Below are 56956 nucleotides of genomic sequence, written 5' to 3'. Positions count from 1 at the left end.
TTCATTTTCTTTTAGCAGCTTTGCCGCTACGCCGTCGCCAAAGATTAGCTTTTTAGTGAAGCTTCCATCATAAATTTGCCCGCTCCCACAGCTTGGGCTTCTAGCTTTTAAAACAGCCTTTTTGCAGCCATTTAGCTTAGCTATCTTTAGGCAAATTTCAGCTCCATTGATGAAATTTTCGCTCACATCTTTGGCGGTTTTTGTGACAACAAGCCCATCTTTCATCTCAGCTGGCTCTCTTGGCGTGCTAAGTCCGCCAAAAATCTCTGGACAGACGAAAAGCAGATGATATCTCTTTGAAATTTCATCTAAAACGCCACTATCTAAAAGGTTATTTTCGCCGTTAAATTTGCAGTTTATACCAGCAAGACAAGCGCTTATTAAGAGCTTTTCTCTCAAAGTCCAGCTTCTTTTAAAAGCTCGCTAGCATAAATTTCACGAAGTTTGCTCGAGATTTCGCCCACTTTTGCGCCGTTTATCGCCTTGCCGTCAGCATAAACCACTGGCAAAAGGATGAGCGTAGCAGCCGAGATAAAGACCTCATCAGCGCTATAAACCTCGTCCATGCTAAATTTACGCTCCTCTATCTTTAGGCCGATATCTTTAGCGATCCTTAAAAGCCTCATACGGCGTATCCCTGGTAAAATTTCATTTGAAAGTGGCTTGGTGATGAGGGTTTTATCCTTGATGATAAAAGCGCTTGAGCTACAGCCCTCCGTGACAAAGCCGTTTTCGACCATAAAGCCCTCGTCCGCGCCCTTTTTGTGAGCCTCGTTTTTAGCGTAGCACTGAGCTAGAAGAGAGATTGATTTGATATCGCGCCTCTTCCACCTGATGTCCTCGACGCTTACCACTTTTATGCCAGTTTTTGCAGCTGGGTTGTTTAAAATTTCACTCTCGTAGCAAAAGATAAATACGCTTGGGGTTAAATTTTCCATAAAATAGAAATTTCTAAACGCCACGCCTCTTGTTACTTGCATGTAAATTCCGCCCTCTTTTAAGGCGTTTTTGGCGATCATCTCATTTAAGATCGCTTCAAATTTATCTTTTTCGTAAGTCAGGCTTATATCTATCTCGTTTAAGCTTCTCTCAAACCTCGCCCAAAAGCCCTCTTTATCGACCATTTTTGAATTTATCACAGGCACTACTTCATAAATTCCATCACCAAATATAAATCCTCTATCAAATGCACTAACTTTTGCCTCATCTTTTGGCAAAAACTCGCCATTTAAAAAGACCGTTTCTAAAGCTTTATCTGCCATTTTTAGCTCCTTAAATTTTAGGCAAATTGTATCTAATTTTGTTTGAATTTATAGATTTTTAGATACAATGAGCTGAAATTTTTAAGGTAAAAAGTCTATAAAAAATGAAAGAAAATCTAAGAAACACTATCATTAAAAATATTTTTTTCGTCTCAAAACAGCCTGTTTTATTTAGAGATTTACTTGAAGCAAATGCCCTTTTTAACGAAGGTATGCTAGTTGATGGCGCAAAGCTAAATTTTAGATTTAACCACATGAAGCTCTATCAAATTTACGCACTTATCTGCTTTGTAGTCTTGTTTCCGCTTCTCATCATCACGCACCACTTTTTAGCAAAGGCCGACGCTCACATCTCGATAATAGCAACCACCATCGTCACTTCAGCTGTTTTTATCGGCTTTGATATGTTTAAGGTTTGGGCAAGAAGAGAGATAAGCTTGGATCTTATAAAAAAGGCTTGGAGCGTGCATTTTCCATATTTTGGATATGAAAAGTATTCAAGCAAGGTTGAAGAAATTTACAACACCGCTCTTAAAAATGACGTTTCAAAAAAAGATTTAGAACAATATATATATGAAAAGCTAATCTCTCAAAAAGAGAGCGCTGAGTAAATTTCATTTTGTTTTAAAGCAATACGTAAAATTAGCTTTTTAACGTTTTCGTCTTTGCAAAGTAGCTTCGCTTCTATCTCGCTTATGAAATAATATGGAAGCTTCCTCATCTTTTTATCTAGCATTAAAAACCTATCTGAGATGATTTTTACATCATTTTGCAAGGCGTTTTTCTCCTTTAGCTCATCTAAATTCAGATAATTTCTAAGCTTAATCAGATCGCTATTTATATCATCAAGCTTGCTAGCTATAAATTTTGCATTTTTTATATTATCATCGTCTAAATTTTTACTAACTTTTATAGCGTAGTTTAGCTCATTTAGCGAGCCTAAAATTTCTTTTTCATCCGTGCTAAAAGCATCTTTGTTTGACTCATTTAGAGAAATTTGCACTAAATTTCTAAAACCTATCAAGACATCACTTAAGCTATCTTTTACCTTAGTATAGTCATTTTTTCTAGTTAGCAAATATGCAGCAAAAACTATCACAAAGCCAGCTGCCACGTCAAGCAGTCTATCGACCATAAGGGCTAAAAAGTCTCTTTTTATAAGCGAAAAAATAGATGTAAATTCAAACATAAAAGCCGTTGCAAAGACGATTTGTTTGTAGGCTTTAAGATAATAAACCAAAAACATACCGATAAAGACAACCACGTAAAATGCGTATGATTCACCCATAAATTTCACAAAAACAAGCGCGATAAAAAAGCCGACAACTCCGCCAAGAAGGCTATCTCTACCTGCATTTTTTAAAGCATCTTCGTCGCTTTTGTTTAGACTCATCACTGCTATGGCGATCCAAATTCCATGATTTATATGAAAAGCTTGCGCTATAAAAATGGCTAGCGACATACAAATGGCAAGCCTTAACGACTCTTTTAATACTTCATTTTTTAAATTTATCTTTTTAAACGCCTCTTTTAGCGTGATCTTTTTTGTGTTATTAAACGAGAGCTTATCCTCGCCGCCCTCTTTTATAAGTAAAAATTTATCGTAAAGCACACCAAGTGAGCTTGCAAAAATTTTAAAATTTGAGTTTTTGGCTAAATTTAGCGCTTCAAATTTTAGCTTTGGAGTTTGATTTTTGAAAATTTTTTTAAGCTCAAAAAGGTTGTAAGTGATCTCATTTTTTACCTCATTTAAAAGCGCTTTGTCCTCGATCCTTTCAAACGAAGCACCTAATGTTCGAAGCAAAAGAGCGATCTCTTCAACTTTATAAAAATAAAATAGCGCCTTGGCTTGATTTCTAACTAGCTTAACATCTTTTATCTTTAGGCTTTTGTTTGCAAAAATTTCTTTTGATTTGTCAATCAAACTCATCAAATCTGCGATACTTGCGTAAAAATGGCTCGTGCCAAGCGCCTTACTCGACAAGATGGCGTTATCTAACAAGAAGCTGATGCTCTTTTTAGTAAATTTGCCGTATTTGCCAAAGTTTTCAAATTTTATGATGATGCTTAGCACGCCAGCAAGCACCAGACCGCCGATGCTTTCAATCACATTTAGCCCAACTGCGGCCTTTGTCACAAAAGCAACTAGCCCTGTTGCATTTACGGCAAGCAAAATTTTGTTTAAATTTGAGCTATAAATTTGGCTAATACCTACCACAAATATCCAGACAAATACGATAAGCGAGAGCCAAACGCCAAGGCTAATAAATGGATCAACAAAGGGCATAAAAGCGCAAGAAAGCACGATGTAAAGAAGCAAAAAGGCAAATTTGCTCCTATCTTTGCACTCAAGCTCGCCAAGAAAGAAGATGCCCATCGTGATATTTACAGCCATGATGGCGCCACTTAGATGAAAGAAGTGAAAGCACAAAAAGCAGTTAAAAGCGATGGTCGTGGCAGCTTTTAGCGAGTAGATGAGCTGGAAATTTGCAGGGTCGTAGTAGTGGATGAAGCTTTTAAATTTCTTAATTATTTCCATTGACGCTCTTGCATATTGTTTAAAATTTGATTTTTATAGCGCAAATTTTCAAGCTTTATGCTAAGAGCTCTGTTTTCCTCAAGGAGCATATCTCGTTTGCCGCTGATATCGGCGATATCTCTACTTATATAATAAATTTGATTTGCTATATAAATTTTTGGCAAAAATAGAGCTAGTGCTATAAAAACCGCCAGATAGACCATCACTAGCGTCTTAAAGCTTAAATTTACCTCACGTTTTTGTTCCTCGTCGTGAAGTGTTAGTAGCTCTTCTTTTTCTTGCATCTTTATCCTTTTATCTTAAAAACACGCAGTTTTGCGCTCTTGCTTCGTGAGTTTTGCGCTAGCTCACTTTGGCTCGCTGTTAGTGGCTTTTTGGTTAAAATTTCGCCCAGTTCGTGGTTATTTCCACACTCACATCGGTAGATGCCAGGCAGGCAGATACAGCTGTTTGCCCACTTTTTGAAGCGCTCTTTTACGATCCTATCTTCAAGCGAGTGAAATGTAATAATCGCCACCAAGCAATCCTTAAAACCGCCCTTTTCTATACTATCAAGCAAATTTGTTAGCTCGTCTAGCTCGCCATTTACCTCTATCCTGATCGCCTGAAACGCCAGTATCGCAGGGCTAACACCTCGCCCTTTTATCTGAGCTGTGCCTATTATATTTGCAAGCTCTTTTGCGCTCGTTATCTTGCCTAAATTTCTAGCATTTATGATTTTGTTTGCAATGCTGGCGGAATTTTTTAGCTCGCCGTAGTCCCTAAAAATCCTAACTAACTCATCAAAAGAGTAGTCATTTACAACATCATAGGCGCTAAATTCTCGCTCTTTATCCATACGCATATCAAGCGTGCTTGAGCCGATACTAAAGCCCCTATCATCTTTATCTATCTGCAGCGAACTAACGCCAATGTCAGCTAAAATTCCTCTAACATTTGAAATTTCATCGCTGCTAAGTTTGCTAATAAGCTCAGAAAAATTGCTCTTATAAATTTTAACTCTATTACCAAATTGCTCAAGTTTTTTGAGCGAAAAATTTATAGCTTCGATGTCTTTGTCGCAAGCGATCAAATTTAAATTTTCATTTTGAGACAAAATAGCACTAGAATGTCCAGCATATCCAAGCGTGCAATCTATAAAATTTCCACGCAGATCTTTAAAAAAAGATAAAACTTCGTCAAGTAAAACGCTAATATGCGGACTTTGCAACACTGCCTCTTTAATGAAATTAGTGTGAAAATTTATCGAAATTTTACTTAAAAAGCTATCATTACATAAAATTTTACACAAATTTTAAGATAGCTTAAATATAATCACCCAAACATAGGAGAAAAAATGGACTTAATGCACTCAACAAATGAGATAAAAAAGATATCTCTTTCGATGTTTAGAAAGAATTTTTTTGGTGTTTTTCATGGTTCTATCTCTGCAAGAGTAGAAAAAAATCAATTTATCATCAACAAGCAAAGTGCTATTTTTGACGACTTGCAAGATAGCGATCTAACGCTTCTTTCATCAAAAAAAGACTACCGCTGGAATGATGCGAGTTTGGATGCTGATATACACTTAAATATCTACAAAAACATAAATGAAGCAAAATTTGTCTGCTACGCCATGCCTCCATATGCGACAGCTTATGCAATGAAACATGAGAAAATAGCGCCAAAAGACTATTTTGGGTGCATTAGATTTAATGAAATTTTAGTCTATGATCCAAAGCAGTTTGACGACTGGTATGAGCGTGCTGAGACAGAAATTTATAGAGCTATGATAGAGAAAAATACTAACGTCGTCGTGATCAAAGGATACGGTGTTTACGCGTATAGCAGGAGTCCTCAGCTACTTGCAAAAGATATAGCTTTGTTAGAAAATAGCTGCAAACTGCTTCATATTACTGGTGGTTACAGCGATTTTAGCATTTAAATTTTTGCTAACAAAGATAAAAAATGTTAGTAAAAATTTAGCAAGAAACGTTTTTATAAAGCCCCATTTTAAGCTTATTTAAGCCAAATTTCTATAAAATATCACATAAGCTTTGTTAGTATTTTATAAGGAAGAACTTAATGTTATCTTGGATGCAAAAACATAAAAAATACCTAGTCGTGACAATTTGGGTAAGCACGATAGCTTTTGTCGGTGCTGGTTTTGTCGGCTGGGGCGCATACGATCTAAACAGCAACAGAGCTACTTCAGTAGCTAAAGTAGGACACAGAAACATAAGCGTTCAAGAGTTGCAACAAAAATATGATAGACTTTATCAGTACTACAATAACGTATTTGAAGGCAAACTAACTCAAGAAAAAGCTGAAGAGTTAGGTTTGGAAAATGCTGCACTTCAGGCTGCTATCCAAGAAAATTTATTGCTAAATTTTGCAGACGATATCGGTCTAAGCGTAAATAAAGACGATGTTTTAAAATACATAATCGTCGATCCAACATTTCAAAAAGACGGCGTTTTTGACAAAAATTTATACTACGATGTGCTAAGAAGAGCTAGGATAAACCCAACTGATTTTGAAGATAATCTAAAGCTAACTATTCTACTAGACAAACTTAGAACTATTTTAAATTTGCCTGCTAGCAAAGAAGATATTGCAATGATGGAAGCTAGCTTTTTCATGCAAGATAAATTAGCTGTACAAGTAGTAAATGCTGATCAAAGCGAGATCAAAGTAGATGAGAAAGAGCTAAAAGATCTTTGGGAGATAAATAAAAATAACTATATGACAAAGACACTTTATGGCATAGATACATACTTTGTCGAATCAGAAAAAAGCGACGCAAACGAAAGCGTTTTAAAATCTTACTATAACGAGAACCAAGATAAATACAAGGGATCTGATGACAAGATAAAACCTTTTAGTGAGGTAAAAGCTGAGGTTAATAAAGACTATAACATAGAGCAAAGCAAAACTAACGCTTTAGAAAAGTATGTCGCTGTTAAAAAAGCTGAAATTGCAACCAATGGTTTTATAAGCGTAAATGAAGACAATGCTACTTTTTCACTTGATGAGATCAAGGGTGCAAAAGTTGGCGAAGTTATAAAACCATTTATCTACAAAGATGGCTATTTAATAGCTAGAGTAAAAAGTATAACTCCTCCACAACCTATGAGCTTTGAACAAGCAAGAGCTAATGTGCTTGAAATTTATAAAAGCAAAAAAGAAAAAGAAATTTTAACAGCAAAAGCAAAAGAGACTCTACAAAACTTTAAAGGCACAGATGTTGGCTTTGTTAGCAGAGAGGTAAATGGCTCTATTGCGGGCTTAAATGAGAGCGATACAAGAGCTTTTGTATCTCAACTTTTTGATACTAACAATACAAAAGGTTATGTTATATTAGATGACAAAGCCGTAGTGTACGATATTTTGGAACAAAGATTGCTTACTAACAATATAAATAACAACTATAAGCAAATAACACAACAAAATGTTGCAATGCTTAAAAACAACGAGTTGATAAAAGATTTAACAAACAAACTTCTAAAATATTATGAAGTTAAAGAATATGTCAAAAGGTAAAAATTTTGAGTACTAGAATTTTAGGCATAGATGTCGGATCATTTCAAATTTGTGCTGTTATAGCAGAACAAAATGATGATGGCATAAAAATAATAGGAATAGGTACAGAAAAAGCACAAGGTATAAAAAAGGGCGCTATAAACAACATTGAACTAGCTGCAAAATCTATAAAAAATGCACTCATAGAAGCGCAAAAAGTTGCGGGCACACACTACGAAAGAGTAGTGGTTTCGATATCCGGAAAATATACTAAAAGCGTAAATAGTAGTGGCGTAGTAAATATACCAAATCATGAAATAGGCATAAAAGAGATTGAGCGTGCTATGCAGATGGCAGATCACAATGCCGAGACTTCACCAGAATATGAAAAACTTCATGTCTTACCATATAACTTTAAAGTGGATGGACAAGAATTTATAGAAGATCCTATTGGCATGAATGGCACCAGACTTGAAGTGCAAACACATATCATAAGCATTCAAAAATCACAACTTAGCAACCTAAGAAAAGCTGTAAATTTAGCAGGCGTGCAAGTTGATAATGTAGTTCTTTCTGGTTACGCTTCAGCCATAGCAACACTAACAAAAGACGAAAAAGAACTTGGTGTTGCGCTTATAGATATGGGCGGCGAGACATGTAATATGGTAGTGCATGCTGGAAATTCACTAAGATACAACTCATATCTACATGTTGGCTCGGCAAATATAACCATAGATCTTTCAATGGCACTTCATACTCCTTTACCAAAAGCTGAAGAGATAAAACTAGAATATGGCAAGCTAGTAAATAAATCAGTCGATCTTATCGAGCTTCCAAGACTTGGTGATGAGCAAAAAACTCACGAAGTTTCACTTGATGTTATATCAAATGTCATCTCAGCTAGAGCAGAAGAGACTGTGATGGTACTTGCAAATATGCTTGAAGATAGTGGATACAAAGATCTTGTTGGTGCTGGCATAGTACTAACTGGTGGCATGACAAAACTTGATGGACTAAAAGACTTAGCTTCTGCGATATTTGACAACATGCCAGTTAGGATCGCTAGACCAAAAGAGATGGATGGTTTATATGAAATTTTAAGAGATCCGGCAAATTCTTGTGCCATAGGACTTTGTATGTATGGCGCTGGAGAATTTACGCCTTATGAGATAGACTCAGAAAAAAAGATGAGATATAAAGGTGAATTAAGATCAAAGCCAAAAACAAATTTCAACATTTTTGAAGAAGAGAAAAAAGAGAAATTTGAAGCAAAAAAACAAGAAAAAGATGATTTTGAAGAGGGCATTGAGCTTGTAAATATGGATATAAATTTAGAGCAAACAAACAACAAAAACGAGCTTGCAAATATTGCTGATATAAGTAAGCAAGAAAAAAAACCAAGTGCTTTAAAGAAATTTTGGCACAGCATGACACAACTATTTTGAGGAGAATTTTTACTATGAGCAACAGTTTCACAATCGAAGAGAACAAGAGCCTATATAGCGCAAAGATAAAGGTAGTAGGCGTAGGTGGTGGTGGTGGTAATATGATAAACCACATCATCAGAGAGAATCCAAATTTAGACATCGATCTAATGATAGCAAACACAGATGCTAAGGCACTTGACAATTCTCCTGCACACACAAAGATACAGCTTGGTGAAAAAAAGACAAAAGGTCTTGGCGCTGGTATGAGACCAGAGATTGGCAAAGAAGCTGCACAAGAGAGCTACGAAGAGATAAAAAGCGCTCTTGAAACTTCTGATGTTGTGTTTATCGCTTCAGGTCTTGGTGGTGGTACAGGCACAGGTGCTGCTCCAGTTGTTGCACAAGCTGCAAAAGAGATAGGTGCGCTAACAGTTGCAGTTGTTACTATGCCTTTTTCATTTGAGGGTAAAAAACGTAGCAAGCTAGCAGATATCGGTCTAAGCGAGCTTAGAAAAGAGAGCGACTCTATCGTTATCATACCAAACGACAGACTTTTAACTTTGATAGATAAAAAATCAGGCATCAAAGAGAGCTTTAAAATGGTTGATGAAGTGCTTGCAAGAGCAGTAAATGGTATGTGCTCTATCGTGCTTGACTCTGGTGTTAGCGATATCAACCTTGACTTTGCTGACGTAAAAACAGTTATGAGCCACAGAGGTCATGCTTTGATGGGCGTTGGCGAGGCTTATGGCGAGGGTGCAGCTCAAGAAGCCATCAAAAATGCTATCCAGTCTCCACTGCTTGACAACATGAACATAAACGGAGCGCTTGGTGTTTTAGTTCATTTCAAAATGCATCCAAACTGCTCACTTGATGACCTTCATAGCGCGATGTCAATGATCGAAGAGGCATCTGATGATGATGCTGATGTGATCTTTGGTACAACAACTGATGAAAACATAGAGGATAATAAAGTCGAAGTTACTATCATCGCAACAGGTTTTAAAGGTACTGAAAAAGAAAGCGAAGAAAAAAAAATAGCCCAAGAGCCTGAAAACGATCTTTTAAATAAAAATATCGTTTTAAAAAGAAGAGTAAGTGGCGGATATAACAGCGACGAGTATATCTCTCAGCTAGATATCCCATCATATCTTCGCCACCAAATGGACTAAGTCTTAACTAAAAATTCTCCTGTTAAATTGCAAGTTTATCTTGCAATTTACCTTTTAATATATTCAAAATTTTAACCATAATCTAGCAAACACTTAAACTTGCATTATATTTTTTAGCTTTTACTTGCATAAATTTGTTAAAGAGCTTAAGCATTACCAAAAAAAAATTTAACTACGCTTTTATGATATTTTTAAAATTTAAAGTAGAAGTTCGAGAAGAAAAGCTAGAAATTTGCTGACTAAGCTAAATTTCTAGCCAATAAATTTTAATTCACTCCAAGTTGTGCTTTTACAAAATCGCTTGCCATTTGGATATTCCACTCTGGCTCCCAAACTAGGTCGATCTCACACTCTTTCACACCCTCCACACCAAGCACAGCCGTTTCAACCCAGCCAAGTATCATCTCATGAAGCGGGCATGACTTAGTTGAAAGTGTCATAGTCACCTTTGCTTTGCCATTTTCATCGCAGCTTGCATCATATATGAGCCCAAGCGAAACAATGTCAAAGCCAACCTCTGGATCGACAATATTTGACAGAGCATCATAAATTTTTTCTTTCATTTTTTATCCTTTAAAACCAGTAAATTTAAAAACGTTTATCATATTTACAGCAAGCAAAATGATGCTTAAAGCCATAAAAATCATACTTGCATAGACCAAATTTCTCATCTCAAAGCTAACCGCCAAAGGATAGCACACAAGCGAAATGACATTAAAAGCTATGGCGTAATAAGCCGCCTTTTTTAATATCATCGCATCAAGCAGCGGTACTTTTGCCTTGCCAACAAATGGCGCCACATAGTGATACCAGATGAGAAATGGCGCGATCTTATAAAGATGAGCCACGATAAAGGCAAACAAAAAGCCATATATCATAAAAAATGCAGCCAAATTTAGCTTTTCAAAAACCATAAATGTAGCAGCACAAAGCAAGGCAAGCAGTGAAAGAGCGATATTTACATTCCAGTAGTCATACGCCTTTCTCACGCGTTTTTTTAAGATATAAAATGCCTGAGCTATAAAAAGCAAAGCTGCCACAGCCACCGCAAAAATAGCTAAATTTTCATCGATTGCCAACAAAACTCCAGCTAAAATATAGCAGGTAAGCGAAGCCTTACTAAGTGTAAATTTAAGATCATGCGCCAGCGCAAACATCGGTAAAAGCACGCTTGCGGCCCCAAGTATGACAAAAAATACAAAGCCCAGCACAAAATATACGTGAAATTTTAATGTCATCATAAAATCAAGCATAAGTGTGCCGCCAAGTATCATCACTAGGCAAAATCCAAGCGTTATGCCAACTAGCAAAAATATCGCCGAGACAAAGAGCGCAAAGGCAGCAAAGCTTCTTTTTTGATTATTTAAAAAGCTTAGAGCATAGGTCGAGCTAAAAAATACGAGCGAGAAAAATAGCAAAACTGCGCTGATTTGCAAAATTTGACCCTCGCCAAATATCATCGCATAGCTCATAGCAAGCAGTGAAAAGCAAAAAACGGCTAAATTTAAAATAGCCCCTTTGACCGTAAAAAACGGCTTTTCTAGTATGACCGAGGTTAGCTGATAGAGCGCTCCGATGATGATGCTCATCACAAAGCCCACGAAAAATATATGCAAAAAGCCAGCTGTATTTAGCGAGCTGATCCCCTCAAAATCAGCGCAGAAAAAGGCCGGGACGCTTAGCGCTAAAAAGAAAATTCCAGCGATAAAGTAGCCACCAACTAGCTTAAATGGCGGTGCATAAGTGTTTAAAAGCATTTTAGTGGCAAAGGCTAGCGTCTATGTTTTCTATGCTCGCACCCTCTTTTAGGCTAAAAGTCATCTTCACAGCCCCGCCCTCAAGGTCCTCTCGCTCCACGTCAAAGCTCTTTTCTATCTTTGGTATGAGCCCAGCTGGAAATTTGTGATTTACCATCACGATTTTAGTATCTTTATCAGCAAATTTTATCGCCAAAAGCGCGTTCATCATGGGCTCTGGCGGCACGCAAGGACGTGAGTCAAAGCCCACAAAGCTTACTCCATTTTCACTAAATTTATAAAACGGCACCGTCGCACCCTCTACGTTAAACTGCTCTGCATTTTTGAAAAATTCACTCATTTTTTCTCCTTTTGATTTTGGAAAATTATACTCTGATTAAACTTTTCAAACCATTGATTTGCTTCAACAAAAGCTACTTTACGTAGGGGATAAACTCCTCGTATCCAAGCCTAGCCATATCCTCAAGCGGTATAAATTTAAGGCTAGCTCCGTTTATGCAGTATCTTAGTCCGCCCTTATCGCTTGGCCCATCGTCAAAGACATGCCCAAGGTGCGCATCGCTGTTTTGTGACTTCACCTCGACCCTTTTCATCATAAAAGAGTTGTCTTCTTTATACGTAAGCGCAGTTGTCGTGATAGGCTTTGTAAAGCTTGGCCAGCCGCACCCTGCGTCAAATTTATCAGCGCTTGAAAAGAGCGGCTTGCCACTTGTGATATCGACATAGATGCCCTTTTTGTCAAATTTATCATACTCGCTGCTAAATGGCCTCTCAGTCGCCGCCTCCTGTGTCACAGCATACTGCTCGCTGCTTAAATTTCTCTTTAGTTCCTCTTTGCTAAGCGGCTTAAATTTAGCCTCATCATAGAGCGGTTTGCCGGCTAAATTTAGGTCGATATGGCAGTATCCAAAAGGGTTTTTATCAAGATAGTCTTGGTGATACTCCTCGGCAATGATAAAATTTTTAAGTGGTGCGACCTCAACCACGATCTTATCTTTAAATTTCTTTTGCTCGATCTTCATAAAGCTCTCAATGACTGGCAGATCGTCCTTGCTAACATAGTAAATCCCGCTTCTATACTGCCTGCCAACGTCATTACCCTGTTTATTTAGCGAGGTCGGGTCGATCACCCTAAAAAAATGAGCCAAAATTTCAGCCAAAGCGACCCTGTTTTCGTCAAATTTCACATAAAGTGTCTCGGCGTGATCACTCTCATGAAGCTCGCGGTAGCTCGTGTTCTCACTCTTGCCATTTGCGTAGCCCACCTTTGTATCCACCACGCCAAATATCTTTTTAAAATATCCCTGCATGCCCCAAAAGCAGCCACCTGCTAAATAAATTTCTTTCAAATTTTGCCCTGCCATCGTCCGCTCCTTTAAAAACTCATCTTTCGCCGTCAAATTTATACCCAAAAATACAATAAAAACCAAGAGAAAATTTAATATCTTTTTCATGTGAGCTCCTTTTTTGAAGGATTATATAGAATTTAAAGTTATAAAGTGTGAAGTAAGGGGCAAAGCGCCCCTAAAATTTAGTGTAAGAAGTGTCTAACGCCAGTAAAATATAGCGACATGCCGTGCTCATCGGCAGCCTCTATCACCTCATCATCTCTGATGCTGCCGCCTGGCTCGATGACGCATTTTACGCCCACTTTGCTAGCGATGTCGATGCTGTCTCTAAATGGGAAGAACGCCTCGCTTGCAAGCACGCAGCCATTTAGGTCGATCTTTAGCTCTTTTGCCTTTGCCACGGCCGCACGAGCAGCATCCACGCGGCTAGTCATACCCATGCCAATAGCCACCATCGCGCCATCTTTTACATAAACTACGCAGTTGCTCTTTGTTAGCGCAGCCACTTTCCACGCGATCTGAGCGTCTTTTAGCTCGCTGCCAGTTGCAAATTTCTTGCTCATTTGCTTCATATTTTCAAACTCTTCGTCTTTTACGAAGTCTCTTTCTTGAAATACAAATCCACCATCGATGTGCTTAAAGTCAAATTTATCATTTGCACGCACTAAAAATTTATTATCCTGAGTGAAAATTTTGATGCGTTTTTTACTCTCAAATACCTTAAGAGCGGCATCATCGACATTTGCAGCGATGATTACTTCAACGTAAATTTCATTTATCTTTTTAGCAAGCTCCTCATCAAGCGTGCCATTTATCGCGACCACGCCACCGTATGCTGAGATCGGATCGCACTTAAGCGCTGCTACGTAGCTCTCTAGCAATGTATCTTTTACCGCAAAGCCGCAAGGGTTAGCGTGTTTGATGATAGCCACTGCTGGTGCATCCTCAAAGCTAGTTGCAAGCATCAATGCGCCATTTATATCAGTCATATTATTGAAACTTGCCTCGCCTTTTAGGGCTCTAAAGTTGTTTGTGAAGAAATAATCAAACTCATAAAGCGCGCCTTTTTGGTGTGGATTTTCGCCGTATCTAGTGTCAAAAACCTTGCTTCCCACGATAAATCTAGCATCGCCAAAACCGCCATTAAATCTATCATTCATATAGTTTGCGATCATGCTATCATATGCCGCTGTATGCTCGAATGCCTTTATCATCAGCGATCTTCTAAACTCAAAATCATCGCTTTTTTCTTTTAGGCGCTTTAAAATTTCATCGTAGTCAAGCACGCTTGTGACGATGAGCACATCTTTAAAATTTTTAGCCGCACTCCTTACCATAGCTGGGCCGCCGATGTCGATATTTTCGATGATCTCGGCAAAGTCATCAGTCCTGATGGTTGTCTCTTTGAATGGATATAAATTTACGCAAACTAGATCGATGCCCTCGATGCCATGCTCTTTTGCCTGAGCCACATGCGTAGCGTCGTCACGTTTATGCAAGATGCCGCCATGTATCTTTGGATGAAGGGTCTTTACCCTGCCCTCAAACATCTCAGGCGACGCCGTAAATTCGCTAACTTCAGTGGCTTTGACGCCCTCAGCCTTTAAAAGTTTGTAGGTGCCACCAGTTGAAAGTATCTGCCAGCCAAGCTCTTCTAGCCCCTTTGCAAACTCTACAATGCCCTCTTTATCGCTAACGCTAAGCAACGCTCTCATTTTTTCTCCTTTATTAAATTTTTTATCTTTTTGTTAAACACATACCTTTTACAAGTAGAAGCTGCCCCATTTTTATATCCTTTGCGATATTCTTTATCGATAAAGCTTCTAGCGTAATCATAACATTTGCAGCTGCATCTATATAATAGTCTTTTCTATCTACAAAGTTTTCACGCTTTTGACCAACAATATCAACGCTAAAGGCATAGCTTGAAATTTGGTTGCCATCAAAGTAACTCGCATCTAATACGCTTAAATTTACAGGTTCCTCTTTCTCAAGCGCCTCGCATATCGGCTTTTTCGAGCTAAATTTCATCACCTTTATACCGCGATCATACGAAAAGATATACTCACTAATTTCATTTAATTTTTTTGCTTGAACCGACATAATGTCACTCTTGTTGCCATCTTTATCGACAAATATTATGCTCACATTGCTATCTTTAACATCGTAGTTGCTGATAATCAACCTTTGATCTTGATAAAGCTCGCTTTGCGTAAGCTTAAATTTTATCTCTTTTCCATCGACATTTACCACTTTAAAATCATTACAAAAGCCAGCCACCGCTAGCAGCAAAATAATAAATTTCTTCATCTAAACTCCAAATTTCTCTTTCAATCGCCCATAAGCCTCATTTATCTCCTGAAGCTTCTTAGTCGAGCGCTCTATCACCTCTTTACTCTCGCCTCTGCCCATCAAAATGTCAGGATGATACTGCCTCACAAGCTCTTTGTAGCGAGCCTTTACCTCATCAAGGCTTGCATTTTTACTAAGTCCTAAAACCTCAAACGCATCGTTTTCTCGGCTCACCTCATCGCGGTCTGCCCCAAATCTCGAGCCATAAAAGCTATCAAATTTAAAGATTATCTCATCAAGCGTCTCTTTGTCGATGCCAAATCCATAAGCGATATTTCTTATAACATCTTGCTCGCTCTTGTTAAATTCTCCGTCTATATAGGCTAAATTTAGAAAAAAAGTGAGCCTAGCCACGCAGGTATCGTAGTTTAGATTAAACGCGCGCTTATAGTTTCTAGCGGTTTCATAGGCGTTATCTACATTTTCTTTTTGGCTGTTATAGACCTCTTTTAGATACTCACGCACGCCGCTAACGCCGCTAACTTTCTGGCTTAGATCATCTAGCACTTGAGTGATCAGCCTAGCCTCTAGCTCGCTAACTCTGCCGTCACTTTTAGCGACTTTTGCAAGCAGTGAGACTAGAAATTTAGCCTCATCTACATTTGCTTGTTTCTTGCGGTTGCTACTTTGGACATTCATAAATAAAAATATCGCACCGCCTAATATGAGTAAAAACAAGACTCCAGACATATTACCACAAGTGATAGATTGTATTTTTTATCTTGCCATTTACTAGCTCATTTTTGCGCCATGAGCTCTCGTCGTTCATCACGTTCCAGCGGCGCTCCTCAGGGCGATAAAACCAGTCTTTATCGATCTGATAGTAAATTTGCTTGCCATTTGTCTCGATGATGTTTGCGATGTTGTTATCGTGATAGCTGTTCTCATCGTAGTCGGTAAAGGCACGCTGTCCCATCTCTGAGTAAAGTAGCGTTAGCTCCTGAAGCATCTCGTTTAGATCATCGTCCATCTTTTTGACATGCAGACCGATCTCCTGTGCCTCACGAAAAAGTATCGGATACTCGTGCGCTGGGTAGTCTGCGTTTAGACGCTCTGAAATTTCAACGATCTTTTTGTCATCATCTATGTGATATCTAAGTAGCTCAGAGCAAATTTTAAGTGAGAGCGAACTAGCACGATCAACCGCACCAAAAACTAGCGGATGGATATACTCATATAGCGAGTTATAGGGGTTTGTGTCGTTTGGTCTATTTTTGTCCTGCTCTTTCCAAAGCTTGACTACACGGCTAAGCTCGTCCATAGAGACACTAACAAGCTCGTTGCCCTTGTTTGTAGGGCTAAGTTCATGTTTGAGCGATGTATCAACTGGCGTTAGATAGGCGAGTGGTCCCATCACGATCTCATTTGCGCCAAGCGCCATCATAGTAGCAGCTGAAGCGCAGTTTGACGGGATCAGTGCTATTAAATTTTTGCAGTAGTTTCTAAGGGTGCTAATGATCCTAAGTGCGGCTATACCGCTTCCACCATCACTTTTTATGAAAAGATAGGCCGTATCTATCTTTTTACCCTTTAAAATTTCATACATTGCGCTTGCATCGTTACCGCAGACATTACCAGCGTTTGAGTTGTAGTAGGTTATCAAAGGGGCATTTAGCCTTTTTTCTATCGTACTTATCAAATTTTGAGTATCGCTAAAGAGCACTGGCGGTTTTGCCACGCCCTTTTTCTCATTTTGCTCTACTTCCTTTTCTCCGCTTACTTTTTCCTTTTTAGAAAACATCTCTTAGTCCTCCTTTTTTACGATTTTCGCAAACTCATTTAGATAAATTTCTCTTATGTCCTCTAAGCTCTCATCTATCTCATTTAGCTTAAATCTCTTGCCACCGCTAACGCCGATTTTTTTAAATTTCACACCAAAATTAGTCGCAAGTGCTTCAAATTTAGCCTCGTCTTTCACGCCCACAACCGCTCTTGAAAAGCTCTCGTCAAAGATGAAATTTGGCTCTTTAAATTTCACTTCACAATTTACGCCGATGTTTGAGATGCTAGCCATTTTTGCTAGCGTGATAGCAAGACCGCCTACGCCTACACTATTTGCAAACTCTAAAATTTGCTCTTTATTTGCCTCTATCACTAAGTCCCAAAGGGCTCGCTCAGCTTTATAATCAACCTCTTTTAGCTTGCCGCCAACCACGTTAAATAGCGACTTTGCGTAAAGCGAAGCTGCAAATTCTCCGCTTGTTTCGCCAAGTAGATATATCGCCCTGCCTTCGCTTAAAAATGTGCTCTTTAGGTTTAAATTTGCATATTCATTTACACCAACCGTGACGATGGCTGGCGTTGGATAGACGCTAACGCCGTCAGTGTCGTTATAAAGGCTCACGTTGCCACTAACAACTGGTGTATTTAGCTCACGGCAAGCCTCTTTTATGCCTTCGCAGCCCTCTTTAAACTGCCACATAACCTCTGGATTTTGCGGGTTGCCGTAGTTTAGGCAGTCAGTTATCGCAAGTGGCACAGCGCCGCTCATCGCGACCTTTCTACCAGCTGCAGCGACAGCTCTTGCAGCGCCTATTTTTGGATCAACGAAATTTGCTCTTGGATCGCACTGAGCGGCCATAGAGACGGCCTTTTTAGTGCCTTTTACTCTGATACTTGCAGTACCCAAGCAACCAGGCTGTTTTATCGTATTTGTCTGGATATTTGCGTCGTATTGATCGTAGATGAAGCTTTTATTTAGCACTTCTGGCTCTTTTAAAAGCTTGAAAAATGCGCTTTTGTTATCAACATTGTTTGGAATTTTTAAATTTGCTATCTCATCAAGGTATTTTGGACGTGCGACTGGGCGGTCAAGAACCGGAGCTGCCTCGCTAAGCGGGCCGATAGGGATTTCGCCTGCAAGCTCATCATGCCAGTAAAGCTGCATCACGCCGCTACTTGTGACCTCGCCGATGATCTCAGCGTCAAGGTCCCACTTTCTAAAAATTTCAAGCACTTTTTGCTCATAGCCTTTTTTAGCGCATATTAGCATACGCTCTTGAGACTCGCTTAGCATTAGCTCATAAGGCGTCATGCCAACTTCGCGCATCGGCACGCGGTCTAGATACATCTTCATACCGCTGCCACTTCTGCCAGCCATCTCAAAACTAGAGCTTGTAAGCCCTGCTGCACCCATATCTTGGATGCCGATGATATAGTCTTTTTTAAAGAGCTCTAGGCACGCCTCCATGAGTAGTTTCTCGGCAAATGGGTCGCCTACTTGCACCGTTGGACGAAGTGATTTATTTTCGTCGTTAAAGCTATCGCTCGCCATAACAGCGCCGCCAAGTCCGTCTCTACCGGTCTTTGAGCCCACGTAAATGACTGGGTTGCCCACTCCTTCAGCCTTGCCGTAGAAGATTTCATCACTTTTGCAAAGTCCAAGCGCGAAAGCGTTGATTAAGATATTGCCATTAAAGCTAGGATCAAAGGTAGTTTCGCCGCCGATCGTTGGGATACCCATGCAGTTGCCGTAGTGTCCTATGCCAGCCACACTTCCTTTTAGCAAATATCTATGCTTTTTGGCTAGCTCGCCCTCGCCTCTTATCTCGCCAAAACGAAGTGAGTTCATGTTCGCAACGACTCTTGCGCCCATCGTAAAGACGTCTCTTAAAATTCCACCAACGCCAGTTGCAGCGCCCTGAAACGGCTCGATAAAGCTTGGATGGTTGTGACTCTCCATCTTAAACACAGCTGCAACCCCGTCGCCAACGTCGATGACGCCAGCATTTTCGCCAGGTCCTTGAATGACCCAAGGTGCCTTTGTCGGAAAGCCGTTTAGGTATTTTTTGCTTGATTTGTAGCTGCAGTGCTCGCTCCACATCGCCGAAAATATGCCAAGCTCTAGTAAATTTGGCTCACGGCCTAAAATTTTTAAGATCTCTTCATACTCTTCGTCGCTGATTTTATGTGCTTGTATGGTAGCTTTATCCATTGATGTAACCTTTTAAGAATTTTAAGCTATTTTACAACCTTGCTTATAAAAAGTTACTAAAAAGCCTTTTGGAATTTACTAAAACAAAGCACATTTGAGAGAATTTCGCCTTGTTTTACGAGGTCGCTTTCGATAAATGTTTTATAAAAATTTTGCGTTAGCGTATCAGCCTTAATCTTCTCTTCATCTTCGCTTGAAAGGTTGAAATAATAGCTCGTCTCTCTTAGAAAAAAGCCTTGATCATTAGATATATCTGAGTTTAAGATCACCGCAAAAAAGCCATTTTTCAAAGGGTGATTTGTCACACTTTTTACTTTTATCGCCTCTTTGCCACTCGCAAAAGCTTCACAAACTGGCATGCTCTTTGTGCTATAAACTACGCTTTTGATAGCTCCATTTGAAATTTCATAAAATTTGATATTTTTTGCATTTACTAGCTCCTCTATGTCACTAGAATTTGACAAGATGAGCTCATGGTTAGTGCTTAAATTTTTTACAAGCACCATTTTGTCTGCTTCGCTGCCTTGCATGAGACCACCAAGAGCGCTAAATTCTACATTTACTCCGGCCGCTTTTATCTCAGCCTTGCCGACAATGTTTGCAAATTTATTAAAGTCATTTAGACTATTTTGAAGCTTATAAAATTTCATCTCGTGCAAGGTTTCGTTATTTTCAAGGTAGAGTAAATTTGCCTCATCGCTTGGCTTTAGAATTTGCTTGCTAGCACACCCAGCAAAAAATATAACAGCAGCTAAAAATAGAAATTTTGCCCTCATTTTCCCCAACCAAAAGATATAAATTTAGATGCCCCCTAGCGCAAATGGCTAGAGAGCGGTAGAAATTTGTTTTTACGCTTTGAAAACTTTTTCAAGATGTGCCTCATACTCTTTTAGATATCTTGGCACGTCTGGCATCTTGATAACATCACAGCAGATAAAGTGCGGAAGCGACTTCATGCCCAAAAACTCATTTGCCTTTCTAAAATGAAAATAAACCCCATCAACGCCGCGCGCCTCAAAAAACTCGTTTGGATCGCTAAATGCCTCAGCTGGGGCATTCCAAGTAAGACTTAGCATAAAATTTTTGCCATTTAGTAAGCCGCCTTTGCCGTAGTTTTTAGTTGGATCAACCCTATGCCTGCCATCACTCGTATAAAGCTTGCCGTGTCCTGCAGTAAAGACCTCGTCGATATACTTTTTCACTATCCAAGGCTCGCCCATCCACCAAGCTGGCATCTGCCAAACTACCGCGTCCATCCAGAGAAATTTCTCAACTTCAGTCTCGATATCATAGCCTTGATCTATCACGGTTTGTTTTACCTCGTGACCCATTTTTGCTAGTTTTTCGCATGCAAGATCGTGAAGTGTTTGATTGAGCCTGCCATCTGAATGGCCAAATTTTTTACCACCATTTAAAAGTAAAATTTTCATTTTTTCTCCTTTAAAAAGCGCAAATTTTAACCAAAAAAAGTATCATTTTCCTAAACAAAAATGACTAAACATTTCGTCTAAAATTTCACTTCTCTCAAATGGCTTTGTGATGCTTGCAAGTGCCTTTATAGCGGCATTTAGCTCGTAAGCAAAAATTTCTAGTTCCTCTTCATTTAGCCTTAAAAACGCTCTTTTTAAAGCCTCGCTCGCCTCTTTGCAACTTAAAATTTGGCGGTTTGAGCTTAGCATGATCTCGTCAGTATCTTGCGTCTTGAGGTAGCCCTCAAGCTCTTTTAAAACTACGCTCGTATCGTTTTTTGCTGAAATTTTGATAGCGCCCTCTAACTCTATGTCAAATTTAAACGCCAGATCGCTTTTGTTTAGGATAAAAAAGGCTTTTTTGTTTGAGTTAGAAACGAGCTTTATTATCTCTTTGTCTTGCTCGTCGCTTGCAGATGAGCCATCAAAGACAGCTAGGATGATGTCGGCCTCGTTTATGGCAGAGATTGAGTAGTTTATGCCAATTTGCTCGATCTTTCCAGCATCTTTTCTAATGCCTGCGGTGTCTATTATGCGAACTAGATGCGAGCCGATCTTAAAATTTTCTTCTATCCTATCTCTAGTTGTGCCCGCTTCGTCACTAACGATCGCTCTTTCATATGCCAAAAATGAATTTAAAATAGAGCTTTTGCCAACATTTGGCTTGCCAACGATAGCTATTTTAAAGCCATCTATTAGCCCTCTTCTTTGCTCGCTAAGAGTGGCTATGCGCTCTAGCTTCTCACTATTTTTTAAAAGCATATCTTTTGTCTGCTCTAGCAAATTTGAAGGCAGATCATCATCAGCATAGTCAATCATCGTCTCAACAAAAGCAAGAGTTTTGACCACTTCGCCCCTGATCTCGCCTACAAATTTACTAAGATCACCTTGCATCTGGCGGGTCAAAATTTTAGCTGCGATCTCACTTTTTGAAGTGATAAGCCCTTGCATCGCCTCGGCCTTGGCTAGATCCATCTTGCCATTTAAAAATGCTCGCTTGCTAAACTCGCCAGGCATAGCAAGCCTAGCGCCAGCTCTTATTAGCTCATTTAAAATTCTCTCACTCACCATCACGCCACCATGAGTTTGAAACTCGACGATATCCTCGCCAGTAAAGCTTGCTGGAGCTTTAAAATATATAACGATGCCCTCGTCTAAAATTTCATCATCAAGGGAGTAAATTTTGGCTAGTTTTGCGTATCTTGGCTCTAAATTTGAAAGTTTAAGTAGTTTTAAAGAGGTAGCCAGGGCGTCCTTGCCGCTAAGCCTTACGATAGAAACTGAGCCGATGCCATAAGCTGTAGCAAGGGCTGCGATAGTTTCACTCATTTTTTAAAAAAGTCATTTACGACGACAAATTTGCCGTCATTGCCGCTTTTTATGCCGACATATTTATCTGGGAATTTCTCGCGAAGTTTCTCAAGCGCGATCTTGACTAAAACTCCGTCAAGTGGCTTTGTCTGGGCTCTACCGCTATTTTGCACACGCTCGATCACACCATTTAGATATTGATCCATCATCGCTTCTTGATTTTGCAAAAATTGCGCGATCTCAAGGCGGATAGCGAGGTTATATTTTGAATTTAGCCAGTTATAGAGCATATAAGAGATCGCTTTATATCTATAACCCTCTTTGCCGATAAGTAGTGCCGCATCAGCACCGTCTAGCTCGATAAGCACGGTTTCATCGTTAAATTTACTAACTTCTACCTTATCTATCTCAAAGCAGCTTGCTTTAAAAAGACGCGTCATGCCCTCTTTTATCTCAGGTAAAATTTTATCAAAGTCGATTACAACCTTCTCTTTTTTCTCTTTTGGTAAAGCTTGAGGTGCACTCTCTTCATCAGTTTGGTTGAAATTTTCGATGATTGAAGTATCTAGGATGTTTTTAGGAGCACTTTTGCTAGCTTGTGGCTCTTTTGCCACTTTAGTCTCTTTTTGCTCTTTTGGCTCATCAAGTCTTTTTATGACATATCCTGGCTCTTCAGCCTCTTTTTCACCCTTTTCAGCAAAGGCATCTTTTGCAAGAGCTGAGTTTTTTTCACTCAAATTTGGCTTTTCATTTTTATGCTCTTTTTGCTCAGACTTAGCCTCATTTTTCTCATCTTTATGCTTTTTAGGATTTCGCTTTTTATCATTATGATCGTGTTTTTTGCTCTGTTTTTTCTCTTCTTTTGCAGGCTTGTTTTCATCACTTTTTTTAGCAAAATTTCTATCATTTTTTGGTTTATATTGTGGTTTTGACTGATTTTCTAAATTTGCCTCAATGATCGCTGTCTTTTTAAAAAATCCAAAAATTCCGCCACTTGGATGTTGCAAGACCTTTATATCAAGCTCTGTGACTGAACAGTTAAGCTGCTCGGCTGCCTTTTGAAATGCCTCTTGGAGGGTATTTGCTTCTATTTTCATTGAGCTTTTACCTCCGCAGCTTTTTTATGTTTTTCAAAAAGTTTATTTACAAAGACTTGTTGAACGACTGAACAAACGTTATTTACAAACCAGTAAAGCGTAAGACCTGCTGGGAATGTCACAAAGAAAAATGTGAAGATCAAAGGCAAGAATTTCATAACCTTTTCTTGCATAGGATCGGTAAATGTCGTTGGTGTAAGTTTTTGTTGTAAAAACATCGTTAGACCCATTAAAATAGGTAGCACAAAGTATGGATCCATCACTGAAAGATCGTGTATCCAAAGTATCCAAGGAGCGCCTTTTAGCTCGATCGCATTTAGTAAAACGCGGTAGATCGCAAAAAATACCGGAATTTGAAGCAAGATCGGCAAACAGCCACCCATCGGGTTTGCACCATGTTTTTTGTATAGCTCCATCATATGGACTTGCATCTTTTGCTTATCGTCTTTATATTTTGTTTGGATCTCTTTTACCTTTGGAGCAAGCTCTTTTAGCTTATTCATCGATAGCATACCCTTATATGTAAGTGGGAATAAAACTATCCTTATGACAAGCGTTAGCACAACTATCGCCCAACCCCAGTTGCCGATGTAGTTATGCAAGAAATTTAAGAATGCAAACATCGGCTTTGCTATAAATGTAAACCAACCATACTCGATAACGTCATTTAACCTCTCATCCATCGAGCTTAAAATTTTATGCTCTTTTGGTCCGATGTAAGCGCCTAGTTTTAAGTTATCATTTGCCTTTACAAAGACGATAGGATTGTTATTTGCATCTTTATCCACAACAGCTTCAAATGGCTTGTTAAATGAGTAAAATAGCGCTGTGTAGTATCTATCAGATGCAGCTGCTATAGTTGTGTTTGCATAGTTTTTAACCTCTTTTGCATCGCCATCTTCTATGATATTTAGGCTATCGTCTGTATTTCTAAGCATGACACCATGGACTGTGTAGCTATCTATCGCGATATTTGGTCTAAAGCCAGGAGTGATGAAATAATCAACGCTTTTACTTAAATTTACTTCAACCTCGTAACGACCATTTGGGTAAAATTTGATATTTTTTGTGACTGTAATACCATCTAAATTTTGAGTGAGTTTTATAGTTTTAGGCTCGCTACTAGCATCTACCTCGCTAGCGTCACTACTATATGCAACCTTAAAAGCATCAGTATTTAAAGTGCTATCGTTAAATCTAAGCTCAAGCGGCAGTGGATTTTGTGAAACAAGCTCGATTTTGTTGCCATCTTCTGTTTTGTATTTATCTTCAGTGAGATAAAATTTCGCGATCCTGCCTAACTTATCTATCTTTACTTCGTAACTTTGACCTTTGATGGTAGCGATTATCTCGTTTGAAGCTAAATTTTCATTTGATTTTGGAGTATCATTAGTAGAGGCTGGGGCCTTGCTTTGATCTATTGTTTGAGAGATCGTTGTCTGGTTTTGCTCTAGTAAAGCTCTTTTTGGCATAAAAAAATCATATACTATGAAAAATACGATTGACAAAAGTGCTGCAAGAAGCAACCTTTTTTGCATAGACATCTGTTCCATTTATTTTTTTTCCTTTAATTTATCTAATACTTTTACGACATAAAATTTACTATTTTGGCAAGGGATAAACCAGAAATTTACATTTTTGGTATCTCTTTTTTGAAATATAAAACATGAGTTAAATTTTTTGCGGATGATTGGGTAGTTGATACCGCCTTTGAAAAGTTGATTACATCTTAAAATTCGCATGAATGTTGCAAAAAAAGCAGAGAAAAAGCTATTTGTTTGAAATTCCCAAATAGCGTATTGTGAGCAAGTCGGATAGTAGCGACAGCTTTTTGGCAGAAGTATGGAAATATATTTTTGATAAAAAGCGATAAATTTAATCGCAAATTTTTTCATTTTAGACATCCCATTTTTTTTGTAGACCAGCTCAAATTTTTACAAATTTTGTCAAATGAAATTTCTGTAATTCCATTTTTTGCGACCATAATGTAAGTGCCATCTTTTAGCTCATTAGAAATAGAAAAAAAAGCAGCTCTTAAAAGTCTCTTTGCTCTATTTCTAACTACTGCTTTTCCCACTTTTTTGCTAGCAACAACTGCTAATTTTTTTTCAATTGTAGGTTTATAAAAAACTACGCAAGCGTCGCAGTGCCATTTACTGGCCTCTTTATAAACCTGAGAAAATTCTCTCGAGTCACTTAGTGACTCAAAACCAGCTAAGCAGCCAATCTTTTTCTACCTTTAGCACGTCTAGCGTTGATAACCTTACGGCCATTTTTAGTTTTCATTCTTAAACGAAAGCCGTGAGTGCGTTTTTTAGGGGTTTTATGAGGTTGATAAGTCCTTTTCATTTCTATCCTTAAAGTTAATATAAAAAGTGGGATTTTATCAAAGCAATACTTAAATTCCTTTGAATAAATCAGCCCGAAAAAACTATAATTTAAACTTTAAGTAAATCAAGTTATAATCCGAAAATGAAATTTCATAAAAATAAAGATCTCTTAGAAAAATTACTTTTTTTAAAAGCGATCGGTTACAATTTTATAGATGAAAATTTTCTTAATTTAAGTAAATATCAAGATTATAACAGCATAGACGAGCTAAATTGCGAGATAAAAAAGTGCTCTCTTTGCTTTTTAAGAAATAGCTCAAAGTGCGTCTTTACTGGCTTTGGCGATAAAAATAGCAAGATAATGTTCGTATCGCTTTGCAAAAAAGATGATTATTTTGAAGGCGCAAGTGGCAAAATTTTAGAAAATGCTATAAATAATGGCTTAAATTTAGAAAAAGATAGTGTCTATATAAGCTTGCTTTTACGCTGTGAAATTTCAAATAGTGACGCGAAAAATCCAGCGTTAAAGAGCTCGTTTGAGCTTTGTAGGCCATATCTTTTAGAAGAGATAAGGCTTATTAAGCCAAAAATTATCATCACTTTAGGAGAGGAAGCTTTCATGCATCTTTATCCAAATTTGCTCTCAAAGGGCGGATTTTCAAGCATAAGAGGGAGCATTTTAAAAGATGATGATAGGTTTATAATGCCAACTTTTTCACCAGAGTGGATCAGCAAAAATCCAAGTTTTGAAGAAAATTTTATAGATGATTTGAAAAAAATCAAGGGAGTGATATGAAAAGATTTTTTCTTTTTTTAGTTATATTTGTAAGCCTTTTTGCAGCGCAAAATGAAGCCTTAAGCCAGATGCAAGACGAGATCACTGAGGCAAAATTTGAAAGCAACATCACTAAAAATCAAAGCCTCTCAAGCATACCGCCAGCAAAGATCACTTACATAAATTTAGAGCCAGAATTTTGTGATAGCTCTTGCTTAAATGAGCTTATTAAGAGCGATATGTTAGCTAGTTTTATGGCGAGATTTGAGCCAGCAAAGATAGATGATAAGGCACTTTTAGACCTTTATACTTCACTTGGTGGAGAGATGGTTTTAAAACTAGCTGCAAGTGATAAGATAGCAGTCATCATCCCTCAAAAGGTTATAAAATCATACGCAAATGTCGTATCAAACGCGATTCTAAGCTATATCTTAAAGCAAGATGCAAATGTCGAAGTGAAATTTATAAATAGCAGCGACGAGAGTTTGCCTAGCCTTCAAAACGCACTTCAAAACGCTAGAAATGAGGGCTTTATCTACTTCATAGCGGCCCTTACTCAAAATGGCGCAAACACGGTAAATTCTCTCATCTTGCCAAACGAACTCATCTACATCCCTAGCGTTCATAGCTCTTTTGTGACAGCTCCAAAGCCAAATTTGATCTTTGGCGGAGTTGATTACAAAGCGCAAATCTCAGCCCTGTTAGCTTTTGCCAACGAAAAAATAGTCGCCTTTGACGATGGCAGCGCGCTAGCACAAAAGCTAAATGAGTATGTGCGCATGCAAAGTAGCGACTACTACGAAAGTTCGATCACTGGCAAAGATATAAATTTAAACAACACTTTAAGCAAAAAGTCTAAATTTGATAATGCAAGCGTCTTTTTAAACATCCCTATAGTTAAAGCTTCTCTTGTGGCAACGCAGATGAGAGGCTTCGAGATAAAGCCTTACGCGCTTTTAAGCACGCAGATAAATTTCTTGCCAAATATCTTTAGTACCATCACGCAAAGAGATAGGCAAAACCTCTTTGTGGCAAATTCGCTAAATTTACTTGATGAGAGCTTTTTAGGGCTTGGAGATCTTTTTGGAGTTGATTTTAGATACTCACAGATCGGCTACTCAAGTGCCTTGGGAGTGGAGTATATCTATACAAATTTCATAAACAAAAGTGCTAGCAAAATTTTTGCTGAGAGGGTTGAGGGCTCGCAAGTTTTATATGATGTGAAAATTTATGATACAAAAAGCGATCACTTTAATGAGGTAAATTCGCAGGAGCAAAACAGCACAAGTGGAATTTAGCAGTTTTTCTTGCTAAAATTTAACCTCATTTATAAAAGTTTTCATGCTCTCATCTATCTTTGCTAGCCTACCATCTTTCATAAAAGCTAGCGTGATAGTCGCTTTAAAGAGCACTTTTTCGGCATCTTTTTCTTCAAATTTATAAATTTCTTGCTCTAAAACAAGGCTTGCCTTTTTAAGCTCTACGAGCTTTGTTCTCACAAAAACCTCGTCGCCAAGCACGGCTGAAGCGAGAAATTTAGCCTCAAGAGCTGAAACGACAAAGTATCCGCCCTCTTTTGTGAAATTTAGCCCAGCCTCAAAAAACGCCTCGCTTCTGGCTCGCTCGCAAAATTTAATATAATTTGTATGATAGACGATGCCGCCTGCATCGGTATCTTCGTAGTAGATTCGTATTTTCACGGTATTTCCTTTAAATTTAAAATCCAGCTATTTTTTCATTATTTCATAGTGACTGTTCCCTAAAAAGAAGCACTTCATCGTCTTGTATTTCGGCATCAAGAGCATTTAAGACATCTTGATTAACAATATTGCTTCTATTTTCTAAAATTCTTATATTATTAGGATATAGCCATTTATTATTCCATAATTTTATAGACTCACCGCCGACTAGTTTACATAATGGTTCGCACAAATCTTTTTGTGTAATTTGTAATTTTATAATTGCCCTCTGTAGCCATATTTGCATATATCCAGTATTTGGGATATTATTAAATTTATTTACAATTTTACCAACCATCAACTCAATCAATTTTTCATCAATCAATCCAAATAGTATACTTAGTATTGCCATTGATATAGAATAAGTTCTTGGATTTAAAAGAGCAATATCAACCACAATACTTATTAAAACCTCTATGTTTTCTTTATTTTTAATTTTATCCTTTTTCTTTCTTATTTTTTTTGAAATTGCTTGCAGCTCTTTTACTAAAGTTCCAGAATTTGGGTTTTTAAGCGCAAATTGATGGATCAGTAAAAGACGTTTTTGTATTGTTTTTAAATCTTTATCAACAACTAGCCAATCTAACTTATCTGGTTTTATTGAACTTTGAATAACGTTGTTAGAAAAAGTTGTTTTACTTGAATTTAATTTTAACCCTAAATCAATTAAAACTTCTGTAAGAATTTTAATTATCTCATCTGCGATTTGTGGGCTATTAACAAAAATTCTATAATCATCTCTATATCTTAAAATATAAAAATCTTTTTTATCAATGTGTTTTAATTTGGCACTTAAACACAAATCAGCATAAGATAGAACAATCTCTGCAATAAGATCCATCAAAACACTACCTTGCGGTATCCCATTCGTTTGTCCATTCGACATACTTTGTATATGAAAATCGATCATGCCACCAATATATTTTTTTTTAAATTTTTTATCTTTTCTGTTATCTTTTGATGCTTTTTTGGAATGTAATGCCCAGGATATAGAATGAGTATAAATCGAACCATAACAATCTACAATATCTGTATGGTAAATATAACTATAATCTAAACTTAAAATTATAGATTTTTGTTCTATCTGCTCCCACCAGTTTGAGATTTGCTCAGCCTTATCTGACTTGTTTGACTCAGAAACTACAGGTAAACTCATACATTCAACAATGCTTTTCGCTCTATTTTTTCCAAATCTTTTTTTGATTAATTTCCAATTGTTGTATTTCGTTATTTCATTAACAAGCGAAACATAAAGAAAAGGATGGATTAATTCGAATTTCCGCCAATCATATTTGCTATTTTTATTATGAAATAATTTGTAGTTTACATCTTCAAAAATATCAGGATCGCTTTCTTTAATACTCATAAAATTTTTCCGACCTAGAATCTTTGAAATTTGATCAAGCAAATCGCCAAATTTAATATATGGCGGCAAATCAATATTTACATAGCTTTCATGCTTCAATAAAAACAATCTAGCTTCTTCAAAATTTAAAGAAAGTATGTTTTTCATACATATCCTTTTATATATTATTTTTTACTTGATGGCACACTTTGCAGATTTTATTTTATCCTTTACATATACGTTTTATCTTCCTTCCTTGTCGCCAGATCGCACTTAGCGCCTCTAGTTATCGTAAGTGATTGATCATAAAACAAGATAAGCACCACCGAAACGCCCACACCTAGGGCTAGTGAGACCGTCGTAGTCGTGATGGCGTTATCAAAAAATATGATCAAATACTCATTTTTCTTAGCGATGCTTGTCTCATTTAAAAATGAAAAAAGTGCCAAGATCCCTTTATACGCAAAAACTCCTGGCACCATCGGCAAAAGCGCTGGAAATGCGATGATCTCAGCTGGCACCTTTAGCCGTTTGGCAAAGAGCATGCCTAAAATCCCGCTCATAAAAGAGACGATGAGAGTAGCGACACTGATGTTAAAAAATCCCATCTGCATGATCCAAAAGCGGCTAGCATGCGCAAATGCAGCTAGCAAAGCACAAAAGATGAGAGTTCTTTTTGGAGGTGAGCTAGCATAGGCAAAGCCCAGCCCAGCTACCGCAGCAAAGCCAGCATCTACAAGCGTTTCACTTAAAAGCTCAAACATTTAGTATCTCCGCGCTGCTAAGCGTTAGCGTGATATAGACGCCAACAGCCATGCAAAGTATGAGGATGCCCGTGCTTATGGCTCTGCTGATGCCAACAAGGGTGTTGTCATTTAGGATATCAAAGACTGAATTTATGAGAAAAACGCCCGGCATCATAAAGAGCACAGACGAGCCTATCGCCACGTCGCTTGTATGCGTAAGCCCGTAAGATACGCCAAGATAGGCGATAAATGAGACGACAAAGGATGTTAGGACGTATTGAACCTTTAAATTTACGCCCATTTTCGCAAGGGCAAATTTAAGAGTGTAGCCAACAAGCGTTGCAAAAAATATGCAAACAACTGAGCCAGCATCGCCTCCAAAAAGTCTGCAAAATGCCGCATTTGCAAGGCTTATCAAGATAAGCGAGCTAGCAAATTTATTTGCACTGACGCTCATCACGCTATCAAAGCTCTCTTTAGCTTCATCTAAACTTAAGCTCTCGTCTAAAATTTGCCAGCTAAGTGAGGATAGCTCGGAAATTCTATTAAAGCTAACCTGCCCTAGAGGGATCTTTCTCACATAAGTTCGGCGCAATGAGTTATCCTGCGAGTCCATCACGCTAATGGTAAAATACTTCACAAAAATGGTCACGCTAACGTCGTAGCCGTAGTGCTTAGCTATGCGGTCGACGCACTTTTCTACGCGCGCAGTGTATGTGCCAGCGCTCACCATCGCTGTCGTGTATTCGGCTAAAAAATTCGTTAAAATTTGGATATCAGGCTTGGCGTTCATCTTGGCTGATCTTAAATTTCACAAAAAACAAAATGAGTTGCAAAACAAGCATCACTTTCATCACATATTCGCTTGCGCTATGCATCTTGGCAAACTCCGCTGTCTGCGTCGCATCGGCACCTAGACTTTGAGCCTGCACGATAAAAGGCGTAAAGATAAAGACAAAGCTTAGCGCTAGGGCTAAGTTTAAAAATGAGAGCATAAATGTGCTAAATTTTAGTGAAAATGCAAGCTTTTTTCTTAGATCAAAGAGTTCGCCAACTGCTACAAATACGCTTACAAATAGCAAAACATAGTTAAATTTTAAAAATATCTTTGTCATCATCTGTCCGCTCATAAAATGCGTAAGCACCCCCTCGCCTATGATGCTTTGTGGGAAAAATATGACTGGCGCGACCAAAATTCCAAGCGTCAGCTCAGTGCCGATCACCGCTGCTAATAGTAAAAAATAGATACTTCTCAATCTCTCTCCTTTATAGTTTTAAACTCGCGCAAAAGCCCCTGTCAAAGCCCGCTAAGTCCTTATAAAACATGCTTTTGAAGCCATTAAATTTTAGCGCCATCTCCATGCTCGCTCTTTGATCATAGCCTATCTCGCAGGCGATATTTTTTATGCCGCGGTTTCTAGCGATAAGGATGATATTTTTTAAAATTTCATCTCCGACCTCGCCGCCAAATAGCGCCTCATGCGGCTCGTTTATCACAAATTTATCAAGCTTATAGTCTCGCGCAATATATGGCGGGTTTGAGACCAAGATGTCGATATCCCCTGAAATTTCATCGATATATGAGCATTTTACAAAGTCGATCTTCTCGCTTACATTAAATTTAAGCGCATTTTTTTTAGCCAAATTTAGAGCCTTTTCGTTTATATCGGTGGCTACTATTTTGGCGTTTGTTTTTAGAGCTAGCATGACGCTTATTATCCCGCTGCCAGTACCGATCTCAGCGATCTTTGGCGCTTTGTAGCTGCTTGCTATCTCAAGCACTTTATCAACTAAAATTTCAGTCTCAGGGCGCGGTATCAAAACGCCACTTTCTACCTCAAACTCCAGCCCATAAAAGCCAGCCTTGCCGGTAATGTACTCAAGCGGCTCGTAGTTTTCAAAGCGCTTTACAAGATCAAAGTAGCCGACATCGTCAAATTCGCTCTTTTGGTTTAAAAATATCCACTCGATGCTCACATCAAGGTAGCTCATAAGAAAAATTTTAGCCACTCTGCTTGGGTTCTCACAAAGCGGCTTTAGCCTTAAATTTGCCTCTTTTAGAGCCTCTTCAACTCTCATTTTCTAGCTCATTTATCCGCTCAAAAAGGCTTGGGTGCGAGTGATAGACAAATGAGTAAAGCCAGTGCGACTTTGGAAATGCTTTGTTTTCGCTGCCAAGCTTGGTTAGGGCGTTTATCATGTCAGTTTTGTTTGAAATTTCTTTTGAAAACTTGTCTGCGCCAAATTCATTTTTACGGCTAAAGTGCGAGATGATCGGCGAGAAAAGAAAGCTAAAAATAGGCGAGAAAAGCACCAAAAAGATGATAATGCTAGCGCTATTTTGCCCTAGTCCTATCGCCTCGTATGCGCTTACGCTAACGTTTCCAAAGATAAAAAATAGACAAAATAGCATGACCGCACTTAGCGCTATCATTTTTAGGATATCTTTATGTTTAAAGTGCCCAAGCTCGTGCCCCAAAACTGCCACGATCTCTGCGGTGCTTAGCTTTTTTATCAGCGTGTCAAAAAGCACCACTCGCTTTGTCGCTCCAAGCCCGCCAAAATAGGCATTTAAGCGGTTGTCGCGCTTGCTAGCATCTATCGTAAAAACGCCGCTACTTTTAAAGCCACATTTTGTAAGCAAACCCTCTATCTTGCCCTTTAGCTCGCCATCTTCAAGCGGCGACATCTTATTAAAGATAGGCGCGATGAGCGTTGGATATATTAAATTTATAATTATTGCGATGCCAAAACTTAGTAAAAATGCCCAAAACCACCAAAACTCTCCAAGAAAATTTATGCAAAGAAGCACGAGCCAAACGAATGCCGAGCCAAAAATGAGCATTAGCGCTAGCGACTTTATAGTATCAATTAAAAATATCTTTGCACTCATATTTGAAAAGCCAAGCTTTTTGTCTTTTACAAAGCTCTCGTAGATATTTAGCGGCAGATCAAGCAGCGATGAGATCAGCAAAAAGCTCATCACAAAGAGGATATTTTCAAACGTAGTGCCATCTTTTAGGCAAGCGTTTGAGAGCATTTTTAGTCCAAAGCTTATCCACGCAAAGAAGATAACGGCGTGATAGATGAGGCTAAAAATTTCAAATTTTAGGTTTGTCACGGCGGCAATTGCGGCGTTTTTGTATTCGCTCGCTTCAAGCACGACTGGCTCTTTTTTGGCCTCAGCTCTTACAAAGCCGATCTGTAAATTCGCCAAAAAAAGCTTAAAAATCACATAAAAAATATAGATAAATAAAAGTGTATAAAACATATTCTCCCTTAAATTTCATAAAGACTAAAGCAGCCATAGTCCGTTCTAACTGCAAGCTTGCCATCTATAAATTTAGCCTCGCAGCTTTTCACAACGTGATCTAGCCTAAATTCCGCCATTACATCGCCACTTTTTAGATCGATAGCGTAGGCTCTACTTTGATCTACCACTACAAGCTTGCCAGCCTCCACGCAAAACTCGCTCGCTCTTAGGTACTCATCCTTTATCCAAGGCTGCTTTGTCACCTTTGCACTCTTGATATCAAGGCAAAATAGCTTGTTTTCAAGATACTGCCTAAGCAAAAGCGTCTTTTCGTCCAAAAAGTAAATTTTATCAAGCACGCCAAATTCTGCTCTTAGCTCGCTTAAAATTTCGCCATTTTTTGCATTTAAAATTTGCAGCTCATTTTCTTTGGTGCAAAGTGCAAGCATGCTAGCATCCGCACTAAGAGCCGCGCAAAGTATCGGCACGTGGTTTTTTGTAGCACATTTATACTCGCCAAACTTAGAAATTTTACCCTCGCAAAAGGTAAAAATCTGCCCAAACATACCAAAGACGGCTACATCATTTGAAGCGCAGATAAAACTCGCTATCTCACTACTTTTCTTAACATTTTGCTCGGCTAAAATTTTACTAAATTTAGCCTCTTTTGGCTCAAAAATGTAAATTTCATGATCAAGGTCTAAAAGTAAATTTTCGCCTGCGCGCTCGGTATGCCACGCAAGCGGCTTTGGCAAGTCGATCTGCTCTTTTATAGTGCCGATTTTATCAAGTCTCACCAAAAGATCGCTAGGCTTGCCGCCATCTTTTTGACCGCCACTTTTATAAACATAAATTTCATCTCTTAAGCCTGCAAACGAGAGCGCCCCAGTGTATCCGCCACCGATATAAACGTACAGGCTAGCTTCACCGGCTTTTGCCTCGCTATCTTGCAATATAAAGCCCTTTTTTAGGCTCTCCCACTCCTTTTTGATGCAGGCTTTTTTAGCCTCATCATTGCTTGCAAATTCTTTTTTACTCTGCTTTGTTTTGCCACCTTTTTGGCTCACACTCACTAAAGCATTACCCTCTACGCCAAGTCTTAGGCGCTCACCACTATCAAAATTTACAAGCTCACGCATTTTTCACTTCAAAAAGTTGTCGTAAAAACTACTGATAAATAGCACCAAAATGACAAAAGGCACGATAAATTTGATATAGAAAAACCAAATATTTATAAGCTTTGCGTATTTTTCGCTGCCTTGCAAGATCTCTTTTTTCGCTTCATCTTTTAGCACCCAGCCCACAAATATCGCACATCCAAGTGATGTCAGCACGAAAAATATCGTTGCACTTATCGCGTCGTATGCATCAAAGATATTTTTACCAAAAATACTCACATGGCTTAGTAAATTTGTAGCCATAAGTGAGGGCAAATTCCCAAGCACAAAGATGACGCTAAGCACTAAAAATATCGCTTTTTTGCGTTTTATCTTAAATTTCTCTTGCAGTGTGGTAATGATCACTTCATATATCGGTAGCGACGTCGTAAGCGCAGCGATCATAAGAAGCGCGAAAAACGCAACCGCGAAAAATCCGCCAAAAGGCATGTGCGAAAAGACGATAGGAAGCGACTTGAAAACTAGGCTAGGACCGCTATCTGGCGAGACGCCGTAGCTAAAGAGCGACGGAAATATCATAAAGCCAGCAAGCACGGCTATGACGGTGTTTAAGATGCCTGTAATGATAGAAATTTTAACTAAGCCTTCGTCTTTTTTCACAAAGCTTGAGAGCGTTATCATCACGCCAAATCCAAGCGAAAGCGCAAAGAAAACCTGTCCTAAAACCTCGACAAAAAGCTTTAAGTTTATCTTTGAAAAATCAGGCGTTAAGTAAAATTTCACACCGCTCATCGCACCCCCAAGCGTGATGTTTTTAGCGATCATTACTAGCATCAAGATAAAAAGCAGTGGCATTAGATATTTTGCTGAGCGCTCGATGCCGCCAACTGCGCCTTGCACCAAGATAGCGTAATTAACCAGAACAAAAACAAGAGTCGCAAAGCTGATGGCTAGCGGGTTGCTAACGATATTTTGCTCATAAAATGCGCTAGTTTGCTCAAAGCTCACGATGTGCGAGAGATCAAGCAGGCAAAATGAAATTTGAGCGATATAGTTTAAAACCCAGCCTCCGATAACCATATAATAAGCCATAATGCCAAATGCGCCAACAAGCCCCATCCAGCCGACTATCTGCCACTTTTTGCTGATCTTTTTGCCATTTATCGTGCCACCAAATGCATCAACGGCATTGCACTTTAGTCGCCTGCCGATGGCGTTTTCAACCAAAATCATAGGAATACCAATGACTATCATCGCTATGCAAAACACGAGAACATAGGCCCCGCCACCGTTTTGACCGACCAAGTAAGGAAACCGCCACGTCGCGCCAAAGCCGACCGTAGCCCCTGCAACAGCTAAAATATATGTAAGTCTTGAACTCCACGATTTTCTATCCATCTATCTACCTTTGTGAAAAATAGGGATTATATAAAAAAATTGATTAAATTTTGCTAGCGACAGGCGATACTTGCGTGTAAATTTGGCTTTTTTGATAAATTTTAGGACTTTTATGGACGGAATTTATTTTTACTTTTGTGGGTAAATTTATTCAAAAAGCCTATTTATCTAAAACACCAAATTCCACATACCCCTCCATCGCAATGAGCAATATCCAACCCTCTTTGGGACTGCAAAAATAGTGATGTTGCGCGATATTTTCAACCATAAATTTTAAAAAATCATAAAAATAATCAGGCGTAAATTTAAGCTCTGCGCTTGTCAGGCCATCGCCGACGTAGCCTATCTCGCTGCTTAAAATTTTGCTTTGGATACTTGGATATGAGCTTAGAAAATTTTTAATATCAGCAAAATTTTCATAATCAGCCGTTTTATAATCTTTTAAATTTTGCAAAAGAGGTTTTGAGCCGACAAAGGTAAAATTTCGCTCTATAAAATTTGCTACATCATCGCTTTTACGCCATTTTTGACCCAAATTTGACAAAAAAGAAAGCATCTCATCATCGGCTGAAGTAAAATTTGAAACTGAATTTTTCTCGCTCATTTGCCTCCTTTTTGTAAAGTCGCTACGCCTTTGTAAAAGAGGGATTATATAAAATTTATGGTGGTTTTATAATTTTACGTGGCAGTTAGCTAGCAAATTTTAAAATTCCATGAACGAGTAATTTCGGCTCTAAAATTTGAACTAAGCTATAAGCGAAGTCAAATTTTAGTAGTCAATTCTTAGAGGTGAATGGAATTTTAAAATTTGAAAAGAAAGCTTGATTAAATTTATAGATTTCTTTTTATCCAAAAGGGAGACAAGGGGACTCAAGTTACGAAGCCGTCCCCTTATCCCCCTTTTTAAATCCCCCAAACCCCTCGCACGTTAGAGGTGGCATGCGATAGTGCTAGCGCACTGCATGCGTTTTGTTGAAAATCAATCAAATTTCACTCAAATTTACTCTCTTACAACATGCAAGAACTGCATGTGTTTGCGGTATTGTTCGATGACGTCGTTTATCAGCGTAGCTTCGCTCCAGCCAAGCACGTCGTAGTCCTGACCGCCCTCTTTTAGATAGACCTCAGCCCTATAGTAAAGATCGTCGCCGTCAAGCTCCCTCGTATAGTCTGGGCTCTGGCTCTTGGTGAGATAGACGCCATATCTAAAGTCCATCTCGTCGCCAAGTCCGACATTTAAATTTACAAAATTTTCGCCATTTGTGACCTTTGCTTCAAGGCCGTTTTTGGCAAATTCCTCTTTTAGCTCGTTAAAAGCTTTTAGCACGACTTCGTTTAAAAATTTCTTGCCATCTTTTTTGCCTGGCAGCGTGATGATCGCACTTAGACGTTCTTGCCACGGCTTTGAAAGATCACTAATAGGCATGTTGTTAAAGTTATTTGTCTCTTTTTTGGTTATATCCACACGTAACGCCTTAAATAGCCCGTAAGTAGCGCCAAGTAGCACTATGGCAAATGGTAGCGCGGTCGTGATCGTAAGTGCTTGAAGTGAGGCAAGACCGCCTGCTAGCATCAAAAATGCCGCCACGACGCCAACTGTAACGCCCCAAAAGACCTTTTGCCAAACTGGTGTATCGTCCTTGCCGTTTGAGCAAAGCATGTTCATAACAAGCGCCGCAGAGTCGGCAGAAGTCACGAAAAATATGACGATCATAAAGACCGCAATCGTGCTTAGCAAGCCTGAGAAGCTAAATTTTTCTAAAAACATAAAAAGTGCTGAGGCTGAGTCGGAATTTACCGTGGTCGCTAGCTCGCTAAAGCCACTTTGAACAAGCGCAATCGCCGAGTTACCAAAAAAGCTCATCCAAGCAAAAGTAAAGCCAGTTGGCACGAGAAGCACGCCTATGACAAATTCTCTGATCGTTCTGCCTTTTGAAATTTTAGCTATAAAAAGCCCCACAAACGGCGACCAAGATAGCCACCAAGCCCAGTATAGCAGCGTCCAACCGCCAAGCCAGCTCTCGTTTTGCCTCTCATAGGCGTAGAGGTTAAAAGTGTTTGAGATGAGCGTAGAGATGTAGTCGCCGCTGTTTTGCACAAACGACTTTAGAAGCTGCGTCGTATCGCCCAAAAATAGTATCAAAAACATAAAACATATAGCTAGCGCAATATTTGAGTTTGATAAGATCTTGATGCCCTTATCCACGCCGCTTGCCGCTGAGATGGTAGCTGCAAAACAAAGCACTATTAGAAGCGTGATGTGCATGGTTGGCAGGCCAAAAACGTGCGTAAGGCCAGCATTTACCTGAAGCACGCCGTATCCTAGCGATGTCGCCACGCCAAAAAGGGTCGCTACGACGGCAAATGTATCGATGGCACTACCTATCTTGCCGTAAATTTTATCTCCGATGATCGGATAAAATGCCGATCTAAGCGTTAGTGGCAAGCCGTGTCTATACGAGAAAAAGGCTAGAATTAGCGCTACGATAGCATAAACTGACCATGCGCTCATGCCCCAGTGAAAAAATGTGATATTCAACGCAAGCTTTTGCGCTGCGATAGTTTGCGCGTTGCCAACTGGTGGGTTTAGATAGTGCATGAGCGGCTCAGCCACACCAAAAAATACTAGCCCGATGCCCATGCCAGCGGCAAATAGCATAGAAAACCACGAGATATTTTTGTGCTCTGGCTTTACATGGTCAGCTCCTAGCTTGATCTCACCGAGCTTACTAAAGCCAAGGATAATGACGCTTAGCAGTATGACGGCAACGACTAGGATATAAAACCAGCCAAATTTGGCCGCGATGTAGTTTTGCATACCCTTAAAAAACTCATTTGAGAAATTTGGAAATATCGCTGCAAATGCCGCTATTAAAAATATGATAACAAGCGATGGGATAAATACTGAATTATTAAATTTTGACCTTTGAAATTTAAACATTTTTCTCCTTTTTATAAATTTCAGTTTTGTCTTAAAATAACAAAAAAGAGTAAATAGGTCAAATTTTCTCTTTAAATTTTTATGAAATTTTAAGCTTTAACCACCAAAAATAGCCACTTTGAAATTTATCTCAAGTCTCTTTCATCTCTCTTTGGTTTTGCAAGAGTTGTTAGCACTATGACGAAAAAAGCGATGCCAAATGTGATATACAAGATGATCTTTGGCGAGTCAAACTCTATCCTAGATCTAGCGACCTCTTCGCCGCTTGCCTCCACTAGCTCGCCGCGCTTTATCATCTCGCTGATATCTTTTGCGCTAAGCTCTTTAGACGGCCTTGTTAAAATTTCTATGACGCTAAGATCTGCCACCTCATAAACGCTATGTCTAATGCCATAAAATGGCTTTATACTGCTAAAAAAATAGACCTTATCGCCGTTTGCATAGACCGCGCCATACTCGCCATCTTTTACCAGTCCTATCTCACGCCAAGATGAGCTTGGGGTAAATTTATATAAAGAGACAGTTTGTGCCACTAAATGCCTGCCGTGCTTTGAGCGCTGCCACTCTTCGCCTTGCTGTAAAAAATAGGCTGAAATTTCATCTACAAAAACGTCAGCATAGAGCCTTTTTAGCTCGCCTTTTAGCTGGTAGTCTGAAATTTTAGCCTGTTCGTTTTTACTGCCATCCCAAAAGTAAATTCCATCTTTGCTGGCAAAAAGAGGCCAAAAAGAGTGCACGTTATCCACGCTATAAATGGCACTATAAGGCATATTTTGAGCGTTAAATTTATGCTCATTTGCAAACACCGCCCCACTTTTTGGCTCAAAAAGATATTCTATGTCGTGCTTAGCATCGTAGCATATCCGGCGCGTCTCATCTGAGTAGCCAGCATCGAGCCTATAAAAGCCCATAAACAAGCTTTTGCCATCTGTGTAATATCCGCTAGCAGCGCCGTTTTCTGTCGTGATGTATCTTAGCTCACTAGGATCTGCGTCAAGCTTTTCGCCCTTGTAGTAAAGCGTGGCTCCGTCTCTTGCAAAGCCAGCGTCAAAGATAGGCTCCAAATTTGTGCTTTCGACCCTTTTTGTCCTGTAAAAATAAGGGCTATCATCGTAGCTTTTTATAAAAACGTGAACAAGGTTTTTCATAATGGCACTAAATTCGCTAAATCCTGGCTCTTTCTCGCTTCTAGTAGCGCAATAATAGCTTATCTTGCCATCACTTAGATAGCCATTGCCAAGCACTTTGGTGCTGTTTGGATCAATACCTGGTAAAATTTCTCTAGCGCAATAGACATGATTTTTATCAGCTGCTACGTTTGAGTAGTCGTATGCGTGTTTTAGCTTTAAGACCCTAAAACTAGCCTCATCGACGCCTTTTAGCTCATACTTGCCGCTGCCTGAAATTTGAACGTAAATTTTACCCTCTGGCGAGCGGTAAAACTCGCTATTATCAATGTTTGCAAAGCTTCTTTGATACTCGCCCTCATGCCATAGATAAAGCATCGCCAAAACATAAAATAGCGTCAAGGTGACTAAAAAATAAACAAATCTAATAGTAATTTTTCTCATTATCTATAGTCATCCACCCTTTTTTTAAGCTCGCTTTTTTGCTTTTTGTTTTTAAAAATAGCGCCAACTACCGAGAGCACAAATGCGATGGCTAAAAATATCCAGTAGGCATATTTTTGCGAGTAATCATCAAAGTCGCTTATCGCATCGATCACCACCTCGCCCTCAGCTGGCACCATAGCGCCTTGATCTACCATTTTTACTATCTCATCAAGTTTTAAATTCTCAACATTTGAGTCATAAGGACGAGTGAGGATTTCAACCACGCCAAGGTCGTTTATATCATAAACGCTGCTGTTAAAACGCCAGCCGTAGCCGACATTATCAAAATAATATGTCTTATCGCCGTTTGCATAGACCGCTCCGTAGCCATCGTTTCTTACAAAGCCGATCTTTCGCCACTGTTCTTTTGTATCAAGCCTAACGATACAAGTGTGGCGTGAGCTTAGGCTGTGGTTCTGTTTTGTGTTGTGCCAAATTTCATAGGTTTTTAAAAAATATGTCTTGCCATCGCTTATCACCACGTCGCCATATAGCGGCGTTATCTCGCCTTTAAACGGATCATCGCCGTCTCTTACAAACTCGCCCTCATCTATGCTGTTATACCACTGCCACTTTCGCTCCCAGTGATAGATCCCGCCTTTACCGCGAAAAAGAGCGTGATAGGAGTGCTCGTCTTTTAGGTTAAAAAGTGGCTCGTATGGGGCAAATTTTGGGTCAAATTCATGGTCGTTTGCATAGACCATTCCAGAATTTGGCTCATAAAGATAGTGAATGCGCCATATCTCGCCGATATCACGCATTTGCGGGCTAAATTTGATCCTTAGCTTTGTGCTGTCATAATAGACATTTTCCCCATCAGTCGTAAAATGTATGCTCTTTCTGCCAGATGCCTGCTCGATGTAGCGCATTTTGCTGGCATTTGCGCCCTCTAGCTCTTTGCCCTCATGATAGACCTTCACGCCGTCACTTGCGTAGCCAAAGCCCAAGATCGCTGCTAAATTTACGTTATCAACCTGTCTAAATTTATAGATATGAGTTTGTGCTTTTGGGGTTTTAAACATTTTATGTGAGAGGATATCCCAAAACTCTTTAAGTGCGGATATTTCGAGGTTTGTCTCGCTTTCGCTATCGCAAAAGTATGTGATCTTGCCATCGCCAAAGTAGCCATTGCCAAGCGGTCTAACGCCATTTGGATCAAGCCCACTCATCACGAGGTTACCGCAATATACCGCCTTATCGCTAGCGCCAACATTTCTGTTGTCGTATTTGCCGGTGTCAATGTATCTAAATTTACTGGCTTTCACGCCTATTAACTCAAATTTACCGCCACTTGGCACCAAGGCATAGACCTTGTCATCTTTGACGTAAAAATAGCTATTATTTAACTCTTTACTATCACCAATGTCGTCATCTAAAACAGAAACTAACCCAAAGACAAAAAAGTAGGTAGCAAAAAATATCACAACAATGGCGATTATTACTGAGATTAGCGGATGTTTTTTTAGCATTTTAGCCTCGTTTCAAACAAATTTAGCGACCTCATCATGGCGCAAAAACCTTTCATAAATTTAAATTTCAAAGTTCTATCCAAATATAAAATATCTAAATATCAAAAACTGATAATATACTACTCTAACTACTGTATTTAATAGCCAAACAGCACATAACGCTAAAATAGCTCCAATAATACTAAAATTCTTTAAAACCCCATAATAAATCACCATCAATAAAAAAAGAGAAAAATATAAAAACATAATCATATAAAATAAATTTTTCAACCTTTCATATAAGTCCGAATTTTCTCTATTTGTCGCGATTAGCCTAATGCTCTCTATCTTATTTAAAAACCCAACCCTCTTATATTTTATCTTGACTAGATCGCCTACTTCATATTTTTCTATCTCTGGTGAAAACACCCCGCTAAATCTCTCTTTACCTATCAAAAGGCTCATGCTTGTGGCTAAATTTTGCCTAACAACTCTCGTATTTAGCGCACTTATCCTACCGATCTTTTTCAAGCTACTCTAGCTCCTCGGCGATCTCAAGCACTTCAAAATACTCATTTTCTAGGTTTTCAAGCTGGGCTTTTGCACTTTCAAGCTCTTCATAAAGCTTGGTTAGCCCCACTTCTTGATAAATTTTAGGATCACTAAGCCCCTCGTTTAGCTCAGCCACTCTTGCTTCAAGGGTTGAAATTTTATCTGGATATGTGTTTAAAATTTGCGTTTGTTTGTAGCTTAGCTTTGCGCCAGATTTACTCTTTTGTTTGGCTTCATTTTGGCTATTTGTTAGCTCTTTTTCAAATTTATCAAGCTCTTTCATCTCATCTTCAAGCTCCAAATAGACGCTATACTCTTCATGCAAGACATTTATCTTTGTCCCCTCAAACGCCCAGAGCTTATTTGCCATCTTATCGACAAAATATCTATCGTGGCTTACTAGCAAGATAGCCCCCTCAAAGCTTTGCAAGTAGTCTTCTAGGATGTTGATAGTTGCGATATCAAGGTCATTTGTCGGCTCGTCAAGCACCAGCACATCGTAAGTTTTGGTAAAAAGCATCGCAAGTGCGACGCGGTTTTTCTCGCCGCCACTTAAAACGCCTATCTTTTTATCTAAAAATTCCTTTGGAAAGAGGAAATTTTTAAGATAGCCATAAACGTGCATATTTCGCCCACGAACCAGCACGTGATCGCCGCCATTTGGGCAAAATGTCTCTATAAGGCTCTTGTCATCATCAAGGACATTTCTAGCTTGATCAAAGTAGCCGATGCTCACCTCGCCTCTTTTTATCTCGCCGCTACTTGACTTTTCAAGCCCTAGCAAAATTTTAAGCAGCGTGCTTTTGCCGCTGCCGTTACGCCCCACAATGGCGATCCTCTCGCCCTGCAAGACCCTTGCGTCAAATTTCTCAAAAAGCACCTTGCCGTCTATACTTTTACTTAAATTTTTAAACTCAAAGAGCATTTTTTTGCGGTTTTGGCTCTGCGTTTGGTTGAAATTTTTGCTCGCACGCTCTAGCTCAAGCCTCACTCGCCTTATCACGCCTGGGTTTTTCTTAGCCTCCTCGCGCATGGCTAGCACCCGCTCTTTTCTGCCCTCATTTCGCTTTAGCCTAGCTTTTACTCCGCGCCTTAGCCACTCCTCTTCAGCCTTTAGCTGTTTTAGCAGCGTCTCATGCGACTTTGCAAGGCTTGCTAAAATCTCCTCTTTTTTGGTTAGATAGTTTGCATATCCGCCCTCGAAATTTTTTAAGCTTGCATCCTCGACCTCAACGCACCTAGTTGCCAGAGCATCGATAAAATACCTATCGTGGCTTATAAAAACTATGCTTTGATTTGAGCTTTTCAGCATATCTTCAAGAAATTTGACCATATAGACATCAAGGTGGTTTGTAGGCTCATCAAGCAGCAGCACATCTGGCTTTTTAAGGATGAGAGCGCCCAGTGCCACGCGGCGTATCTCGCCACCGCTTAGCGAGCAAATGGGTCTGTTTTCATGCTCTTTTAGCTTAAATTCTTGCAAAATTCGCTCGATCTTGTGCTCGATATTCCAGCCGTCTTTTGCATCTATAAATTTTAAAAGCCTCTCCTGCTCTTTTAAAATTTCTTTGTTTTCAGGCTCGTTTGCTAGCAAGACGCCACTTTTTTCATACTCGCTTATCGCGTCAAATATCTCTTTTAGCTCGTTATTTAGCGCATCTCTTACGCTAAAAGTGGCGTTAAAATTTGGATTTTGCGCTAGCATCTCGACGCTTATTAAGCTCTGCACTATGCGTCTGCCGCTATCAGCTGCCACCTCGCCAGAGATGATCTTCATAAGCGTGCTCTTGCCGCTGCCGTTTTTACCGATGATCGCTATCTTTTCATTTTCATTTACGCTAAGACTTACGCTGTTTAAAATTTCATTTGCGCCAAATTTTTTACTTACGTCTATTAGGTCGATTAATGCCATTTTTCTCTCAAATTTTAAATTTTTTGGATTATATCAAAAGGGAGCTAAAACATAATTTGGCTATAATCGCCCCAAAATTTAAAAAGGGAGAAATTTATGAATCTTTCTATGAAAAAACTGGTCGTCCCTATATTTTTAGATATGTTTTTGCACTTTATAACGCTCATCATAAACACCTACATGGTGACAAAAGTGAGTGTGCATCTAGTTGGCGCCATGGGTGCGGGCAATCAAGTGATGGATCTTTTTATGACCATTTTTAACTTTTTAAGCATGGGCTGCTCAGTCGTCGTCGCACAAGCTCTTGGAGCAAAGCAAAATGAGCTAGCTTCAAACGTCATACACGCAAGCATCACGTCAAATACGATCTTTGGCATCTTCTCAGCCATCATCATCTACGTCTTTGGCTACAACATCTTAAATTTACTAAACGTTCCAAACGATCTCATAAACGATAGCTTCTCATACCTTCACATCCTTGGCTTTGCCCTGCTATTTGATGGCATCGGCATGGTGCTAGCTGCGGTGCTTCGCGTCTATAACCTAGCAACTGCTGTAATGCTAACTTCAGTTTTAATGAACATCATCACCATTTTTGGCAACGCCATCGCTCTTTTTGGTTGGTTTGACCTGCCAAATTTAGGCCTTCAAGGTGTTGCTATCTCGACATTTGTAGGTAGGCTTATTGGCGTTTTTGTCCTACTTTATATGCTCATACGCGTGGCAAAAGTTAAAATTTATCTTAGCAAACTGCTTGTCGTGCCGTTTGGAATTTTAAAGAAAATACTCTCAGTTGGCTTGCCAAGCGCGGGCGAAAATTTACTCTGGATGGCGCAATACATGGTCGCATTTGGCTTTATCGCGAGCATGGGCGAGGCAACTCTTAGCGTGCAGACTATCTACTTTCAGATAACTCTTCTCATCTTGCTTTGCGGCGCAAGTATCAGCGTGGCAAACGAGGTCATCGTGGGGCATTTAGTGGGAGCAAGCGAGTTTAACGAGGCTTACACAAGGACTTTTAAAGCCTTATGGCTTGGAATTTCTATCACGCTCATCGTCGTTTTGATCGCCTACGCCTTAAAGTATAAGATCATGAACGCACTAAATTTAGATGAGAACTTGCGCAAGATAATGCTACCGCTCTTTACGCTCTCGATCGTGCTAGAGGCTGGCAGAACCTTTAACATCGTCATCGTAAATGCTCTTCGCGCAAGTGGCGACGCGAAATTCCCACTTGCAACTGGGCTTATCTTTATGTGGGGGCTTTCGCTACCGCTTGGATATTTCTTAGGCATACACCTTGGCTGGGGCATTGTTGGCGTTTGGATAGGATTTTGCGCTGATGAGTGGCTAAGAGGCCTTGCAAATACCTGGCGCTGGAGAAGCAAAAAATGGCAAGAAAAACGCCTAGTTTGAGGCAAAAGAGCCTAAATTTAGACTTTTATGGTCTAAGCGTTTTAGTAAATTTTAAAACAAACGTAAAGGCTATGCGATTAAGAGTTGGCAAGGACGCTAAGATCACGCTCTCTATGCCATTTTACAGCACGCAAAAGATGGCTCTTAGCTTTCTTGAGACACATAAAATTTGGCTTGAAAATTCCTATAAAAAAGCTCTTTTAAATTTGCCAAAAGATGATGAGATGAAATTTCTTGGGCAAATTTATAAGATCAAATTTGATGAGAGCGCAAAGGTGCCATTTTTTGAAGATAAATTTATAATAACGCCAAATTTAAAGGCGCTTGAGCGCTTTAAAAAAGCAAGAGCAAAAGAGCTATTTTTAGAGCTTGTAAGCTACTATCAACCTCATATCAATAAGCCAGTTAGTCGCATCGTCATAAGAGATAGCAAAACTCGCTGGGGCAGCTGCAACCACAAAAAAGGCTATATAAACTTAAGCCTAAGGCTTATAGAAAAACCACTCTCAGCCGTGCGATATGTCGTGCTTCACGAGCTTACTCACCTACTCTATCCGCATCATCAAAGCAGTTTTTATAAATTTATAGAAGCCATCATGCCTGATTACAAAGAGCAAGAGCAAATTTTAAAATCGTAATTATTTTTTATCAAGTAAGTGTAAATTTAATATGTTAAAATTACATATTACTTTACAAAAGGAAAATTTAATGAAAAAAATGATTTTTATCTCGCTTCTTACAGCTTGCGCTCTAGCAGGCGACTTTGAAGATGGCTTGAAAGCTTATGCTGACTCAAATTTCACTGAGGCTTTGTCTAAATTTGAAGCAGGTTGCGCGGCAAATGACGCAAGATCATGCGTAATAGCAGGTGCGATATACCAGGTTGGCAAAACTGACGTGCCAGATAGCAACAAAGCGTTAGATTTTTACAACAAAGCTTGCCAAGGTGGTGAAAAAGAGGGTTGCTCAGCAGCCGGTGGAATTTATCTAGATAACGATCCACAAAAGGCAAGAGAGCTTTTTAACAAAGCTTGCGAGCAAAATGACGGCTACTCTTGTGGCATGATAGGCTCGATACTAATAGAAGCTAAGAAATTTAAAGAGGCTTACACATTTTTAGAAAAAGGTTGCAAGCTAAATGATAAGATGTCTTGCGAGTTTGCAGGCGATCTAAAACGCTCAAAACTACTTTGATCTTTAGGCTTTAAAAGCCTAAATTCTCACTTTTTACAAAATCACTAGAAATAAATAAATTTAAAAGTTTAGGCAAGAGAGCTCTTGCCTAATGTTAAATCGCTCTTATTTGATCAAGCGGTTTATCTTTTATGCCCCACTGAGTCATAAAGACAAAGCCATAAAGAACAGCTGCCACGATGTAGGCTGTGTATTCGTTTGGCATCAGACCAAATTTCACGCAGATATTTGGCACAAGAGCTAGGGGCACGACTGGTATAAGTAGCAACCTCTCCCAAATCCTAAGCTTTGTGACGTAGTAGCCTTGCAGCAAGCTAGAAAAGGCAAACATTCCCACGATCGCCATGCCAAAGACGAGTAAAATTTCAAGCGGATTGCTCATCCAGACTATCCCTTTTGAATCAAGCGGATCGCCAGTATTTATGCTCTCAATAAGCATAAGTTTGTTGTTAAAGAAAAAGGCAAATGGCAAGATCGCTGTTCTTAGATCGTAAAAAAATCCTTGCACGCCAACGGTTATTGGATTTGCCTTGGCAATGCCCGCTGCTGCGTAGGCTGCGATACCAACTGGCGGCGTATCATCAGCTAAAATTCCAAAGTAAAAGACAAAAAGATGCACGGCGATGGCTGGGATTAAGAAGCCATTTTTGTGCGCTAAAAACAAGATAACTGGCGCAACAAGGCTTGAGACGACGATGTAGTTTGCTGTCGTTGGAAGACCCATGCCAAGGATGAGCGACATAAGAGCTGTGAGAAGCAGGATCATCATGATATTATCGCCCGCTAGAAGCTCGACTAGATCAGAAAGTACTTGACCAAGGCCAGTTAGCGAGATAGAGCCCACAATGATGCCTGCAAGTGCAGTTGCGATGGCTATTGTAGTCATGCTCTTTGCAGCTGCGACCATCGCCCAAAATATATCCTCAAAGCCAAGAAGCACATCGTTTAGCCCCACTTTTTCGCCTGAAGCAAGCTTTTTAGTTGGCTCTTGAAAGATCATTATCAAAAATAAAAATCCAATAGCATTAAAAGCTGCGGCTATGGCTGACTCTTTTGCGATTAAAAGCGTATAAAGCAGGATCAAAATAGGCGTTATATAGTGAAGGCCACTTACAAAAATTTTAAATCTTGAGTGAAATTCGCTCTGATTTATGCCCTTTAGTCCAAGCTTGACGCTCTCTAAATGCACGATAAAAAATAGTGACAAATAACAAGCAAATGCTGGGATAACCGCTGCCATCATGACATTTGTATATGTCATACCCAAAAACTCAGCGATGATAAAAGCAGCCGCACCCATGATCGGAGGCATGAGCTGTCCATTTACACCAGCTGCAACCTCGATAGCTCCAGCTTTTGTGCGTGAAAGTCCAGCCTTTTTCATAAGCGGTATGGTAAATGTACCAACGGTTACGACGTTTGCTGTGGAGCTTCCTGAAACCATGCCAGTTAAGCCACTTGCGATGACTGAAGCCTTAGCTGGGCCACCTCTATATTTGCCAAGAAGTGAGAAGGCTAAATTTATGAAGTATTGTCCAGCGCCTGCTCGCTCTAACAATGAACCAAAAAGAACAAAAAGGTAGATAAAACTAACACTAACACCGATAGGCACGCCAAAGACGCCCTCAGTCGTTAAAAACATGTGTCCTGCGATCTTTTCAAAGCTAGCGCCTTGGTGAGCGATGATGTCTGGCATATAAGGGCCAAAGTGATCATATATCAAAAATAATATACAAATGATAGGAAGCGCTGGTCCCATGACACGCCTGCCAGCCTCAAGCAAGACAATGATCGCTAAAAACGATATGACGATATCTTGAGTGATGTAGTCCCCTGTCCTATCAGCTAGCTCGTAAAAATAGACCGCTGGATAAAGCACGGCAACAACGCCTACCACGCAAAAAACTAGGTCGTAAAACGGCAAACTTGAGTGAGCCTTTTTATGAAAAGTGACTGGATAGAGCAAAAATACAAGCCCAACCGCAAAAGCTAGGTGAATTGAGCGTGAAATGTTAGTGTTTAGTGGGAAATACGCTATATAAAGCTGAAAAACTGACCAAGAGAAACACGCAAATGCGATGAAATAGTTGTAAAAATTGCTATTTATCTCTCTTGTCTTTACCTCGACAAATTGTTCTTCGTTGTCATTAACTTCGTTCATCTTTCTCCTTTAAAATTTAAATATATAAATTTAGAAGAAATTTGCATATTTAAATTTTATCCAGAGGCAAAAGCCCCTGGAAATGGATTATTTTAAGATGCCAGCCTCTTTAAATGCAGCCTCTGCAGCTGGGTGAAGCGGAGCTGAAAGACCTTGAACAAGATCTTCTTTATTTACTGATTTTAGCGCTGGGTGAAGAGTTTTATACTCATCAAAGTTATCTAAGATAGCTTTTATCACAGCTTTTACAGCCTCATCTTTTGTATCTTTGCTAGTTACTAAAACAGCTTTTACACCAATAGTATTTACATCGTGATCGACGCCATCATATGAGCCTTTTGGGATCACACCTTTTGCAAAGTATGGCTTCTCTGCAAGAAGTTTATCGATCTCACTGCCTTCGATGTTTAGGATATCAATAGGCAAAGATGTCGCAGCATCAGTGATGTTTGCAGTTGGGTGACCAACGACAAAGCTATATCCGTCTATCTTTTTATCTTTTAGTGCGTGTGGGCATTCGCCAACTGTTAAAACGCCGCGGTATCCTAGTTTTGAAACGTCAAAGCCTTTTGCTTTAAAGACTTCAAGTGTGCTCACTTCGTTGCCACTACCTGGGTTGCCTACGTTGTATTTTTTGCCTGCAAATGAAGAGAGATCGCTTGTAAGACCACTATCTTTTGCCACGACAAATGCAAGAAGCTCAGGATAGATAGCCACTACTGAGCGTAAATTTTCATCTTTTGCTCCGTCAAATTTGCCGGTGCCGTTATATTTATCATAGACGACGTCGCTTTGAACAAAGCCAAATGTAAGCTCTTTTTTAAGGACGTTATTTACGTTATAAACTGAGCCGCCAGTTGATTGAACAGAACATTTTACATCGGTGTTTTTGTTTGCCAAACGGCAGATCGCTCCACCTATCGGATAGTATGTACCTGTCATGCCGCCAGTGCCGATACTGATAAATTCTTTTGCTGAAAGTGTTGTTGCCAAAAGCAATCCAGCAAGTGCCAAAGAAGTAGTTTTCATCTAAAATCCTTTCAAAAAATTTAAGGCTATTTTATTCTATAAATTTAGCTTTGTATCTTTTTGATATGATATTTTTATGCCATTTTGGTAAAGTTGCAACTATTCTACACAATCAAGGCTTAAAAAAATATTTTCTTAAGAATAAATTTATATTTCTTTTACGAGCAATCTAAATTTTAAGAGCTAGAAATTCTAGCTCTAAATTTAGTCGATAAATCTCTTTGTGATATTTGCGTAGGCATCGATCCTGCGGTCTCTTAAAAATGGCCAAATTCTGCGCACTTCTTCACTTCTTTTCATATCTATCTCAACGATCTTACAAAGCTCATCTGTGCTATTTGCGCGGAAAAGCTGCTCGCCTTGTGGCCCAAAAACAAAGCTATTTCCCCAAAACTTAATCCCATCCATCACGCCGCTATCATCTTTTTCAAAGCCCACGCGATTTACTGCGACCACTGGCAGACCATTTGCCACGCTGTGGCCTCTTTGCACCGCCACCCACGCCTCAAGCTGTCTTGACTTTTCACCCTCGCTATCGCCCTCAAACCAGCCAATAGCCGTTGGATAGATGAGAATTTTCGCCCCTTTTAGCGCCATCAGCCTTGCTGCCTCTGGATACCACTGATCCCAACACACCAAAACGCCAAGCTTACCAAGGCTAGTTTCAATAGGCTCAAAGCCAATGTCGCCAGGCGTGAAGTAAAATTTCTCGTAAAATCCAGGATCATCAGGGATGTGCATTTTTCGGTATTTGCCAGCTACGCTGCCGTCACGCTCGAAGACAAAAGCGGTGTTGTGATAAAGTCCGTCAGCCCTTTTTTCAAAGAGCGAAGTGACTAAAACTACGCCATTTTCTTTTGCCACCCTGCCCCAAAAAGCGACATCTTCTTGCCAGTCGTTTGCGTGATCAAAGAAATTTGTATCCTCGCTTTGGCAAAAGTACTGCGTCTGGTGCAGCTCTTGGCACACAACTAGATCAGCACCTCCCTTTTTCGCCTCAGCGATTAGCTCAAGCGTCTTTGCAATGGTCGCTTCTTTTGTGCCTTTAAATTCTTGTTGAAGTAGTGCTACTTTCATCTCTTTTCCCTTCTTTGTCGTTATATGGGTCTAAATGTGTGGTTATCTGCCACGAAAATTCCTTAAATTTCTCTCTTATCTCAGCTTCAAGCGATTCGGCCACTTCGTGCGCGTCGTAAAGCGAGATATCTTTGTCAAAAACTAAATGCATCGTTAAAAATATGGTATTTGCGCTCTGTCTTGTGTTTAGGTAGTGAAAGTCTGAAATTCTATTCTTTGCCTTTATCATCTTGATGATCTCAGCTGTGACCTCAGGGCTTGCTGCATGATCTAGCAAGACACCAAGGGCGTCTTTGCCAAGACTTATCGCGCTTTGAGCGATGTAGCCACTTATCACGATACCAAAGATCGCATCTATCATCACAAATCCGCTAAATTTAATGATAAGCAGCGAGATGATGACTGCTAGGTTGCTAAAAAGGTCGATCTTATAGTGCAGTGCGTCTGCTTTTATGATAAGGTTGCCACTTTTTTTAGAAATTTGGTTTAAAAATAGCACCAAAGCTAGCGTCACAACGACTGAAAACACCATCACACCAAGGCTTAAGCCAAGGTCTATCTCTAAATTTGGCTCACTAAATTTCTTAACGCTCTCATAAAATATATATCCAGCAGCCAGCACGATGATGACACACTCAAATAGCGCTGCCAAGGCCTCTAGCTTTGTGTAGCCAAAGTTAAATCTCTCATCGGCTTGCTTTCTTGACTTTCTAAGCGCAAATAAATTTAAAAGCGAAACGATAAAATCAAGCATTGAATCAATCGCCGAGCCAAGCACAGCGACTGAGCCACTAAAAAGCCCCGCTGTAAATTTCACAAGTGCAAGCAAAAAGGCGCATGCTCCAGCTGCGATAACGGCCTTATTTTCGCCTTGCGTGCACTCTTGCTTATTTATGCTGTTAAACTCATAATCAAACGGACTTGACAAGGCTAAGACCTTTTGTATCTATTTTGGCTTGAGCAGTGAAGTGAGCCATTTTGACGGACAAAAACTAGCGAATTTACACCGATGATCTTTCTATCTGGCAGTGCCTTGGCTAGTGAATTTAGCACCTTTTCATCGTTTTCGTCGTTATATGTTGGCACGATTAAGGCGCCATTTATAAAGATAAAGTTTGCATAGGTGCAGCCAAGCCTTTTGCCATCATAAAATTTAGGCTTAGGTAGCGGCAGAGCAAGTAGCTTAAAGCCAGTTTTTTTAAGCTCATCCTCCATCCTTTTTAGCTCATCAAAGTGCTCATCACTTTTGTCATCGCAAGCTGCGTAAGCAATAGTATCAGGCGTGATAAAGCGCGCTAAAGTGTCAATGTGACTATCTGTGTCATCGCCTTTTATAAAGCCATTTTCAAGCCAGATGATACGCTTTAAGCCAAATAAATTTTTTAGCTTCTCCTCGATCTGCTCTTTGCTAAGCGCTTTGTTTCTATTTTCATTTAGCAGGCATTTTGAGGTGGTTAAAAGCACGCCATCTCCGTTAAATTCGACGCTTCCGCCCTCTAGTATCATATCAACTGGCTCAAGCTTAGTTTTGTAAATTTTAGCTAGCTCTAAATTTATCGCATCATCTTTTGAGCTCTTAAATTTACCGCCCCAAGCGTTAAATTTAAAGTCGTAACTTTTTACGCCGTCTTTGGTGCAAACGTCGATCATACCGTAATCTCTAATCCAAGTATCGTCAGTATCAAGCTTAACAAACTCTACATTTTTAAATTTCTTAAACCTAGCGAAATTTGCCTCATCAGGGCAGATGAGCACCACCTTTTCAAAGGGCGTAACAGCAGCCACAAGCTCCTCATAGCCCGCCAAAATCTCCTCTAAATAAGGCTCCCAGTCGCTCTTACTATGTGGCAGCGATAAAAACAAAAGCTCCTGCTCTTCCCACTCTGCATACGCTCTCACGCTCTCTCCTTGTAAATTTTATAAATTCCATATATCGTAATGATTATCCAAAAGACCTCTATCAAAAACGAGCCGAGGTTAAAGTGCACAAAAAGCGAGATGATGAGCAGCACCGCACCTGCTAAATTTATTATCTGGTAGGCTAGATCGTGGCTATTTAGGCGGCCGATCTGAAGTAAAAAGTAGCCCATCACGATGCAAATCATCCCTAAAAAGCCGATGATCTGAAAAAGATCGATCAAATTTTATCCTTTTTGTAAGCTTAAATTTAAAGTGCGATAATACCTAATTAGTTTTAAATTTATGATTATGGGATAAAATAACTCCATTTTTCAGATTGGATTAAAGTTTATGGATTTTGAGTTTATTGAGAAATTTTACCCCCTTTTTGTAAAGGCTGGGATTCTCACCTGCCAGATCGCCTTTTTAGGGATCGTTTTTTCTATTTTGATAGGCATTTTTTGCATGGCTGTGAAATTTTACAAGCTAAAATTTCTCTCAAAGCTCGTTGATTGCTACGTTGAGCTTTCAAGAAACACGCCGCTTCTTATCCAGCTCTTCTTTTTATACTACGGCTTGCCAAAGCTTGGAGTGTCGATGAGTGGCTTTACCTGTGCGGTCGCTGGACTTAGCTTTCTTGGAGGCAGCTACATGAGCGAGAGCTTTAGGCTTGGCTTTGAGGCGGTTAGAAGGTCGCAGATAGAAGCAGGACTTAGCATCGCACTTAGTAAAAACCAGCTCCTAAGATATGTCATCTTGCCACAAGCCTTTAGCGTGGCATTGCCAAGTATCAGCGCAAACGTCATATTTTTACTAAAAGAAACCAGCATCGTTAGTATCGTAGCGCTTGCTGATCTAGTCTACGTCGCAAAAGATCTCATCGGGCTTTACTACAAGACAGACGAGGCGCTTTTTATGCTGGTTATTAGCTATCTTGTTATCATCTTGCCAGTCTCGCTGGCGCTTAGCTACGTCGAAAAAAGGGTGAGAAATGCAAGGAGTTAGTATATTATTTGACACGCAAAATTTACTAAGACTACTTGAAGGTCTTGTGGTAAGCACTGAAATTTCATTTATCTCGATCATCATCTCCGTCATAGGTGGCCTCATACTTGGCGTTTTGATGAGTATGAAAAACAAATTTGTCTATCTTGTTTTAAAAATTTGCCTCGAGATCGTGCGTATCATGCCTCAGATCGTCTGGCTATTTTTATTTTACTTTGGTGTTAGCAAGGCTTTTGGGCTGCATATCTCGGCATTTACCGCCTCGCTCATCGTCTTTAGCCTTTGGGGCGTTTTTGAGATGATGGATATCGTGCGCGGCGCTATCACCTCGATACCAAAGCACCAGTTTGAGTCAGCCGCCTCGCTAGGACTTAGTAAATTTCAAATTTACTTTTATGTCATCATCCCGCTTGCTACTAGAAGGCTGGTGCCTGGAGCTGTAAATTTACTAAGCCGTATGATAAAAACGACCTCTATCGTCGTGCTAATCGGCGTTGTAGAGGTGGTAAAAGTCGGCCAGCAGATCATCGAGCGAAATGTATTTACAAATCCTATGGCGCCATTTTGGATATACACGCTCATATTCTTTTTATATTTTGCGATCTGCTATCCAGTCTCAAAACTATCGAAAAAACTAGAAGAAAAATGGAGCTAAAATGAGCGAAAATATCTTAGAACTTAAAAATTTAAATAAATTTTATGGAGAGCTTCACGCTTTAAAGGATATAAATTTAGATGTTAAAAGCGGCGAAGTGGTCGTGCTTCTTGGGCCATCGGGATGCGGCAAGAGCACAACTCTTAGGTGTATAAACGGCCTTGAGAGCATAGCAAGCGGCGAGATCATCATAGACGGCGAAGTGATAGACGCTAAATTTAAAGAGTGGCAAAGGATCCGCCAAAAGGTAGGCATGGTCTTTCAAAGCTACGAGCTGTTTGATCATATGAACGTCATCGATAACGTCCTTCTTGGGCCTTTAAAGGTGCAAAAAAGAGATAGGGCCGAGGCTGAAAAGACGGCTAATATGTGGCTAAGCAAGGTTGGGCTACTTGATAAGAAATTTGCCTATCCAAAGGAGCTAAGCGGCGGTCAAAAGCAGCGCATAGCAATCGTTAGAAGCCTTTGTCTAAACCCTGAGATCATGCTATTTGACGAGGTTACGGCTGCACTTGATCCAGAGATCGTTAGAGAAGTACTTGATGTGATACTAAATTTAGCCAAAGACGGCATGACGATGCTAATAGTCACCCACGAGATGAGCTTTGCAAGGGCGGTTGCGAATAAGATAGTATTTATGGACGCTGGAGCGATCGTGGAGATCAGCGAGCCAGAGGAGTTTTTTACTAATCCAAAGAGCGAGCGAGCAAAGAAATTTCTAAATTTATTCTCGTTTTAGAAAAAATAAGAGATAATTTGCCGTTTTTTCAAAATGCGTTTAGAGCGAGCTTAGTCGCTCTTATTTACTAAAATTTCTAAAGGAGAAAGAGTGAGAAAATTTAAATTTTTCTTATTAGCATTAGTCGCTACCGTCTTTCTAACGGGTTGTGGTGATGACAAAGGTGCGGACAAAGCGGCCGCTTCAAACCAAGCTGATACGATCGCAAAGATCAAAGAGCGTGGATATATAAGGATAGGCGTTTTTAGCGACAAACCGCCATTTGGCTACGTCGATAAAGACGGCAAAAACCAAGGCTATGACATCTACTTTGCAAAACGCATCGCAAAAGACCTGCTTGGCGATGAGAGCAAGGTTAAATTTGAGCTAGTCGAGGCTGCTGGCAGGGTCGAAGTGCTCACAGCTGACAAGGTCGATATCACGCTTGCAAATTTTACAAAGACGCCTGAGCGCGCGCAAGTTGTTGATTTTGCGCTTCCATATATGAAAGTTTCACTTGGCATCGTTAGCCCAGAGGGCGCTGTGATAAAGAGCGTTGATGAGCTAAAAGACAAGACATTAATCGTCAATAAAGGCACAACCGCAGACGCATTTTTTACAAAAAATTATCCTGATATCAAGCTTTTAAAGTATGATCAAAACACTGAAACTTTCGCAGCTTTGGTTGATAAAAGGGGTGCGGCTCTAGCGCATGATAACGCCCTACTTTTTGCCTGGGCGAAAGAGACTCCTGGCTTTGTCGTTGGCGTTGAGGCGCTTGGCGACGTGGACGTGATAGCTCCAGCTGTCAAAAAAGGCAACAAAGCCTTGCTTGAGTGGCTAAATAACGAGATCATCGAGCTTGGAAAAGAAAATTTCTTCCACAAAGACTATGACGCTACACTAAAACCGATCTATGGCGATAGCGTCAATCCTGAATCTCTAGTCGTAGAAGGCGGCAAACTCTAAATTCAAAGTGAGTGATCATAGTGAATGAATTTAATGAATATGTTCGCGATAGATTTTCTAAATTCGGCGATATTGTCATAAAATCCATGATGGGTGGATACCTTGTATATTTTAACGGTAAACTGATAGGTGACATTTGTAATAATGAACTGTTTTTAAAGAGAACGCCGACATCGGACAGACTTCTTGCAGACTCAGAACTACGTTATCCTTATAATGGCTCAAAGACGTTAATGCATGTATTCGAGAAATTTGAGGATGCGAATTTGATTGGAGAATTGTTGCGCGGCATGTATGCGGAACTGCCCGAAAAGAAACCAGCAAAAGCCAGATAAGTTGGATGTTTAAATAAAAATTTGAAAAGCATTTTGGAGTAAATTTAACCCAAAATGCTCTTTACAGGTTACATTAAGCTCTTTAGCAAATTTGTCACTTTTTGCTCGATCTCTTTTAGAAATTCCTTACTCTTTGCTTCAAATCTAGTAACGATAAC

59 protein-coding genes (2 of these 59 running past the window's edge) are annotated in these 56956 nt (G+C 39.6%); 15 read left to right on the top strand and 44 right to left on the bottom strand.

The features are described from left to right. Together FZ945_RS01150 and FZ945_RS01145 are read right to left on the bottom strand one after the other, a co-directional pair. Nucleotides 1-399, bottom strand: partial view of a 2-thiouracil desulfurase family protein gene (locus tag FZ945_RS01150; protein WP_148801902.1) — the 5' portion only. It extends 45 nt beyond the left edge of the window; only the first 399 of its 444 coding nucleotides appear in the window; the start codon lies at nt 397-399; the stop codon falls past the left edge of the window. Continuing rightward, nucleotides 396-1262, bottom strand: a complete 867-nt coding sequence (locus FZ945_RS01145; protein ID WP_148801900.1) for a D-amino acid aminotransferase — start codon at nt 1260-1262, stop codon at nt 396-398. The genes FZ945_RS01150 and FZ945_RS01145 overlap by 4 nt, the downstream gene beginning before the upstream one ends. 104 nt (nt 1263-1366) lie before the next feature. On the opposite strand from FZ945_RS01145, the gene FZ945_RS01140 reads away from it, so the two are divergent. After that, nucleotides 1367-1873 (top strand): hypothetical protein, encoded by a 507-nt coding sequence (locus FZ945_RS01140; protein ID WP_148801898.1) that lies wholly within the window; start codon nt 1367-1369, stop codon nt 1871-1873. On the opposite strand, the gene FZ945_RS01135 is transcribed toward FZ945_RS01140, so the two are convergent. From FZ945_RS01135 to rsmH, 3 genes are read right to left on the bottom strand one after another with little or no spacing between them, the layout of a single operon-like run. Next, nucleotides 1852-3801, bottom strand: a complete 1950-nt coding sequence (locus tag FZ945_RS01135) for an FUSC family protein (RefSeq protein ID WP_148801896.1) — start codon at nt 3799-3801, stop codon at nt 1852-1854. The two genes, FZ945_RS01140 and FZ945_RS01135, sit on opposite strands and share 22 nt — an antisense overlap. Then, a complete protein-coding gene (locus FZ945_RS01130; protein WP_002940285.1) occupies nt 3792-4085 on the bottom strand; it encodes a hypothetical protein in 294 nt (97 codons plus the stop codon). Before FZ945_RS01130 ends, FZ945_RS01135 begins: the two co-directional genes overlap by 10 nt. A gap of 2 nt (nt 4086-4087) precedes the next feature. Beyond that, complete coding sequence (rsmH, locus tag FZ945_RS01125; RefSeq protein ID WP_148801894.1) at nt 4088-5011, bottom strand: 16S rRNA (cytosine(1402)-N(4))-methyltransferase RsmH; 924 nt, start codon at nt 5009-5011, stop codon at nt 4088-4090. 126 nt (nt 5012-5137) lie between these two features. On the opposite strand from rsmH, the gene FZ945_RS01120 reads away from it, so the two are divergent. From FZ945_RS01120 to ftsZ, 4 genes are all read left to right on the top strand, one after another. Next, nucleotides 5138-5725, top strand: a complete 588-nt coding sequence (locus FZ945_RS01120) for a class II aldolase and adducin N-terminal domain-containing protein (RefSeq protein WP_148801892.1) — start codon at nt 5138-5140, stop codon at nt 5723-5725. Nucleotides 5726-5865: 140 nt separating this feature from the next. After that, entirely contained in the window at nt 5866-7323 is a 1458-nt protein-coding gene (locus FZ945_RS01115; RefSeq protein ID WP_148801890.1) for a peptidylprolyl isomerase, read from the top strand. A gap of 5 nt (nt 7324-7328) precedes the next feature. Then, nucleotides 7329-8747: a cell division protein FtsA gene (ftsA, locus tag FZ945_RS01110; protein ID WP_148801888.1), complete on the top strand. Its 1419-nt coding sequence runs from the start codon at nt 7329-7331 to the stop codon at nt 8745-8747. A gap of 14 nt (nt 8748-8761) precedes the next feature. Continuing rightward, on the top strand, nt 8762-9901 hold the full coding sequence (ftsZ, locus tag FZ945_RS01105) for a cell division protein FtsZ (protein WP_148785420.1): 1140 nt from the start codon (nt 8762-8764) through the stop codon (nt 9899-9901). Nucleotides 9902-10167: 266 nt separating this feature from the next. Here ftsZ and FZ945_RS01100 read toward each other — a convergent pair whose 3' ends face one another. The 17 genes from FZ945_RS01100 to rpmH all read right to left on the bottom strand — a co-directional run bounded on the left by FZ945_RS01100 (nt 10168) and on the right by rpmH (nt 25519). Further along, the gene (locus FZ945_RS01100) at nt 10168-10464 is read right to left on the bottom strand and encodes a metal-sulfur cluster assembly factor (RefSeq protein ID WP_012001609.1); all 297 of its coding nucleotides are present in this window, start codon (nt 10462-10464) and stop codon (nt 10168-10170) included. A 3-nt stretch (nt 10465-10467) separates the two neighbouring features. Next, the gene (locus tag FZ945_RS01095; protein WP_148801886.1) at nt 10468-11658 is read right to left on the bottom strand and encodes a peptidase M50; all 1191 of its coding nucleotides are present in this window, start codon (nt 11656-11658) and stop codon (nt 10468-10470) included. Nucleotide 11659: 1 nt separating this feature from the next. Then, on the bottom strand, nt 11660-11998 hold the full coding sequence (locus FZ945_RS01090) for a hypothetical protein (protein WP_148801884.1): 339 nt from the start codon (nt 11996-11998) through the stop codon (nt 11660-11662). A gap of 73 nt (nt 11999-12071) precedes the next feature. Continuing rightward, complete coding sequence (msrB, locus tag FZ945_RS01085) at nt 12072-13112, bottom strand: peptide-methionine (R)-S-oxide reductase MsrB (RefSeq protein ID WP_148801882.1); 1041 nt, start codon at nt 13110-13112, stop codon at nt 12072-12074. A 77-nt stretch (nt 13113-13189) separates the two neighbouring features. Beyond that, nucleotides 13190-14722, bottom strand: coding sequence for a bifunctional phosphoribosylaminoimidazolecarboxamide formyltransferase/IMP cyclohydrolase (purH, locus tag FZ945_RS01080; RefSeq protein ID WP_148801880.1), 1533 nt, complete (start codon nt 14720-14722; stop codon nt 13190-13192). 22 nt (nt 14723-14744) lie between these two features. Then, entirely contained in the window at nt 14745-15317 is a 573-nt protein-coding gene (locus FZ945_RS01075) for a hypothetical protein (RefSeq protein WP_148801878.1), read from the bottom strand. Next, complete coding sequence (locus FZ945_RS01070; protein WP_148801876.1) at nt 15318-16049, bottom strand: TerB family tellurite resistance protein; 732 nt, start codon at nt 16047-16049, stop codon at nt 15318-15320. A gap of 1 nt (nt 16050) precedes the next feature. Next, nucleotides 16051-17100: an SDH family Clp fold serine proteinase gene (locus tag FZ945_RS01065; protein ID WP_148801874.1), complete on the bottom strand. Its 1050-nt coding sequence runs from the start codon at nt 17098-17100 to the stop codon at nt 16051-16053. Between the two features lie 3 nt (nt 17101-17103). Continuing rightward, on the bottom strand, nt 17104-19293 hold the full coding sequence (purL, locus tag FZ945_RS01060; protein ID WP_148801872.1) for a phosphoribosylformylglycinamidine synthase subunit PurL: 2190 nt from the start codon (nt 19291-19293) through the stop codon (nt 17104-17106). Between the two features lie 56 nt (nt 19294-19349). Next, on the bottom strand, nt 19350-20069 hold the full coding sequence (locus FZ945_RS01055) for a DUF8095 domain-containing protein (RefSeq protein ID WP_148801870.1): 720 nt from the start codon (nt 20067-20069) through the stop codon (nt 19350-19352). Nucleotides 20070-20141: 72 nt separating this feature from the next. Next, the gene (locus tag FZ945_RS01050) at nt 20142-20723 is read right to left on the bottom strand and encodes an NAD(P)H-dependent oxidoreductase (protein ID WP_148801868.1); all 582 of its coding nucleotides are present in this window, start codon (nt 20721-20723) and stop codon (nt 20142-20144) included. A 42-nt stretch (nt 20724-20765) separates the two neighbouring features. Continuing rightward, nucleotides 20766-22091 (bottom strand): tRNA uridine-5-carboxymethylaminomethyl(34) synthesis GTPase MnmE, encoded by a 1326-nt coding sequence (mnmE, locus tag FZ945_RS01045; protein ID WP_148801866.1) that lies wholly within the window; start codon nt 22089-22091, stop codon nt 20766-20768. Further along, nucleotides 22088-23170: a Jag N-terminal domain-containing protein gene (locus FZ945_RS01040; RefSeq protein WP_148801864.1), complete on the bottom strand. Its 1083-nt coding sequence runs from the start codon at nt 23168-23170 to the stop codon at nt 22088-22090. Before FZ945_RS01040 ends, mnmE begins: the two co-directional genes overlap by 4 nt. After that, nucleotides 23167-24723, bottom strand: coding sequence for a membrane protein insertase YidC (gene yidC, locus FZ945_RS01035; protein WP_148801862.1), 1557 nt, complete (start codon nt 24721-24723; stop codon nt 23167-23169). Before yidC ends, FZ945_RS01040 begins: the two co-directional genes overlap by 4 nt. Further along, entirely contained in the window at nt 24724-25065 is a 342-nt protein-coding gene (gene yidD, locus FZ945_RS01030; protein WP_103598242.1) for a membrane protein insertion efficiency factor YidD, read from the bottom strand. After that, nucleotides 25062-25397, bottom strand: a complete 336-nt coding sequence (gene rnpA / locus FZ945_RS01025; protein ID WP_035142427.1) for a ribonuclease P protein component — start codon at nt 25395-25397, stop codon at nt 25062-25064. Before rnpA ends, yidD begins: the two co-directional genes overlap by 4 nt. After that, nucleotides 25385-25519 carry a 50S ribosomal protein L34 gene (gene rpmH, locus FZ945_RS01020; protein WP_002940373.1) on the bottom strand — a complete coding sequence of 45 codons (135 nt, stop codon included), beginning with the start codon at nt 25517-25519 and terminating at the stop codon, nt 25385-25387. The genes rnpA and rpmH overlap by 13 nt, the downstream gene beginning before the upstream one ends. Nucleotides 25520-25642: 123 nt before the next feature. Here rpmH and FZ945_RS01015 point away from each other — a divergent pair, with 123 nt between their 5' ends. Continuing rightward, nucleotides 25643-26296, top strand: a complete 654-nt coding sequence (locus tag FZ945_RS01015) for a uracil-DNA glycosylase family protein (protein ID WP_148801860.1) — start codon at nt 25643-25645, stop codon at nt 26294-26296. Beyond that, complete coding sequence (locus FZ945_RS01010) at nt 26293-27573, top strand: hypothetical protein (RefSeq protein ID WP_148801858.1); 1281 nt, start codon at nt 26293-26295, stop codon at nt 27571-27573. The genes FZ945_RS01015 and FZ945_RS01010 overlap by 4 nt, the downstream gene beginning before the upstream one ends. A gap of 12 nt (nt 27574-27585) precedes the next feature. Here FZ945_RS01010 and FZ945_RS01005 read toward each other — a convergent pair whose 3' ends face one another. The 15 genes from FZ945_RS01005 to abc-f all read right to left on the bottom strand — a co-directional run bounded on the left by FZ945_RS01005 (nt 27586) and on the right by abc-f (nt 44340). Continuing rightward, nucleotides 27586-27975 carry a YbgC/FadM family acyl-CoA thioesterase gene (locus tag FZ945_RS01005; protein ID WP_148801856.1) on the bottom strand — a complete coding sequence of 130 codons (390 nt, stop codon included), beginning with the start codon at nt 27973-27975 and terminating at the stop codon, nt 27586-27588. Nucleotides 27976-28018: 43 nt separating this feature from the next. Next, nucleotides 28019-29527, bottom strand: coding sequence for an RNA-directed DNA polymerase (locus tag FZ945_RS01000; RefSeq protein ID WP_222862609.1), 1509 nt, complete (start codon nt 29525-29527; stop codon nt 28019-28021). A 62-nt stretch (nt 29528-29589) separates the two neighbouring features. Continuing rightward, a complete protein-coding gene (locus tag FZ945_RS00995; protein WP_148801854.1) occupies nt 29590-30123 on the bottom strand; it encodes a threonine/serine exporter family protein in 534 nt (177 codons plus the stop codon). After that, the gene (locus tag FZ945_RS00990; RefSeq protein WP_148801852.1) at nt 30116-30898 is read right to left on the bottom strand and encodes a threonine/serine exporter family protein; all 783 of its coding nucleotides are present in this window, start codon (nt 30896-30898) and stop codon (nt 30116-30118) included. Before FZ945_RS00990 ends, FZ945_RS00995 begins: the two co-directional genes overlap by 8 nt. Then, entirely contained in the window at nt 30882-31361 is a 480-nt protein-coding gene (locus FZ945_RS00985) for a DUF4149 domain-containing protein (protein ID WP_148801850.1), read from the bottom strand. The genes FZ945_RS00990 and FZ945_RS00985 overlap by 17 nt, the downstream gene beginning before the upstream one ends. A gap of 10 nt (nt 31362-31371) precedes the next feature. After that, nucleotides 31372-32184, bottom strand: coding sequence for a peptide chain release factor N(5)-glutamine methyltransferase (prmC, locus tag FZ945_RS00980; protein ID WP_148801849.1), 813 nt, complete (start codon nt 32182-32184; stop codon nt 31372-31374). After that, nucleotides 32174-33376: a M48 family metallopeptidase gene (locus tag FZ945_RS00975; RefSeq protein ID WP_148801847.1), complete on the bottom strand. Its 1203-nt coding sequence runs from the start codon at nt 33374-33376 to the stop codon at nt 32174-32176. The genes prmC and FZ945_RS00975 overlap by 11 nt, the downstream gene beginning before the upstream one ends. 8 nt (nt 33377-33384) lie before the next feature. Then, complete coding sequence (locus tag FZ945_RS00970) at nt 33385-34497, bottom strand: hypothetical protein (RefSeq protein ID WP_148801845.1); 1113 nt, start codon at nt 34495-34497, stop codon at nt 33385-33387. A gap of 3 nt (nt 34498-34500) precedes the next feature. Next, nucleotides 34501-35874: a sodium-dependent transporter gene (locus FZ945_RS00965; RefSeq protein WP_148801843.1), complete on the bottom strand. Its 1374-nt coding sequence runs from the start codon at nt 35872-35874 to the stop codon at nt 34501-34503. A gap of 160 nt (nt 35875-36034) precedes the next feature. Continuing rightward, the gene (locus FZ945_RS00960) at nt 36035-36478 is read right to left on the bottom strand and encodes a hypothetical protein (protein ID WP_148801841.1); all 444 of its coding nucleotides are present in this window, start codon (nt 36476-36478) and stop codon (nt 36035-36037) included. 396 nt (nt 36479-36874) lie between these two features. After that, a complete protein-coding gene (locus tag FZ945_RS00955) occupies nt 36875-38815 on the bottom strand; it encodes a BCCT family transporter (protein ID WP_148801839.1) in 1941 nt (646 codons plus the stop codon). Nucleotides 38816-38940: 125 nt separating this feature from the next. Further along, nucleotides 38941-40386 carry a DKNYY domain-containing protein gene (locus FZ945_RS00950; protein WP_148801837.1) on the bottom strand — a complete coding sequence of 482 codons (1446 nt, stop codon included), beginning with the start codon at nt 40384-40386 and terminating at the stop codon, nt 38941-38943. Further along, nucleotides 40386-41897, bottom strand: coding sequence for a DKNYY domain-containing protein (locus tag FZ945_RS00945; RefSeq protein ID WP_148801835.1), 1512 nt, complete (start codon nt 41895-41897; stop codon nt 40386-40388). The genes FZ945_RS00950 and FZ945_RS00945 overlap by 1 nt, the downstream gene beginning before the upstream one ends. Nucleotides 41898-41972: 75 nt before the next feature. Next, nucleotides 41973-42332, bottom strand: coding sequence for a hypothetical protein (locus tag FZ945_RS00940; RefSeq protein WP_187424138.1), 360 nt, complete (start codon nt 42330-42332; stop codon nt 41973-41975). Between the two features lie 76 nt (nt 42333-42408). Beyond that, nucleotides 42409-44340, bottom strand: a complete 1932-nt coding sequence (abc-f, locus tag FZ945_RS00935; protein WP_148801831.1) for a ribosomal protection-like ABC-F family protein — start codon at nt 44338-44340, stop codon at nt 42409-42411. A gap of 96 nt (nt 44341-44436) precedes the next feature. On the opposite strand from abc-f, the gene FZ945_RS00930 reads away from it, so the two are divergent. The 3 genes from FZ945_RS00930 to FZ945_RS00920 all read left to right on the top strand — a co-directional run bounded on the left by FZ945_RS00930 (nt 44437) and on the right by FZ945_RS00920 (nt 46950). Then, nucleotides 44437-45756 carry an MATE family efflux transporter gene (locus FZ945_RS00930; protein ID WP_148801829.1) on the top strand — a complete coding sequence of 440 codons (1320 nt, stop codon included), beginning with the start codon at nt 44437-44439 and terminating at the stop codon, nt 45754-45756. After that, the gene (locus FZ945_RS00925) at nt 45732-46394 is read left to right on the top strand and encodes a M48 family metallopeptidase (protein ID WP_187424137.1); all 663 of its coding nucleotides are present in this window, start codon (nt 45732-45734) and stop codon (nt 46392-46394) included. Before FZ945_RS00930 ends, FZ945_RS00925 begins: the two co-directional genes overlap by 25 nt. A gap of 70 nt (nt 46395-46464) precedes the next feature. After that, nucleotides 46465-46950, top strand: a complete 486-nt coding sequence (locus FZ945_RS00920; protein WP_148801827.1) for a tetratricopeptide repeat protein — start codon at nt 46465-46467, stop codon at nt 46948-46950. Nucleotides 46951-47044: 94 nt separating this feature from the next. On the opposite strand, the gene FZ945_RS00915 is transcribed toward FZ945_RS00920, so the two are convergent. The 6 genes from FZ945_RS00915 to FZ945_RS00890 all read right to left on the bottom strand — a co-directional run bounded on the left by FZ945_RS00915 (nt 47045) and on the right by FZ945_RS00890 (nt 53358). Then, the gene (locus tag FZ945_RS00915) at nt 47045-49111 is read right to left on the bottom strand and encodes a TRAP transporter permease (protein WP_148801825.1); all 2067 of its coding nucleotides are present in this window, start codon (nt 49109-49111) and stop codon (nt 47045-47047) included. An 87-nt stretch (nt 49112-49198) separates the two neighbouring features. After that, nucleotides 49199-50140: a TAXI family TRAP transporter solute-binding subunit gene (locus FZ945_RS00910; RefSeq protein ID WP_148801823.1), complete on the bottom strand. Its 942-nt coding sequence runs from the start codon at nt 50138-50140 to the stop codon at nt 49199-49201. A 204-nt stretch (nt 50141-50344) separates the two neighbouring features. Continuing rightward, on the bottom strand, nt 50345-51217 hold the full coding sequence (locus tag FZ945_RS00905; RefSeq protein ID WP_103595387.1) for a carbon-nitrogen hydrolase: 873 nt from the start codon (nt 51215-51217) through the stop codon (nt 50345-50347). After that, nucleotides 51186-52145 (bottom strand): cation diffusion facilitator family transporter, encoded by a 960-nt coding sequence (locus FZ945_RS00900; RefSeq protein WP_148801821.1) that lies wholly within the window; start codon nt 52143-52145, stop codon nt 51186-51188. The genes FZ945_RS00905 and FZ945_RS00900 overlap by 32 nt, the downstream gene beginning before the upstream one ends. A gap of 2 nt (nt 52146-52147) precedes the next feature. Continuing rightward, entirely contained in the window at nt 52148-53116 is a 969-nt protein-coding gene (locus FZ945_RS00895; protein WP_148801819.1) for an agmatine deiminase family protein, read from the bottom strand. Next, nucleotides 53113-53358 (bottom strand): CBU_0592 family membrane protein, encoded by a 246-nt coding sequence (locus tag FZ945_RS00890; protein ID WP_002940350.1) that lies wholly within the window; start codon nt 53356-53358, stop codon nt 53113-53115. Before FZ945_RS00890 ends, FZ945_RS00895 begins: the two co-directional genes overlap by 4 nt. Before the next feature lie 109 nt (nt 53359-53467). On the opposite strand from FZ945_RS00890, the gene FZ945_RS00885 reads away from it, so the two are divergent. The 5 genes from FZ945_RS00885 (at nt 53468) to FZ945_RS00865 (ending at nt 56798) form a co-directional block, all read left to right on the top strand. After that, the gene (locus FZ945_RS00885) at nt 53468-54121 is read left to right on the top strand and encodes an amino acid ABC transporter permease (RefSeq protein ID WP_087581877.1); all 654 of its coding nucleotides are present in this window, start codon (nt 53468-53470) and stop codon (nt 54119-54121) included. After that, nucleotides 54108-54776 carry an amino acid ABC transporter permease gene (locus tag FZ945_RS00880; protein WP_148801817.1) on the top strand — a complete coding sequence of 223 codons (669 nt, stop codon included), beginning with the start codon at nt 54108-54110 and terminating at the stop codon, nt 54774-54776. Before FZ945_RS00885 ends, FZ945_RS00880 begins: the two co-directional genes overlap by 14 nt. A 1-nt stretch (nt 54777) precedes the next feature. Next, nucleotides 54778-55515: an amino acid ABC transporter ATP-binding protein gene (locus FZ945_RS00875; RefSeq protein WP_103599584.1), complete on the top strand. Its 738-nt coding sequence runs from the start codon at nt 54778-54780 to the stop codon at nt 55513-55515. 90 nt (nt 55516-55605) lie between these two features. After that, nucleotides 55606-56463, top strand: coding sequence for a cysteine ABC transporter substrate-binding protein (locus FZ945_RS00870; protein WP_009293645.1), 858 nt, complete (start codon nt 55606-55608; stop codon nt 56461-56463). Between the two features lie 20 nt (nt 56464-56483). Further along, nucleotides 56484-56798 (top strand): TfoX/Sxy family protein, encoded by a 315-nt coding sequence (locus FZ945_RS00865; protein ID WP_103599583.1) that lies wholly within the window; start codon nt 56484-56486, stop codon nt 56796-56798. Between the two features lie 68 nt (nt 56799-56866). On the opposite strand, the gene FZ945_RS00860 is transcribed toward FZ945_RS00865, so the two are convergent. Next, nucleotides 56867-56956, bottom strand: the 3' portion of a protein-coding gene (locus FZ945_RS00860) for a phosphomannomutase/phosphoglucomutase (protein ID WP_103599582.1). Its footprint extends 1278 nt past the window's final position; 90 of the gene's 1368 nt are visible here — the last part of the coding sequence; the start codon falls outside the window, past its right edge; its stop codon occupies nt 56867-56869.

Source organism: Campylobacter concisus, from assembly GCF_902460535.1.
GTDB classification, from domain to species: Bacteria; Campylobacterota; Campylobacteria; order Campylobacterales; family Campylobacteraceae; genus Campylobacter_A; species Campylobacter_A concisus_AS.
Note: the sequence above shows the minus strand (reverse complement) of the source record. Positions and strands in the feature narration are given on the sequence as shown.

Excerpts from the sequence above, each read along its gene's own strand:
- FZ945_RS01145 (WP_148801900.1), bottom strand. The coding sequence starts at position 1,262 with ATGGCAGATAAAGCTTTAGAAACGGTCTTTTTAAATGGCGAGTTTTTG.
- FZ945_RS01140 (WP_148801898.1), top strand. The coding sequence starts at position 1,367 with ATGAAAGAAAATCTAAGAAACACTATCATTAAAAATATTTTTTTCGTC.
- FZ945_RS01135 (WP_148801896.1), bottom strand. The coding sequence starts at position 3,801 with ATGGAAATAATTAAGAAATTTAAAAGCTTCATCCACTACTACGACCCT.
- FZ945_RS01130 (WP_002940285.1), bottom strand. The coding sequence starts at position 4,085 with ATGCAAGAAAAAGAAGAGCTACTAACACTTCACGACGAGGAACAAAAA.
- FZ945_RS01120 (WP_148801892.1), top strand. The coding sequence starts at position 5,138 with ATGGACTTAATGCACTCAACAAATGAGATAAAAAAGATATCTCTTTCG.
- FZ945_RS01115 (WP_148801890.1), top strand. The coding sequence starts at position 5,866 with ATGTTATCTTGGATGCAAAAACATAAAAAATACCTAGTCGTGACAATT.
- ftsZ (WP_148785420.1), top strand. The coding sequence starts at position 8,762 with ATGAGCAACAGTTTCACAATCGAAGAGAACAAGAGCCTATATAGCGCA.
- FZ945_RS01100 (WP_012001609.1), bottom strand. The coding sequence starts at position 10,464 with ATGAAAGAAAAAATTTATGATGCTCTGTCAAATATTGTCGATCCAGAG.
- FZ945_RS01095 (WP_148801886.1), bottom strand. The coding sequence starts at position 11,658 with ATGCTTTTAAACACTTATGCACCGCCATTTAAGCTAGTTGGTGGCTAC.
- FZ945_RS01090 (WP_148801884.1), bottom strand. The coding sequence starts at position 11,998 with ATGAGTGAATTTTTCAAAAATGCAGAGCAGTTTAACGTAGAGGGTGCG.
- msrB (WP_148801882.1), bottom strand. The coding sequence starts at position 13,112 with ATGAAAAAGATATTAAATTTTCTCTTGGTTTTTATTGTATTTTTGGGT.
- purH (WP_148801880.1), bottom strand. The coding sequence starts at position 14,722 with ATGAGAGCGTTGCTTAGCGTTAGCGATAAAGAGGGCATTGTAGAGTTT.
- FZ945_RS01075 (WP_148801878.1), bottom strand. The coding sequence starts at position 15,317 with ATGAAGAAATTTATTATTTTGCTGCTAGCGGTGGCTGGCTTTTGTAAT.
- FZ945_RS01070 (WP_148801876.1), bottom strand. The coding sequence starts at position 16,049 with ATGTCTGGAGTCTTGTTTTTACTCATATTAGGCGGTGCGATATTTTTA.
- FZ945_RS01065 (WP_148801874.1), bottom strand. The coding sequence starts at position 17,100 with ATGTTTTCTAAAAAGGAAAAAGTAAGCGGAGAAAAGGAAGTAGAGCAA.
- purL (WP_148801872.1), bottom strand. The coding sequence starts at position 19,293 with ATGGATAAAGCTACCATACAAGCACATAAAATCAGCGACGAAGAGTAT.
- FZ945_RS01055 (WP_148801870.1), bottom strand. The coding sequence starts at position 20,069 with ATGAGGGCAAAATTTCTATTTTTAGCTGCTGTTATATTTTTTGCTGGG.
- FZ945_RS01050 (WP_148801868.1), bottom strand. The coding sequence starts at position 20,723 with ATGAAAATTTTACTTTTAAATGGTGGTAAAAAATTTGGCCATTCAGAT.
- mnmE (WP_148801866.1), bottom strand. The coding sequence starts at position 22,091 with ATGAGTGAAACTATCGCAGCCCTTGCTACAGCTTATGGCATCGGCTCA.
- FZ945_RS01040 (WP_148801864.1), bottom strand. The coding sequence starts at position 23,170 with ATGAAAATAGAAGCAAATACCCTCCAAGAGGCATTTCAAAAGGCAGCC.
- yidC (WP_148801862.1), bottom strand. The coding sequence starts at position 24,723 with ATGGAACAGATGTCTATGCAAAAAAGGTTGCTTCTTGCAGCACTTTTG.
- yidD (WP_103598242.1), bottom strand. The coding sequence starts at position 25,065 with ATGAAAAAATTTGCGATTAAATTTATCGCTTTTTATCAAAAATATATT.
- rpmH (WP_002940373.1), bottom strand. The coding sequence starts at position 25,519 with ATGAAAAGGACTTATCAACCTCATAAAACCCCTAAAAAACGCACTCAC.
- FZ945_RS01015 (WP_148801860.1), top strand. The coding sequence starts at position 25,643 with ATGAAATTTCATAAAAATAAAGATCTCTTAGAAAAATTACTTTTTTTA.
- FZ945_RS01010 (WP_148801858.1), top strand. The coding sequence starts at position 26,293 with ATGAAAAGATTTTTTCTTTTTTTAGTTATATTTGTAAGCCTTTTTGCA.
- FZ945_RS01000 (WP_222862609.1), bottom strand. The coding sequence starts at position 29,527 with ATGAAAAACATACTTTCTTTAAATTTTGAAGAAGCTAGATTGTTTTTA.
- FZ945_RS00995 (WP_148801854.1), bottom strand. The coding sequence starts at position 30,123 with ATGTTTGAGCTTTTAAGTGAAACGCTTGTAGATGCTGGCTTTGCTGCG.
- FZ945_RS00990 (WP_148801852.1), bottom strand. The coding sequence starts at position 30,898 with ATGAACGCCAAGCCTGATATCCAAATTTTAACGAATTTTTTAGCCGAA.
- prmC (WP_148801849.1), bottom strand. The coding sequence starts at position 32,184 with ATGAGAGTTGAAGAGGCTCTAAAAGAGGCAAATTTAAGGCTAAAGCCG.
- FZ945_RS00975 (WP_148801847.1), bottom strand. The coding sequence starts at position 33,376 with ATGTTTTATACACTTTTATTTATCTATATTTTTTATGTGATTTTTAAG.
- FZ945_RS00970 (WP_148801845.1), bottom strand. The coding sequence starts at position 34,497 with ATGCGTGAGCTTGTAAATTTTGATAGTGGTGAGCGCCTAAGACTTGGC.
- FZ945_RS00965 (WP_148801843.1), bottom strand. The coding sequence starts at position 35,874 with ATGGATAGAAAATCGTGGAGTTCAAGACTTACATATATTTTAGCTGTT.
- FZ945_RS00960 (WP_148801841.1), bottom strand. The coding sequence starts at position 36,478 with ATGAGCGAGAAAAATTCAGTTTCAAATTTTACTTCAGCCGATGATGAG.
- FZ945_RS00955 (WP_148801839.1), bottom strand. The coding sequence starts at position 38,815 with ATGTTTAAATTTCAAAGGTCAAAATTTAATAATTCAGTATTTATCCCA.
- FZ945_RS00950 (WP_148801837.1), bottom strand. The coding sequence starts at position 40,386 with ATGAGAAAAATTACTATTAGATTTGTTTATTTTTTAGTCACCTTGACG.
- FZ945_RS00945 (WP_148801835.1), bottom strand. The coding sequence starts at position 41,897 with ATGCTAAAAAAACATCCGCTAATCTCAGTAATAATCGCCATTGTTGTG.
- abc-f (WP_148801831.1), bottom strand. The coding sequence starts at position 44,340 with ATGGCATTAATCGACCTAATAGACGTAAGTAAAAAATTTGGCGCAAAT.
- FZ945_RS00930 (WP_148801829.1), top strand. The coding sequence starts at position 44,437 with ATGAATCTTTCTATGAAAAAACTGGTCGTCCCTATATTTTTAGATATG.
- FZ945_RS00925 (WP_187424137.1), top strand. The coding sequence starts at position 45,732 with ATGGCAAGAAAAACGCCTAGTTTGAGGCAAAAGAGCCTAAATTTAGAC.
- FZ945_RS00920 (WP_148801827.1), top strand. The coding sequence starts at position 46,465 with ATGAAAAAAATGATTTTTATCTCGCTTCTTACAGCTTGCGCTCTAGCA.
- FZ945_RS00915 (WP_148801825.1), bottom strand. The coding sequence starts at position 49,111 with ATGAACGAAGTTAATGACAACGAAGAACAATTTGTCGAGGTAAAGACA.
- FZ945_RS00910 (WP_148801823.1), bottom strand. The coding sequence starts at position 50,140 with ATGAAAACTACTTCTTTGGCACTTGCTGGATTGCTTTTGGCAACAACA.
- FZ945_RS00905 (WP_103595387.1), bottom strand. The coding sequence starts at position 51,217 with ATGAAAGTAGCACTACTTCAACAAGAATTTAAAGGCACAAAAGAAGCG.
- FZ945_RS00885 (WP_087581877.1), top strand. The coding sequence starts at position 53,468 with ATGGATTTTGAGTTTATTGAGAAATTTTACCCCCTTTTTGTAAAGGCT.
- FZ945_RS00880 (WP_148801817.1), top strand. The coding sequence starts at position 54,108 with ATGCAAGGAGTTAGTATATTATTTGACACGCAAAATTTACTAAGACTA.
- FZ945_RS00875 (WP_103599584.1), top strand. The coding sequence starts at position 54,778 with ATGAGCGAAAATATCTTAGAACTTAAAAATTTAAATAAATTTTATGGA.